Annotated in this window: 50 protein-coding genes, 9 tRNA genes and 1 riboswitch (1 of these 60 cut by a window edge); of the genes, 38 read left to right on the forward strand and 21 right to left on the reverse strand. The window is 44.8% G+C overall.

Annotated elements, in window-relative coordinates:
- Positions 1–209, reverse strand: the 5' portion of a protein-coding gene (locus ACXABW_RS01675; protein WP_252029245.1) for a calcium/sodium antiporter. 757 nt of this gene lie to the left of the window's left edge; 209 of the gene's 966 nt are visible here — the first part of the coding sequence; the start codon lies at positions 207–209; the stop codon falls past the left edge of the window.
- Positions 210–449: 240 nt separating this feature from the next.
- On the opposite strand from ACXABW_RS01675, the gene mlaF reads away from it, so the two are divergent.
- The 8 genes from mlaF (at position 450) to ACXABW_RS01715 (ending at position 5,896) form a co-directional block, all read left to right on the forward strand.
- Positions 450–1,244, forward strand: coding sequence for a phospholipid ABC transporter ATP-binding protein MlaF (gene mlaF, locus ACXABW_RS01680; protein ID WP_457523696.1), 795 nt, complete (start codon positions 450–452; stop codon positions 1,242–1,244).
- On the forward strand, positions 1,244–2,035 hold the full coding sequence (gene mlaE, locus ACXABW_RS01685) for a lipid asymmetry maintenance ABC transporter permease subunit MlaE (protein ID WP_457523698.1): 792 nt from the start codon (positions 1,244–1,246) through the stop codon (positions 2,033–2,035). The genes mlaF and mlaE overlap by 1 nt, the downstream gene beginning before the upstream one ends.
- 2 nt (positions 2,036–2,037) lie before the next feature.
- Complete coding sequence (gene mlaD, locus ACXABW_RS01690; protein ID WP_252029251.1) at positions 2,038–2,529, forward strand: outer membrane lipid asymmetry maintenance protein MlaD; 492 nt, start codon at positions 2,038–2,040, stop codon at positions 2,527–2,529.
- 16 nt (positions 2,530–2,545) lie between these two features.
- The gene (gene mlaC / locus ACXABW_RS01695) at positions 2,546–3,193 is read left to right on the forward strand and encodes a phospholipid-binding protein MlaC (RefSeq protein WP_457524930.1); all 648 of its coding nucleotides are present in this window, start codon (positions 2,546–2,548) and stop codon (positions 3,191–3,193) included.
- On the forward strand, positions 3,193–3,501 hold the full coding sequence (locus tag ACXABW_RS01700) for an STAS domain-containing protein (RefSeq protein ID WP_252029253.1): 309 nt from the start codon (positions 3,193–3,195) through the stop codon (positions 3,499–3,501). Before mlaC ends, ACXABW_RS01700 begins: the two co-directional genes overlap by 1 nt.
- 13 nt (positions 3,502–3,514) lie before the next feature.
- The gene (ibaG, locus tag ACXABW_RS01705) at positions 3,515–3,769 is read left to right on the forward strand and encodes a BolA family iron metabolism protein IbaG (RefSeq protein WP_252029255.1); all 255 of its coding nucleotides are present in this window, start codon (positions 3,515–3,517) and stop codon (positions 3,767–3,769) included.
- A 9-nt stretch (positions 3,770–3,778) separates the two neighbouring features.
- The gene (murA, locus tag ACXABW_RS01710; RefSeq protein ID WP_252029257.1) at positions 3,779–5,044 is read left to right on the forward strand and encodes a UDP-N-acetylglucosamine 1-carboxyvinyltransferase; all 1,266 of its coding nucleotides are present in this window, start codon (positions 3,779–3,781) and stop codon (positions 5,042–5,044) included.
- 111 nt (positions 5,045–5,155) lie between these two features.
- Positions 5,156–5,896 carry a 1-acylglycerol-3-phosphate O-acyltransferase gene (locus ACXABW_RS01715; protein ID WP_457523700.1) on the forward strand — a complete coding sequence of 247 codons (741 nt, stop codon included), beginning with the start codon at positions 5,156–5,158 and terminating at the stop codon, positions 5,894–5,896.
- A gap of 529 nt (positions 5,897–6,425) precedes the next feature.
- Here ACXABW_RS01715 and ACXABW_RS01720 read toward each other — a convergent pair.
- From ACXABW_RS01720 to mutY, 13 genes are all read right to left on the reverse strand, one after another.
- A tRNA-Asn gene (locus ACXABW_RS01720) sits at positions 6,426–6,501 on the reverse strand.
- 4 nt (positions 6,502–6,505) lie between these two features.
- Positions 6,506–6,581, reverse strand: a tRNA-Thr gene (locus ACXABW_RS01725).
- A gap of 38 nt (positions 6,582–6,619) precedes the next feature.
- Positions 6,620–6,695 (reverse strand) — tRNA-Asn (locus ACXABW_RS01730).
- Between the two features lie 22 nt (positions 6,696–6,717).
- Positions 6,718–6,793: transfer RNA gene (locus ACXABW_RS01735), tRNA-Thr, on the reverse strand.
- Between the two features lie 49 nt (positions 6,794–6,842).
- A tRNA-Phe gene (locus ACXABW_RS01740) sits at positions 6,843–6,918 on the reverse strand.
- Positions 6,919–7,160: 242 nt separating this feature from the next.
- Positions 7,161–8,786 carry a methyl-accepting chemotaxis protein gene (locus tag ACXABW_RS01745; protein ID WP_457523701.1) on the reverse strand — a complete coding sequence of 542 codons (1,626 nt, stop codon included), beginning with the start codon at positions 8,784–8,786 and terminating at the stop codon, positions 7,161–7,163.
- Positions 8,787–9,247: 461 nt separating this feature from the next.
- Positions 9,248–9,323 (reverse strand) — tRNA-Asn (locus tag ACXABW_RS01750).
- Between the two features lie 37 nt (positions 9,324–9,360).
- Positions 9,361–9,436 (reverse strand) — tRNA-Phe (locus ACXABW_RS01755).
- 7 nt (positions 9,437–9,443) lie between these two features.
- Positions 9,444–9,519 (reverse strand) — tRNA-Thr (locus ACXABW_RS01760).
- 50 nt (positions 9,520–9,569) lie between these two features.
- Positions 9,570–9,645 (reverse strand) — tRNA-Phe (locus ACXABW_RS01765).
- 103 nt (positions 9,646–9,748) lie between these two features.
- On the reverse strand, positions 9,749–10,885 hold the full coding sequence (mltC, locus tag ACXABW_RS01770; protein WP_252029264.1) for a membrane-bound lytic murein transglycosylase MltC: 1,137 nt from the start codon (positions 10,883–10,885) through the stop codon (positions 9,749–9,751).
- Between the two features lie 136 nt (positions 10,886–11,021).
- Entirely contained in the window at positions 11,022–11,297 is a 276-nt protein-coding gene (locus tag ACXABW_RS01775) for an oxidative damage protection protein (RefSeq protein ID WP_457523702.1), read from the reverse strand.
- Positions 11,298–11,315: 18 nt separating this feature from the next.
- Positions 11,316–12,368: an A/G-specific adenine glycosylase gene (gene mutY / locus ACXABW_RS01780; protein ID WP_457523704.1), complete on the reverse strand. Its 1,053-nt coding sequence runs from the start codon at positions 12,366–12,368 to the stop codon at positions 11,316–11,318.
- 171 nt (positions 12,369–12,539) lie between these two features.
- Here mutY and trmB point away from each other — a divergent pair, with 171 nt between their 5' ends.
- Both trmB and glsB read left to right on the forward strand, forming a co-directional pair.
- The gene (gene trmB / locus ACXABW_RS01785) at positions 12,540–13,259 is read left to right on the forward strand and encodes a tRNA (guanosine(46)-N7)-methyltransferase TrmB (RefSeq protein ID WP_265686801.1); all 720 of its coding nucleotides are present in this window, start codon (positions 12,540–12,542) and stop codon (positions 13,257–13,259) included.
- A 111-nt stretch (positions 13,260–13,370) separates the two neighbouring features.
- Positions 13,371–14,291 (forward strand): glutaminase B, encoded by a 921-nt coding sequence (gene glsB / locus ACXABW_RS01790; protein ID WP_457523706.1) that lies wholly within the window; start codon positions 13,371–13,373, stop codon positions 14,289–14,291.
- A 90-nt stretch (positions 14,292–14,381) separates the two neighbouring features.
- Here the strand turns inward: glsB and lysC are convergent, their stop codons facing one another.
- On the reverse strand, positions 14,382–15,734 hold the full coding sequence (gene lysC, locus ACXABW_RS01795; protein ID WP_457523707.1) for a lysine-sensitive aspartokinase 3: 1,353 nt from the start codon (positions 15,732–15,734) through the stop codon (positions 14,382–14,384).
- Between the two features lie 116 nt (positions 15,735–15,850).
- A riboswitch (Lysine riboswitch) is annotated at positions 15,851–16,027 on the reverse strand.
- A gap of 267 nt (positions 16,028–16,294) precedes the next feature.
- Between lysC and ACXABW_RS01800 the strand changes: the two genes are divergently transcribed.
- Positions 16,295–17,419, forward strand: a complete 1,125-nt coding sequence (locus tag ACXABW_RS01800; RefSeq protein ID WP_457523709.1) for a pyridoxal-phosphate-dependent aminotransferase family protein — start codon at positions 16,295–16,297, stop codon at positions 17,417–17,419.
- Between the two features lie 77 nt (positions 17,420–17,496).
- Here ACXABW_RS01800 and ACXABW_RS01805 read toward each other — a convergent pair whose 3' ends face one another.
- The 4 genes from ACXABW_RS01805 to ACXABW_RS01820 all read right to left on the reverse strand — a co-directional run bounded on the left by ACXABW_RS01805 (position 17,497) and on the right by ACXABW_RS01820 (position 23,950).
- The gene (locus ACXABW_RS01805; RefSeq protein WP_457523710.1) at positions 17,497–19,284 is read right to left on the reverse strand and encodes a PglL family O-oligosaccharyltransferase; all 1,788 of its coding nucleotides are present in this window, start codon (positions 19,282–19,284) and stop codon (positions 17,497–17,499) included.
- A 66-nt stretch (positions 19,285–19,350) separates the two neighbouring features.
- Positions 19,351–22,173, reverse strand: a complete 2,823-nt coding sequence (gene uvrA, locus ACXABW_RS01810) for an excinuclease ABC subunit UvrA (protein ID WP_457523712.1) — start codon at positions 22,171–22,173, stop codon at positions 19,351–19,353.
- A 143-nt stretch (positions 22,174–22,316) separates the two neighbouring features.
- Complete coding sequence (galU, locus tag ACXABW_RS01815; RefSeq protein WP_457523714.1) at positions 22,317–23,189, reverse strand: UTP--glucose-1-phosphate uridylyltransferase GalU; 873 nt, start codon at positions 23,187–23,189, stop codon at positions 22,317–22,319.
- 113 nt (positions 23,190–23,302) lie between these two features.
- Complete coding sequence (locus ACXABW_RS01820) at positions 23,303–23,950, reverse strand: LuxR C-terminal-related transcriptional regulator (protein WP_265686212.1); 648 nt, start codon at positions 23,948–23,950, stop codon at positions 23,303–23,305.
- Between the two features lie 286 nt (positions 23,951–24,236).
- Here ACXABW_RS01820 and ACXABW_RS01825 point away from each other — a divergent pair, with 286 nt between their 5' ends.
- From ACXABW_RS01825 to tldD, 26 genes are all read left to right on the forward strand, one after another.
- Positions 24,237–24,785: a single-stranded DNA-binding protein gene (locus ACXABW_RS01825; RefSeq protein ID WP_252029281.1), complete on the forward strand. Its 549-nt coding sequence runs from the start codon at positions 24,237–24,239 to the stop codon at positions 24,783–24,785.
- A gap of 132 nt (positions 24,786–24,917) precedes the next feature.
- Positions 24,918–26,924, forward strand: a complete 2,007-nt coding sequence (gene csrD / locus ACXABW_RS01830; RefSeq protein ID WP_457523715.1) for an RNase E specificity factor CsrD — start codon at positions 24,918–24,920, stop codon at positions 26,922–26,924.
- A gap of 13 nt (positions 26,925–26,937) precedes the next feature.
- The gene (locus ACXABW_RS01835) at positions 26,938–28,377 is read left to right on the forward strand and encodes an MSHA biogenesis protein MshI (RefSeq protein WP_457523716.1); all 1,440 of its coding nucleotides are present in this window, start codon (positions 26,938–26,940) and stop codon (positions 28,375–28,377) included.
- A complete protein-coding gene (gene gspM / locus ACXABW_RS01840) occupies positions 28,374–29,018 on the forward strand; it encodes a type II secretion system protein GspM (RefSeq protein WP_457523717.1) in 645 nt (214 codons plus the stop codon). Before ACXABW_RS01835 ends, gspM begins: the two co-directional genes overlap by 4 nt.
- Positions 29,011–29,337 (forward strand): MSHA biogenesis protein MshK, encoded by a 327-nt coding sequence (locus tag ACXABW_RS01845; RefSeq protein WP_457523719.1) that lies wholly within the window; start codon positions 29,011–29,013, stop codon positions 29,335–29,337. Before gspM ends, ACXABW_RS01845 begins: the two co-directional genes overlap by 8 nt.
- A 14-nt stretch (positions 29,338–29,351) precedes the next feature.
- Positions 29,352–30,998 carry a pilus (MSHA type) biogenesis protein MshL gene (gene mshL / locus ACXABW_RS01850; RefSeq protein WP_457523720.1) on the forward strand — a complete coding sequence of 549 codons (1,647 nt, stop codon included), beginning with the start codon at positions 29,352–29,354 and terminating at the stop codon, positions 30,996–30,998.
- Positions 30,999–31,003: 5 nt separating this feature from the next.
- Entirely contained in the window at positions 31,004–31,846 is an 843-nt protein-coding gene (locus ACXABW_RS01855) for an ExeA family protein (RefSeq protein ID WP_252029293.1), read from the forward strand.
- Positions 31,846–32,928 carry a tetratricopeptide repeat protein gene (locus ACXABW_RS01860; RefSeq protein ID WP_457523722.1) on the forward strand — a complete coding sequence of 361 codons (1,083 nt, stop codon included), beginning with the start codon at positions 31,846–31,848 and terminating at the stop codon, positions 32,926–32,928. The genes ACXABW_RS01855 and ACXABW_RS01860 overlap by 1 nt, the downstream gene beginning before the upstream one ends.
- The gene (locus ACXABW_RS01865; RefSeq protein ID WP_252029297.1) at positions 32,918–34,642 is read left to right on the forward strand and encodes a GspE/PulE family protein; all 1,725 of its coding nucleotides are present in this window, start codon (positions 32,918–32,920) and stop codon (positions 34,640–34,642) included. The genes ACXABW_RS01860 and ACXABW_RS01865 overlap by 11 nt, the downstream gene beginning before the upstream one ends.
- Before the next feature lie 7 nt (positions 34,643–34,649).
- Entirely contained in the window at positions 34,650–35,873 is a 1,224-nt protein-coding gene (locus ACXABW_RS01870; RefSeq protein WP_252029299.1) for a type II secretion system F family protein, read from the forward strand.
- Between the two features lie 14 nt (positions 35,874–35,887).
- Positions 35,888–36,340 carry an MSHA biogenesis protein MshF gene (locus ACXABW_RS01875; protein ID WP_457523724.1) on the forward strand — a complete coding sequence of 151 codons (453 nt, stop codon included), beginning with the start codon at positions 35,888–35,890 and terminating at the stop codon, positions 36,338–36,340.
- Between the two features lie 80 nt (positions 36,341–36,420).
- Positions 36,421–36,978 (forward strand): prepilin-type N-terminal cleavage/methylation domain-containing protein, encoded by a 558-nt coding sequence (locus ACXABW_RS01880; RefSeq protein ID WP_252029302.1) that lies wholly within the window; start codon positions 36,421–36,423, stop codon positions 36,976–36,978.
- Between the two features lie 34 nt (positions 36,979–37,012).
- Positions 37,013–37,489, forward strand: a complete 477-nt coding sequence (locus tag ACXABW_RS01885) for a type II secretion system protein (protein ID WP_457523726.1) — start codon at positions 37,013–37,015, stop codon at positions 37,487–37,489.
- A gap of 136 nt (positions 37,490–37,625) precedes the next feature.
- Positions 37,626–38,096, forward strand: a complete 471-nt coding sequence (locus ACXABW_RS01890) for a type II secretion system protein (protein ID WP_457523728.1) — start codon at positions 37,626–37,628, stop codon at positions 38,094–38,096.
- Complete coding sequence (locus tag ACXABW_RS01895; RefSeq protein WP_457523730.1) at positions 38,093–38,662, forward strand: type IV pilus modification PilV family protein; 570 nt, start codon at positions 38,093–38,095, stop codon at positions 38,660–38,662. Before ACXABW_RS01890 ends, ACXABW_RS01895 begins: the two co-directional genes overlap by 4 nt.
- Positions 38,662–39,351 carry a PilW family protein gene (locus tag ACXABW_RS01900; protein WP_457523731.1) on the forward strand — a complete coding sequence of 230 codons (690 nt, stop codon included), beginning with the start codon at positions 38,662–38,664 and terminating at the stop codon, positions 39,349–39,351. Before ACXABW_RS01895 ends, ACXABW_RS01900 begins: the two co-directional genes overlap by 1 nt.
- Complete coding sequence (locus ACXABW_RS01905) at positions 39,341–39,784, forward strand: MSHA biogenesis protein MshP (RefSeq protein WP_457523733.1); 444 nt, start codon at positions 39,341–39,343, stop codon at positions 39,782–39,784. Before ACXABW_RS01900 ends, ACXABW_RS01905 begins: the two co-directional genes overlap by 11 nt.
- Position 39,785: 1 nt before the next feature.
- The gene (locus ACXABW_RS01910) at positions 39,786–44,099 is read left to right on the forward strand and encodes a DUF6701 domain-containing protein (RefSeq protein ID WP_457523735.1); all 4,314 of its coding nucleotides are present in this window, start codon (positions 39,786–39,788) and stop codon (positions 44,097–44,099) included.
- Between the two features lie 151 nt (positions 44,100–44,250).
- On the forward strand, positions 44,251–45,294 hold the full coding sequence (locus ACXABW_RS01915; protein ID WP_047047440.1) for a rod shape-determining protein: 1,044 nt from the start codon (positions 44,251–44,253) through the stop codon (positions 45,292–45,294).
- Between the two features lie 67 nt (positions 45,295–45,361).
- Positions 45,362–46,249, forward strand: a complete 888-nt coding sequence (gene mreC / locus ACXABW_RS01920; RefSeq protein ID WP_252029316.1) for a rod shape-determining protein MreC — start codon at positions 45,362–45,364, stop codon at positions 46,247–46,249.
- Entirely contained in the window at positions 46,239–46,727 is a 489-nt protein-coding gene (gene mreD, locus ACXABW_RS01925) for a rod shape-determining protein MreD (RefSeq protein ID WP_252029318.1), read from the forward strand. The genes mreC and mreD overlap by 11 nt, the downstream gene beginning before the upstream one ends.
- A 12-nt stretch (positions 46,728–46,739) precedes the next feature.
- Positions 46,740–47,300 (forward strand): Maf family protein, encoded by a 561-nt coding sequence (locus tag ACXABW_RS01930; protein ID WP_252029320.1) that lies wholly within the window; start codon positions 46,740–46,742, stop codon positions 47,298–47,300.
- A 20-nt stretch (positions 47,301–47,320) separates the two neighbouring features.
- Positions 47,321–48,790, forward strand: a complete 1,470-nt coding sequence (gene rng, locus ACXABW_RS01935; protein WP_252029322.1) for a ribonuclease G — start codon at positions 47,321–47,323, stop codon at positions 48,788–48,790.
- A gap of 10 nt (positions 48,791–48,800) precedes the next feature.
- The gene (locus ACXABW_RS01940; RefSeq protein ID WP_457523738.1) at positions 48,801–52,676 is read left to right on the forward strand and encodes a YhdP family protein; all 3,876 of its coding nucleotides are present in this window, start codon (positions 48,801–48,803) and stop codon (positions 52,674–52,676) included.
- A 22-nt stretch (positions 52,677–52,698) separates the two neighbouring features.
- A complete protein-coding gene (locus tag ACXABW_RS01945) occupies positions 52,699–53,529 on the forward strand; it encodes a carbon-nitrogen hydrolase family protein (protein WP_457523739.1) in 831 nt (276 codons plus the stop codon).
- Positions 53,526–54,971, forward strand: a complete 1,446-nt coding sequence (gene tldD, locus ACXABW_RS01950) for a metalloprotease TldD (protein ID WP_457523741.1) — start codon at positions 53,526–53,528, stop codon at positions 54,969–54,971. The genes ACXABW_RS01945 and tldD overlap by 4 nt, the downstream gene beginning before the upstream one ends.
- Before the next feature lie 94 nt (positions 54,972–55,065).
- Here the strand turns inward: tldD and arcA are convergent, their stop codons facing one another.
- A complete protein-coding gene (gene arcA / locus ACXABW_RS01955; RefSeq protein WP_252029329.1) occupies positions 55,066–56,286 on the reverse strand; it encodes an arginine deiminase in 1,221 nt (406 codons plus the stop codon).
- Between the two features lie 581 nt (positions 56,287–56,867).
- Between arcA and rraB the strand changes: the two genes are divergently transcribed.
- Positions 56,868–57,287 (forward strand): ribonuclease E inhibitor RraB, encoded by a 420-nt coding sequence (gene rraB, locus ACXABW_RS01960; RefSeq protein ID WP_457523743.1) that lies wholly within the window; start codon positions 56,868–56,870, stop codon positions 57,285–57,287.
- Between the two features lie 66 nt (positions 57,288–57,353).
- On the opposite strand, the gene ACXABW_RS01965 is transcribed toward rraB, so the two are convergent.
- Entirely contained in the window at positions 57,354–57,584 is a 231-nt protein-coding gene (locus ACXABW_RS01965; RefSeq protein ID WP_252029360.1) for a hypothetical protein, read from the reverse strand.
- Between the last annotated feature and the right edge of the window lie 87 nt (positions 57,585–57,671).

Raw genomic sequence — 57,671 nt, forward strand, 5'->3', positions numbered from 1 at the left:
ACGGCTGTGTCGGTTTTACCTTCAAGAGCCGCTGTCGCAGAGACCATCATCTCTGGTGCCGATGAGCCCATAGCTAGGATCGTCATACCGATAACCAATGGAGAGATACCGACATTACGCGCTAGAGCCGCAGCTCCGAATACTAACTTATCTGCACTCCAAACGAGAAAAACAAGGCCGACGATAAGTAACGCAACGGCTTCAAACATAGAGATTCCTAATTCATGAACAATTAATGATTTAACCGCTAATTTTGACGGTTTGGTAGGCAAAAGGGAAGCAGAACAGGTAACTATTTAACAATATTGACCTATTTTATAAGAATTCAGAATGGAGAAAACGCAAGGTCCGAATTAGATTTAATTGAACAGTGCTTTTAATCCCAAGTTAATGTGCTTATGATTGCCCATATAAAAGGATGTACTCGTTAGGAATGATACAGGTAGCTTATGCCAGCGGCAGATCTTGTTACAATCAATAACTTATACTTTTCCCGAGGTGAGCGGACGATATTTGATGATGTCAGTCTGCATGTACCAAAAGGCAAGATTACTGCGATCATGGGGCCATCGGGGATTGGTAAGACCACCTTGTTGCGCTTGATAGGTGGACAGCTCGCGCCAGACGCGGGGGAGATATGGTTTGATGGTGACAACATACCCACTTTGAGCCGTAAAAGACTTTATCATGCGCGTAAAAAAATGAGCATGCTGTTTCAATCAGGTGCCTTGTTCACCGATCTCAATGTCTTCGACAATGTCGCTTTCCCGTTAAGAGAACATACACACCTCGATGAATCATTAATTCGCACTTTAGTGTTGCTCAAACTTGAAGCTGTGGGCTTGCGAGGAGCGGCTGAGTTAATGCCGAGTGAGTTATCTGGGGGAATGGCACGCCGTGCTGCTTTAGCGCGCTCTATCGCCCTGGACCCAGAGTTAATCATGTACGATGAACCTTTTGTTGGTCAGGACCCGATAACCATGGGGGTTCTAGTTGAGCTGATTCGTAAACTGAATGATGCACTAGGTGTCACTTCAGTGGTGGTTTCTCATGATGTGCCTGAAGTAATGAGCATTGCAGATTGGGTCTATTTACTCGCGGATGGAAAGATTATTGCCTCAGGTACACCGAAACAACTCGAAGAAAACGATGATCCTCGAGTACAGCAGTTTCTCTTAGGAACGGCTGATGGCCCTGTCCCATTCCGTTTTCCAGCTGATGATATTACAAAGGATTTGTTCTAATGGCTTCTGGTTTGTCCGACTTTGTCGTTAATACAGGTCGCAGGGCGTTAGCCATTTGCGAAGCTTTTGGTCGAGCCAGCTTAATGCTGCTAGGTGCGATAGCTAGCCGCCCAAGGCCAATTGAAAACCTACCTTTGTTGATAAAACAACTCTACAGCGTTGGTGTTCAGTCGTTGGCTATCATTGTTGTATCTGGGCTTTTCATTGGTATGGTGCTCAGCTTACAAGGGTATGTCATTCTGGTTGATTACGGTGCAGAAGGCAGCCTAGGTCAGATGGTAGCACTGTCTTTATTGAGAGAATTAGGCCCTGTTGTTACCGCTTTATTGTTTGCTGGCCGCGCAGGCTCTGCGTTGACTGCTGAGATTGGACTAATGAAGGCAACAGAACAGCTTTCGAGTCTCGAAATGATGGCAGTCGATCCACTTAAACGAGTGATTGCACCGCGCTTGTGGGCGGGCCTTATTTCTATGCCTTTATTGGCGATGATTTTCATGACTGTTGGCATATGGGGTGGTCAATTGGTTGGTGTTGATTGGAAAGGTATCGACCATGGTAGTTTCTGGTCAGCGATGCAGTCGTCTGTAGAGCTCGGCAGAGACATCGGCAACAGCATGATTAAATGTTTAGTGTTTGCAGTAACAGTGGCTTGGATAGCGTTATTCAATGGCTACGATGCTACGCCTACCTCTGAGGGGATAAGCCGAGCAACTACACGCACCGTTGTGCACTCGTCTCTAGCTGTATTGGGGTTAGATTTTGTACTTACCGCATTGATGTTTGGGAATTAATCATGCAACAGACAAGAAAAACGGAATTTTGGGTTGGCACTTTTGTTATTGCGGGAATTTGCGCAATATTGGTAATGATTTTTCAAGTTGCTGACGTTAAAGGGCTCGGTTCTAACGATACTTACACGCTCAAAGCTGAGTTTGACAATATTGGCAGCTTAAAAGTACGTTCTCCTGTGAAAGTGGGGGGCGTCGTTATTGGGCGAGTTACTGATATTTCATTAGATCCTGAGAAGCTATTGCCTGTCGTTTCAATGGCAATCAACGCGCAATATCAGCAGTTTCCAGACACTTCTAGTGTACAAGTACTGACGTCAGGTTTAATTGGTGAGCAGTATATCGGTTTGGTACCGGGCTTTATCTTTGAAGATGAAGAAATGCTCTCTGACGGCGATTATATTGAAGATACCAAATCAGCATTAGTGCTTGAAGATTTGATTGGTCAAGTGCTTTACAGTGTGGGTGGTTCTGACGACACAGGAAGTGAGGAATAGTCGCATGATAAATAAAATGTTTTTCAAAAACTTGTGGCTTGTGTGTTTAGCAATACTGCCTTTATTTGCTAACGCTGCGGAAATTGATAAAACGCAACCCTATCAAATGATGCAGCATGTTGCGCAGCAAGCTTTTGAAAGGTTGAAGAACGAGCAAACTGAAGTTCATCGAAATCCAGACCACTTGAAGGTTATCGTTGAAGAGGAGCTTATGCCTTACGTCAACGAAAAGTATGCGGCGTTAAAGTTGTTGGGGCCTAATTTGAAAGGCGCAGATAAGAAAGATGTTGAGACTTTCATTATTGCGTTTAGAAAATATTTGGTGGCATCATTTGCTCAGGTGTTAACTCAGTATACTGCTCAGGTGATTGAATTTGGACCTGAGCCAAAGCTCGATCCCAAGAAGCGCATTACGGGTATTAAAGTAGAAATTGTTGATACACCGAGGCCGAACATCAAACTCGAATTTAAACTTCGTAAGAATAAGAATACTGGAGAGTGGGCTGCATTCGACATGATTGCTGAAGGGATTAGCTTATTGTCGAGTAAACAATCAGAGTGGAGCAGCAAGCTACGCCAAGAAGGGCTAGTGAGTGTTGCTCAGGAACTTGAAGAGTTGGCAAGCCGCCCAATACAGTTTGAATCCGCCGAGAGTGCTCAGTAATGAGTCACTCTCAATGGCAACAATCCCGACCAGAGCTCGTTAGCTTACTGGGCGCTCTCGATAGAGAAAATGTGCCGGCGCTTTGGGCGTTTATCAAAGCCTGGCAACCTAGCGAAGCACAAGTCGAGTTTTCGCTTGAAAAGGTCGAAAGAATAGATTCGTCTGGCATGGTGATGTTAATTCACTTAATAGAGCATGCAAAAAAGCAAAACTGTCATATAATGCTCAGTTTCGTGCCAGACCAACTGAGCACTTTGTTTCAGCTAAGCAATGTCGAGTCTATGTTAGCTAAACATATAAAACACTAAGCAGAGGTGAATTGTGGATAGCGCAAAAGTACAACAGTTATTAGAAGAAGCACTCAACCTTCAAGAAGTGCATGTAAAAGGTGAAGGTAGCCACTATGAAGTGGTTGCTGTTGATGCTTGTTTCGAAGGAATGAGCCGCGTTAAGAAGCAACAAATGATTTACTCTCCTCTGATGGAGTACATTCAAAGAAACGACATTCATGCCGTTTCTATCAAAGCATTCACGCCCGACGAATGGGCTCGCGATAAGAAATTGATGTCGCTGTAAGGTTAATTAATGGAAAAGTTTCGAGTAATTGGATCGGACCAACCTCTAAGTGGTGAAGTAACGATCTCTGGTGCAAAAAATGCGGCTTTGCCAATTTTGTTTGCCTCAATACTGGCTGAAGAGCCTGTTGAAGTCACCAACGTACCTAAGTTACGCGACATCGATACAACGATGGAGCTATTAAAGCGTCTAGGTGCGAAGGTTGAACGTAACGGCTCTGTACATGTTGATGCTGGTGGTATTGATGAATACTGTGCACCGTATGATTTAGTGAAAACGATGCGAGCGTCGATCTGGGCCCTTGGGCCTCTAGTAGCGCGCTTTGGTCAAGGCCAAGTATCACTACCAGGTGGATGTGCTATTGGTGCACGTCCAGTGGACCTACATATTCATGGCCTAGAGCAGCTGGGTGCAACGATCACTCTGGAAGATGGCTACGTAAAAGCGAACGTTGATGGACGCCTTAAAGGTGCTCATATCGTAATGGATAAAGTTAGCGTAGGTGCGACGATTACCATTATGTGTGCGGCAACGCTTGCGGAAGGTAAAACTGTGCTGGATAACGCGGCGCGTGAACCTGAAATCGTAGACACGGCCGACTTCTTAAACAAACTAGGCGCTAAAATCTCTGGTGCAGGTACAGATACTATCACCATTGAAGGTGTTGAACGTTTAGGTGGTGGTAAGCATGCTGTAGTTGCAGACCGTATTGAAACGGGGACTTTCCTAGTCGCTGCCGCAGTATCAGGCGGTAAAGTAGTCTGTCGTAACACTAGCCCTCATTTACTTGAAGCCGTGCTTGCTAAGCTAGAAGAAGCTGGGGCTTTGGTAGAATCCGGTGAAGATTGGATCAGCGTTGATATGACAGGCCGCGATCTGAAAGCGGTGACTGTGCGTACTGCACCTCACCCTGGATTCCCTACGGATATGCAGGCGCAATTCACACTATTGAACCTAATGGCGAAAGGTGGTGGTGTGATTACTGAAAATATTTTCGAAAATCGCTTTATGCACGTACCAGAGCTTATGCGTATGGGGGCTAAAGCTGAGATTGAAGGCAACACCGTTATCTGTGGTGATGTTGACCGCTTGAGCGGTGCTCAAGTAATGGCAACAGACCTACGTGCATCAGCTAGCTTGGTTATCGCTGGTTGTATTGCACAAGGTGAGACTATTGTCGATCGTATCTACCATATAGACCGTGGTTACGACAAAATCGAAGATAAGCTATCTGTATTAGGCGCTAATATTGAGCGTTTTAAAGAAGCAAACTAGTTTCAGCTAACGTTTGTAAGCCGAAACCTAGGTTTCGGCTTTTTTATGAGTAAGAGATCAGTTAAAGTCTGGGATTATTATTTCAGGGTTAGTTGTTCTGGAGAACAGAAAATGATTGCACTATTACGTGTATTGGCTGTAGCGATTTTTGCGATCGTCATGTTTGTATTCGGTTGTGGCTATTGCCTACTTAGTCCACGTAACCCGAAGCATGTATTTACTTTTGGACGCTACTTCGGTCGCATGTCCAAGGTCTTTGGTATCAAGCTAGATTTGAGAATACCAGAAGACGCATATAAGCGTGGTCAGCATGTGTACATTGCGAATCACCAAAATAACTGGGACTTGTTTACCGTTTCGTCGGCAGTCACACCTAAGGTTGTCACCGTGGGTAAGAAGAGCTTGGCGTGGATGCCACTGTTCGGTCAGCTGTATTGGTTAACCGGTAATATTCTTATTGATCGTGCTAACCGCTCTAAGGCGAAAGGTACCATTGATCAAGTAGTTGATAACCTAAATAGCAGTGATGTGTCGGTTTGGATGTTCCCTGAAGGTACTCGTTCACGTGGCCGCGGGCTACTACCATTTAAAACTGGAGCGTTTCACGCAGCGATTGGCGCTGGGCTACCTATCATTCCGATTGTATGTAGTTCGACACGTGGCATTAAGCTAAACCGCTGGAACAACGGTCATGTAATCGTAGAAATGATGCCAGCTATTAACATTGATGGCTACAGCAAAGAAAACGTTCGTGAACTTGCTAATGTTTGCCGTGAGCAAATGAAAGATAAGCTGGAAGCCTTGGATAACGAAGTCGCGATGCTAAACCAGCAAGAAGGTGTAAAAGCGTAATCCTGACTTTAACTTTATCTAAGCCTCAATCTAGCGATTGGGGCTTTTTTATTGCTCAAGTAAAAGCAGAGTGTTCTCACCTCAACTGATATAAATGACCAGGGATAGGGTAGGAGTGATTAAGAGAGGTGATGACTAAGAATGTGATTACATACAACGCGCTTATCCATCAATGCGTTAAACTTCACTAGGAGCCTTGTAATACGACGTAGTTCCATCAAGGTCTGAGACATTTACTTGGAGCAGGTAAGTCGCAGCTAATACGAAAAAAGCCAAGTCTTTCGACTTGGCCTCTTGAATATGGCTCCCCCTGCGGGACTCAACGCGGCCGGCTAGGTCTGAGACATTTACTTGGAACAAGTAAGTTGCAGTTGAAATGAAAAAAGCCAAGTCTTTCGACTTGGCTTCTTAAATATGGCTCCCCCTGCGGGACTCAACGCGGCCGGCTAGGTCTGAGACATTTACTTGGAACAAGTAAGTCGCAGTTGAAACGAAAAAAGCCAAGTCTTTCGACTTGGCTTCTTAAATATGGCTCCCCCTGCGGGACTCGAACCTGCGACATACGGATTAACAGTCCGCCGTTCTACCAACTGAACTAAGGGGGAAAAATGGTGCCGACTACCGGAATCGAACTGGTGACCTACTGATTACAAGTCAGTTGCTCTACCTACTGAGCTAAGTCGGCGCCTAAATTAATAAGCAATCGGCTTATTAATTTTAATATGGCTCCCCCTGCGGGACTCGAACCTGCGACATACGGATTAACAGTCCGCCGTTCTACCAACTGAACTAAGGGGGAATAAATCTTTGCAAGTAATAAATGGTGCCGACTACCGGAATCGAACTGGTGACCTACTGATTACAAGTCAGTTGCTCTACCTACTGAGCTAAGTCGGCACACTTTATTCTTGCTTGTTGTTGTCATTAGACACCAACAAATAAATTGTGGTGCCCGGAGGCGGAATCGAACCACCGACACGAGGATTTTCAATCCTCTGCTCTACCGACTGAGCTATCCGGGCGACGAGGTGTATTAAACGGTTTTTCTCTTTTCAGGTCAACACTAAAATACAAAAAAAATGTCGTTTGTTGTTTTTCTATACTCAGTGGGGTGTTTTTGTTCATTTGAAAGGGAATAAAGCCCGTTTAGCTAAGTAGATATGGTGTTCTTTTACCAAATTGATACAACTAAAAAACAAAAAAGCGCGTAAAAATACGCGCTTTTTTATTCTCTAAAGTAGAAAAAGATTCGAATATAGAGAAGTTAGTGTTTGATAGTGAATTTACTCACCCACGATTCTAACTCGTTCGATAGTGAAGTTAGGGTTTGGCTGCTATCGTGGCTTTCGGATACGACACCACTTAACTGGTTTCCGCTTTCTTCGATCAGATTAATGCGTTGAGATATGTCATCGCTTACTTGCGTCTGCTCAGCTGCTGCGGTGGCAATTTGGTGGCTCATTGAAGAGATGGACTCGAGTGCCATTACAATTTGTTGTAGAGCTTGTGAAGCATTTTGAGATTCGGTTACTGTGCTCTGACTTGTTTCTGCACATACCTCCATCGTGTGTATCGCATTACGCGAGCCCTCTTGAAGGTTATTGATCATTTGCTGAATCTCTTTTGTACTGTCTTGAGTTCGCCCTGCTAGATTACGTACTTCATCTGCGACGACTGCAAATCCGCGTCCTTGCTCACCTGCACGAGCGGCCTCAATAGCGGCATTGAGAGCGAGTAGGTTAGTTTGCTCAGCAATGTCTCCAATCACATCGAGTACTTTGGCGATATTGTTTACATCGTTGTCTAGATCTGAGACCGCTTGGCTTGCTGTACCTAATTGATTCGCCAGCCCTTCAATATTCTCCACGGTATTATGGATTAATTGCTGGGTATGCTGGCTTTGCTTGTCTGCTTCGTCAGTGTTAGTGGCTGTATCTCTTGCTGAATCTGCAACATTGTTTGCTGAAGAGGCCATCTCGGTCATTGCGGTTGCGATCATAGCGGTAGATTGCTGCTGCGTTTCCGTCAATTGGGCGATGCTTCCAGCACGGCTTTCGACATTGCTTAGCTCGTTTCTCAATGCGTGCATAGAAGAATCTAAATTTGTCACTAGCTGAGCGAGTGACTGGCTCATCTGTTGAACCGCTTGATAAATACTGCCTTCTGGTGCACTCGTATCGAAAGAGTTCTGTATTTCGCCTCTTGCTACAGCTTGGACTGCTTCACGAACATCATTAGGTTCCCCACCTAGTAGTGAGATTGTTTTTCGGATTGCGAATATAAGCACAGACAGAATAGCGAGAGCGATTACCAAGCAAAGTGCAACTTGCCATTGTGCTGTAGACCAGAAGCGCTGATTGACTTCATCAAAGCTTATCCCTGTTCCCACATACCAACCCCAACGAGGGCTCTTTTGAGCGATAGATAATTTGTTGTCGATAGTTCCGTCTGGGTAAGCAGAGGTCCATTCGTATTGAGCGATACCTGTCGGGTTCTTACGAATCGCGTTGATTAGGATCTCACCGATACTGTTTCCGTTGCCATCTTTAAAGTCGTGGAAGCTAGTGTCATGAAGTTGAGGGTCGAGAGGAGCTGCCACAAACATCATGTTCTCATCAGCGACATAAACATACTCGTTGTCTTTATAGATGTTATTGCGTAGTAGGCGGGTAGCCAGTGCTTTTGCTTCTTCTTCTGGAAGCGTGCCGTCAGCGGCCATCTTTTCGACTTCAGTCAGTATGCTGTAGGCGCTCTTAAAGATTTCAGTGACTCGAGCTTGGTTGTCTTGATCGCTGGCAACTCTAAGAGTCCATAGTCCAGTGGCGGTCAGCGCAAGTAGCGCGAACAAAATTATCGCCGATAAAAAATATGCTTGTGTTTTTAGCTTCATATTGCACCCACCGAAAAAAGGTCAGTTAAATATTCACAGTGATAAACCACACTGTGGTTTGTAATAATTAATTCATATTAGTGTAAGAAGTATAGCGGCGAATATCGTCATGAGATGAAAGTATGATGAGGATTAAATTTTTAGCGTAAAAAAAGTTTTTACTTGCTGTGTTGGATTAGAAGAAGAGCGATGAACGCTGATTTAATAAGGGATTAGGTGAATAACAGGTGCGGGGCAGGGGGAAAGTTACCGTTCAGAAAGTCGGGTTCGATGTCTTATCGAGAGTGGAATGAGATATGCTGCCATTAAATATGCAAAGGCCAAATTTTTCGGTTTAGTTTTTAAAAGTGAGCCCCTGACAGATCGTAATACTACTGACTAGGGTGAAGGTATGTACTGGGTACAGAACTGTTATCGTTAAAACGAAAAAAGCCAAGTCTTTCGACTTGGCTTCTTAAATATGGCTCCCCCTGCGGGACTCGAACCTGCGACATACGGATTAACAGTCCGCCGTTCTACCAACTGAACTAAGGGGGAATTATTTGTGTATCTCTTCGAGATAAGCACCAAATAATGGTGCCTCGAGGCGGAATCGAACCACCGACACGAGGATTTTCAATCCTCTGCTCTACCGACTGAGCTATCGAGGCAAAAGAATGGTGCCGACTACCGGAATCGAACTGGTGACCTACTGATTACAAGTCAGTTGCTCTACCTACTGAGCTAAGTCGGCACACTTTATTCTTTGCTTGTTGTTGTCATTAGACACCAACAAATAAATTGTGGTGCCCGGAGGCGGAATCGAACCACCGACACGAGGATTTTCAATCCTCTGCTCTACCGACTGAGCTATCCGGGCGACGGAGCGCTATTAAACGGATTTTCCGCCTCCGCGTCAACTTGTTTTTAGAAAAAAATTCAAAAAAGTGGTTAACTGCTGCGAATTTAGACAATATTGCCCATTAGCTTTTACCCGCATTAAAATCTTTCTTAAATTTGGTCACTTTTTCTAAGTATCGCCTTGCTTCTGCATTTGAGTGCTTTTTAGTCAGAGCCCAATAAACTTGATTTGGCTGTAAAGAATTGAGGTTATTCATTGCCCGCGAGCGGCTATTGCGGTCAAAGGTGTTTAGCACACCGCCAGTGCCACCGTTGTAAGCAGAAATCATACTGTACTCGAGCGAAAGAGGGTGATTCACGTCTTTTAGATAGCGGTTCTTCAAGATGTAGAAATAGGCAGTGCCGGTATCAATGTTGTTTTCTGGGTTAAACAAATATTCCGGTGTCGGGTCTCCAGGCTTCTTTTTCACCAATTTAAACACGTCACGGCCAGCTGTTTTCGGTACCACTTGCATCAGCCCGTAAGCATTGGCCCAACTAACCGCATACGGGTTAAAACTACTTTCGGTTTTTATGATCGCGTAGATGAGATCTTCTGGGATGTCGTAGCGTTTCGATGCTCTTCGAACAATATCTGCGTACTTATAACTTCGAATCTCAGCTTGTTCTTCCACCATGGTGATTTCAACGTAGTAGGCTTTTTTGAAATCGACCTCTTTGACTTTCAGTTGGTGTTCGATCAAGTAATCCGCGTAGCGACTTGCGCGCCACGACCATTGAATGGGTTTCTTATCCTGGTCTACGACTTGCTCATAAAGGAATGGCTGACCTTCAAGAGTGATGTCCTTAGAAGAAAATAGGTCGACACTTGCCGGATCGTCTGGAGTGAGCAAAGTCGTGACGATCGCGTTTTTTAGGTGCTTTTTCGGCTCAGTTGGTGAGACTGTTTCGATTGTGATCTTACCACTAGAAAAGTTAACTTCTGCACGACTGAGATAGTTGTCGATGTACTTTACGTAGTTACTTTTACCGGCGACTTTGATTTCTCGGCTACCCCAACGCTTTTCAATGTTGCCGGAGAAGCTACTAATGAGAGCGTCAAGCGCTGCCGTGTCTTTGGCAAATTGGCCGGGCAACTCGGCAAGGTTGTTTGCAAAACGGTTGGTGGGCTCATAATTGACGTCGTAGATACTTTCAACGAATTCTCGGCTGCAGCCAACAAGCAGTAGTGTCGTTAAAAAATACGCTAGCTTTTTCATAGGGTCCTATTATTACGTTTTTGCAATGTCGCTTAATTTCAATGTCACTTTTTTCGATGACAAATTGGAGAGGAGCGGATAAAACAAAATGACATCACAGCAGGCTATGATGTCATTCGATTAACGGATGCAGTGGTTACTTCTCACTTGGTGGCGTATAGCCTTCAATGTGGACGTCTTTCCCTTCGAATAGGAAGTTAATCATTTCTGCTTCGAGTAGCTTACGGTGCTCTGGGTCCATCATGTTGAGTTTCTTTTCGTTAATTAGCATAGTTTGCTTACTTTGCCAAAGCCCCCAAGCTTCTTTAGAAATGTTATCAAAGATGCGCTTGCCTAGTTCGCCAGGGTAAAGTTGAAAATCTAGACCTTCAGCATCTTTCTGAAGTCGAGCACAAAATACGGTGCGGCTCATAATGTTTCCTCATAATGACTATTGAAGTTCAAACGGTAGGCTTTCCAGCAGCTGTTTTACTGGTGCGGCTAAACCGATCTCTTCAGGTTGGGATAAGTTATACCAAAGACCTTTCGAACCTTCCATTATCATGTCTGGCTGCTTTGATACATCCACCAAAATTGGCGTGATATCTAGGTGGTAATGGCTGAATGTGTGGCGGAATGCAATAAGCTGCGTTTGTTTGATAATGGAGTCGTCATTGACATTGCGGTTATCTAACAGCGGCTGAATATCGGCATTTGCGGTCTCAGGGAAGCAAAATAGCCCACCCCAAATGCCGCTTTGTGGGCGTTGTTCGAGCCAGACTTGGTTGTTGTGATGTAACATGGCAAACCAAGCTTGTTTTACGGGCTTGTCTTTCTTTGGTTTTTTGCCAGGGTAATCAAGAGGGTTGCCTTGTTTTTTGGCTACGCAGAAGCTTTCTACAGGGCAAAGCGAGCACTTAGGATTGCTTCGTGTACACACCATGGCACCCATATCCATCATGGCTTGGTTATACTTATCGGTATCAATCTGTGGAGTATGCTGATCGGCAATTTCCCAAAGTGCGTTCTCGACTTTCTTTTGTCCCGGCCAACCAGCCACAGCAAAGCTGCGAGCTAAGGTGCGTTTAACATTCCCGTCTAGAATTGCGTGAGGCTTTTTATACACAGATGATAAGACCGCAGCCGCTGTCGAACGGCCTATCCCAGGTAGGGCATTCATTTGTTCTAAGTCGGTAGGAAACTCGCCTTTATATTCTACCGCGACAATTTGTGCTGCTTTATGCAGGTTGCGTGCTCTCGCGTAATAGCCGAGCCCAGTCCATAGATGAAGAACTTCGTCTTGATGTGCGTTAGCCAGATCGATGACGGTTGGAAAGCGTTCTAGGAAACGCTGGTAGTAGGGTATGACGGTGGCAACTTGAGTTTGTTGCAACATGATCTCCGACAGCCAAACACTGTAGGCTGTTTTATTTTGTTGCCACGGAAGGTCTTTACGTCCGTAGGCGTCATACCACTGTAATATGGCCTGTGCAAAAGGGGTCACGACTTACTCTAATATCTATTATAATTTGGGGCAAAATTGCACCACACTTAGCGCTGGATGTAAAACAGACAAATTGTGTGGGATTTGGGTAGATAAAACTTGCACCCAAGGCGATTCTTTGGATAATCACAAGCCCTTTGAGGCAAGTGCAAAATTTATACAGGCAGAGCAATGAGTGAAGTAACCACTAATGAATACACAGAAGACGGCAAACTGGTACGTAAAATACGTAGCTTTGTTCGTCGCGAAGGTCGTTTAACCAAAGGCCAAGAAAATGCGATGAATGAATGTTGGCCAACAATGGGTATTGATTACCAACCACAACGTTTGGATTGGCAACAGGTATTCGGCAACGAGAACCCTGTGGTACTTGAAATTGGCTTTGGTATGGGCGCTTCTCTAGTCGAAATGGCAAAGAATGCCCCAGAGAAAAATTTCCTTGGTATTGAGGTGCATAGCCCTGGTGTTGGCGCTTGCCTAGCTTCAGCTCGCGATGCTGGTGTCACAAACCTTCGCGTAATGTGCCACGATGCAGTCGAAGTGTTTGAGCACATGATCCCAGATAACAGCTTACATACATTACAGCTTTTCTTCCCAGACCCTTGGCATAAAGCTCGTCACCATAAACGTCGCATTGTGAAAGCCGAATTTGCAGAGATGGTGCGCCAGAAGCTGATCATGGAAACAGGTATTTTCCACATGGCGACCGATTGGGAAAACTATGCGGAGCATATGATTGAGGTGATGAACGCAGCACCAGGCTTCGAAAACATCGCGCAAGATGGTGACTTTATTCCTCGCCCTGAAGAGCGTCCACTGACTAAATTTGAAGCACGTGGTCACCGCCTAGGCCACGGTGTGTGGGATATCAAATATAAGCGTACCGCGTAAGCTAAAAAGCACTGATATCTTGATTAGTTTTGAAAGCCGACATTTGCTAATGTTGGCTTTTTTGCCCTTTAGGGCAGTAGATACCGATAATAAAAAAATGACAGGTCAAAGATGAAACCGACACCCGCAATACTGACTGAAATCCTACAAGAAGTTCGGCCGCTTATTGGTCAAGGTAAAGTAGCCAACTATATTCCGGCTCTGGCGAAAGTATCAAATCAAAAACTGGCTATTGCTGTTTATACCAATCAAGGTGAAGTGATTAAAGCTGGTGATGCGGACGAAGCCTTTTCTATCCAATCGATTTCTAAAGCATTAAGCCTTACGCTTGCAATGGTGCTATACAAACCTGAAGAGATTTGGCAAAGAGTGGGCAAAGAGCCTTCTGGTCAAGCGTTTAACTCGATGATTCAGCTAGAGATGGAGCAGGGGATACCGCGTAACCCATTCATTAATGCAGGAGCGATTGTAGTCGCAGATTTACTGCACAGCCGCTTATCTGCGCCTAGGCAGCGATTACTTGAGTTTGTCCGCCAGCTGTCCGGTGATACCCATATCACTTACGATAAAATCGTTGCGGCTTCAGAAATGTTACATAGTGATAGAAATGCGGCGATCGCCTATCTAATGCGCTCATTTGGCAACTTTAGCAACGATGTGATCCCTGTGCTGAATAATTATTTCCATGCCTGTGCATTGAAGATGAGCTGTGTTGACCTTGCTAAGACTTTTAGCTACTTAGCCAACAAGGGCACATCAGTTCAAACAGGCAAGCAAATCATTACCCCAATTCAAACCAAGCAACTTAATGCTTTGCTCGCAACGTGTGGGCTCTATGATGGGGCGGGGGAGTTTGCGTATCGAGTCGGAATGCCGGGGAAATCGGGTGTAGGTGGCGGAATTATCGCTGTCGTTCCTGGAGAAATGACCATAGCGGTTTGGTCTCCAGAGCTTGACCCTTCGGGTAACTCGTTAGCGGGTACAAGAGCGTTAGAGTTGCTTGCAGAGCGAATTGGCCGTTCGATTTTCTAGCCTGCTTGTTCTTGTTATAAGGGCAGATAGCGAAACTAAAAAGAGCAGCGAAAGGCTGCTCTTTTTAGTTTAGTTACTATCGAGATGAGGCTATTGCTCGAACAGTTCCAAGTGCAGCTTCTGAATTGCCGCTTTTGACTCTGACTCATCGAGTAAGAAACATAAGTTATGCGGGCTAGCACCGTAACAGATCATGCGTAAATTGAAGTCTTCTAGCGTTCCAAAGACTTGTTTTGCGTATCCTTTGCTTTCACTCATGTTGTTACCGATAAGAGCCACCAAGCAAAGGTTATGTTCAACATCGACTTTACATAGCTCTTCTAGCTCTTTTCGTACTTCTTCTGGAAGCTCTGGTGCGCCACCAGATGTGTCAGTTTGATCTAACGTGAGTGACACACTGATTTCAGAAGTGGTGATCAAATCGACCGAGATTTTATGTTTGGCTAGGATTTCAAAAACTTTGGCTAGGAAGCCGTACGCGTGGAACATGTTTGCACTGCGCAGCGTTACCATTGTCTGGTTGCAGCGAAGCGCAAGGGCTCTAAATAGTGGTGAGCTTTCGACTTGATGACGAATCCAAGTGCCACCTTTCTCTGGCTCTTTTGAAGAACCGACAAACACAGGGATGTCATGGCGAAGAGCTGGAACGAGCGTAGAAGGATGCAAGATCTTAGCACCGAAGTTAGCCATTTCAGAAGCTTCACTAAAGCTTATCTCTGGGATTGGTGAAGCTTTCGGTGCAATGCGTGGGTCAGTCGTATAAATCCCTGGTACATCTGTCCAGATCTCTAGCCCAGCAGCTTGTACTGATTCTGCTATCAGCGCCGCACTATAGTCACTACCACCTCGACCTAGGGTTGTTGTGTTGCCTTCGTTGTCACTGCCGATAAACCCTTGTGTAATAACGACATAGTTTTGGCAAAGCGGGACAAGTTTTTCTTGTGCTAAAGCAAAGATATCGGCTAACTGAGGCTCTGCCTTGCCGAAATTGCCATCTGTTCTTAACACATCTCGAATATCAAAGCGTACCGCGTTAATGCCCCTTTCCTTCATTAATTGGGTCAGCAAGTAAGTCGACATCAACTCACCACAGGCAACTAAGTGATCGGTCAGTTTTTTGCTGGATTGGAATGACGCAGCTTCAGCGGCGCTAGCCACACTGTCCAAAATGCTTTGTACTTGTTGCTTTGTTTCTTGTGGCTCTTTTAGCTGTGCAAGTACATCTTCATGAATTGCATTGATCTTTTCGAGCACTTGTTGGCGCTTATCCTGATCTTGAACTCCATTAGCGAGCTCGACCAGTAGATTTGTTACCCCTGAGCAGGCACTGCTGACCACAAGCTTAGTGTTTGGATTGTTCTCAATAATAGAGGCACAACGGCTCATTGCTTCAAAGTTGGCTACACTGGTTCCACCAAATTTGGCGACATTGAATGCGCTCACAGCATTTCTCCCACGACTTCCTAAAAATAATTACAGTTGGTTATAAACAGATAACCTAACGTCCGATGTTGAAGAGAGTATTAGAGCAAAAAGAGAGGTGTTAGATTTGAATTTGAAACCTCAGAAGCTCTTCACTAGACAGGGCTAGCGACAGTTAAGGGGATTCAGCCCTCTTAACCGACAATTCTAATCCGCAACTTAGAATTGTCTCGGCACGGCTCCCCATCAATGTTTTGTATTGGAGTTGTGGCTCCACAAAACACCTGCCTGGGCAGTGCTCCTCTTCTGCATAAAGCTCATTCATTGAACGTGTTTGTGCGATCTTTGTCAATCGTTTATTAGGGCATGCTGCACTTTCGAGCTGATTTTTGCAGCAACAAGTGCTGCCCAAAGGGTTCGGCCAAAATTGAATCACGAAAGGTCAATACGCCCTGCTTGGAGTGAAAGATTTTGTTAACAAATTTGTGACACTGGTTTGACCTCAAGACTAGAGTCGAATTGCCGTTGGGTTGATTCTCGATTAATGTGGTTGTTTACACCATTGTATGCAAGGAGCCCTTATGTCGATTCAAAGTTTTATTCCCCCACACCGTATTTTAATGGGGCCGGGGCCTTCAGATATTTCACCTCAGGTTCTACAAGCGCTAAGCAGACCGACAGTCGGGCATCTAGACCCGCTGTTTATCCAAATGATGGATGAACTCAAACAGCTACTAAAGTATGCCTTCCAAACGGACAATGATTTTACTATCGCTGTGTCTGCGCCGGGTAGTGCTGGTATGGAAGCGTGTTTCGTTAACTTGATTGAGCCTGGCGACAAGGTCATTGTTTGTCGTAATGGCGTATTTGGTGAACGTATGCGTGAGAATGTGGTGCGCGCTGGTGGTGAAGCCGTAATGGTTGATGACGAATGGGGGGCTCCTGTTAGTGTGGATAAAGTCAAACAGGCGCTGAATGACAATCCTGATACTAAGATATTGGCATTTGTGCATGCAGAGACTTCGACAGGTGCGCTTTCTGATGCCGAGGCGCTCGGCGCATTAGCCAAGCAGCACAACGTGTTAACCATTGTTGATGCGGTAACGTCATTGGGAGGAGTTCCACTCAAAGTGGATGAGTGGCAGCTCGACGCTGTCTACTCGGGTAGTCAAAAGTGTTTATCGTGTGTGCCAGGCTTATCGCCAGTGACTTTCTCTGCTATAGCGATAGAGAAAATCCAGTCTAGAACGACACCGGTACAAAGCTGGTTCTTGGATCAAAGTTTAGTATTGGGGTATTGGAGTGGGGAGGGCAAACGTAGCTACCACCACACCGCTCCTGTTAATAGTTTATATGCATTGCATGAGTCTCTAGTGATTCTGCACAATGAAGGGCTAGAGAGAGCGTGGGCGAGACACCAAGCTATGCACGATAAGTTGAAAGCTGGGCTCGAAAAAATGGGCTTCAAGTTTGTTGTTCAAGAAGGTAGTCGCTTACCGCAACTGAATGCGATCTATATTCCTGAAGGTATCGATGAAGCTAAGGTTCGCGCAGATTTACTTGAAAACTACAACCTTGAAATCGGTGCGGGACTTGGCGCGCTTGCTGGCAAGGCGTGGCGAATTGGTTTAATGGGTTATGGCGCCCGCAATGAAAATGTGTCTTTGTGTTTACGTGCACTTGAAGAGTCACTCAGCGAGCAATAGAGCAATAGAGCAATAGAGCAATAGCTAGCCAATCAAAAGGGCGATTGACTTTATATAGTACATCGCCCTTTTTCATTTTATTCTTTTTTCCCAGTGCTTTTCGCAGCGCTCGTTTCCTTGGGGGCTGACTTAGCCTTCGAAGGTAGCACGTAGTTCAGTTTGGAAAAGTCTGTATCAGGGAATAAGAACTCAGCCTCGGCTTTAATTTGCTGAGCGCGGCTGTCATCCCCTAACCCTTGATAAGCGAGGATCAAATTGCTGTAGAACGCTGGGCGCGGCTTATGCTTAATTATTTCAAGTGACCAGTTGATATAAGGGATGATCAACTGAGGATCGCCTTTGTACAGCCCTATATTTAGGTACGTGCTGTAGACATCCCAGTCAAACCTATCTTTCCAAACCACTGGGTTGGTGACTTGATTTAAAATATCAGGGTTTTTAGGACGAGACTTTTCAAACTTGGTGAGAATGTAATTGGTGTGCAAAGCACTCAACATGTAAAACGCAGTCAATAACGGCAGGATAAGTGTTGTCACTCTAAGTGCGCTTTTGCTAAATCGGCTGAATTTTACTTGCTTATAGTTAGCTACGCGCTGGTCTACCCAGAAAAGCAAAATAATGAAAATCAGCCAATGAATAGCCGAATGATAAAATGGGTACTCGAGTTGAGAGTGCAGTACTATTGGAACAAACAGCGAGAACATCGCCAATCGTGTTCCCTTTTTAGCATAGTAGATTCGGGCAAGTACCAGACCAGCAGCCAGTAAAATGCCAAGTACAGGAATCAGCCCTCCTTCAACAGCCCAAAAAAGTAACTCATTATGTGGGTGGTCCATCGCTGGAAGCGCAGGTTTGTAATCACTATTTAATTGATGCTGACGAGCGGTATAAAGCACATATTCTGATTCGAAGTTACCGTAGCCATAACCAGTAAATGGTTTCTCAATCACCATATCCAGAGTTTGCGGAAAGGTATAACGACGAGGGCTGTCTAGATCCACTTTACTGGATACTAGGCCTGCTCCATCTTGGGCTGACACAGCTAAAAATCCCAAAAGGACTCCAGCCACCGCTGATAATGTCCATCCCCAGAAGCGCTTTTTGGTTGAAAACTTAAACAGGTAGGGTAGTAGCAGCCCTGTTCCTACTATTGCTGCCAACCAGCCCGTTCTAGAGCCAAGCGCAACCAACAGAGGGACGGCTAGCAACGGCATAATGTAGAGAACAGTAACATCACTAAATTGGTTATATTTGTTTGGTTGTCTGGCAAGTAAATATCCAGATACGACCAAACCTGTGGCTAGAAAACTCGCCATGACATTGGGTTGCTGAAAAATGCCGTAGGGGCGGTTTTTTATGGCGTCGTAGCCAAACATATTACCAGGCTGAAGGAAAAAATACTGGAAGTAGCCAATCAGTGCTTCGATAGCAACAGCAAGTACGATGAACCACAACAAGCGTTGTTTGTGTTTATTACTGAACTGAAATTGCTGCAATACAACAAAGAAAGTAAATCCAGCCCACAAACCGACTAATCGGCCAAGTGGTAGGTGTTGGCCGACATTGAGGTAAATCAACGGTAGCGTCATGAGCAAACAGCTAATCAGTAAACCAATGGTGAGTTTGGAGTAGCGCAATGCTTGGTTGTTTGCGAATTGATAAAGGCCAAGAGACAGAGAAATACTAAAGAACAACCAAACGACAGCATTGAATGAAAGTGCTAAGCCAGAGCCTCCGGGATTAGGCATAAAGAAGTGCATGGCAGCTAAAAAGATAACAGCCAAAGACGCCATAAATGGCTTGTTCATTGGAACTTCAGGGGCCTTGGGTTCTAGTTGAGTACCGCTTACATGTAATGTCGCCATCGCTCTCACTTCATTATAAAAAGAAACCAGCAATGAATGCTGGTTTCTTCATTTTAACGCTTTTTACTATTTTAACATAGGCTTAAGGAAGCGTGCCGTGTGAGAGCCCTCGACCTGAGCAACATCCTCTGGGGTACCTTGAGCAATGATTTCACCACCACCTTGTCCGCCTTCTGGCCCCAAATCGACTATCCAATCTGCTGTTTTGATCACATCGAGGTTATGTTCAATGACGACCACAGTGTTGCCATGGTCTCGCAGGCGATGTAGTACGGTCAGTAGTTGTTGAATATCGTGGAAGTGTAGGCCGGTAGTAGGCTCATCCAAGATATAAAGCGTTTTCCCTGTATCACGTTTTGATAGCTCTCTTGCTAATTTGACTCGCTGAGCTTCACCACCAGAAAGTGTGGTAGCTGCTTGACCCAGTCGAATATACGACAAACCAACATCAACCAAGGTCTTGAGTTTTCTAGCAATGACAGGAACTGGCGCAAAGAAATCGTGAGCATCTTCGACGGTCATCTCTAAGACTTCATCGATCGTTTTACCTTTGTATCGAACTTCAAGTGTTTCGCGGTTATAGCGTTTACCTTTACAGATATCACAAGGTACATACACGTCAGGAAGGAAGTGCATTTCGACTTTAATTACACCATCACCCTGACACGCTTCACATCGGCCTCCACGAACGTTGAAGCTAAATCGACCTGGTTTATAGCCGCGTGAGCGAGATTCTTGAGTACCGGCAAACAGTTCTCGGATTGGTGTAAAGATGCCCGTGTAAGTTGCTGGGTTGGAGCGTGGAGTACGGCCAATTGGGCTTTGGTCAATGTCGATTACCTTATCGAAGTGTTCTAGCCCTTTTATTTTTTTGTATGGGGCAGGGACTGCTGTTGTTGCTCCGTTTAGTTGGGTATGAGCAATCTTAAAGAAGGTATCGTTGATCAGCGTGGATTTCCCTGAGCCCGAAACGCCAGTAATACAGCTGAATAAACCGACTGGCAGAGAAAGGGTGACATCTTTTAAGTTATTCCCTGTTGCGCCTACTAGTTCAACGGTCTTTTTAGCATCCATTGGCGTGCGTTCAGCGGGCAATGAAATTTCTTTGGCACCGCTTAAATATTGCCCAGTTAAAGAGTTCGGATTAGCGATGATTTCATCCGTGGTACCTTCGGCTACAACATTACCGCCGTGCACGCCTGCTCCAGGGCCAATATCAATCACATGATCAGCGCATCGAATAGCATCTTCATCATGCTCGACAACCAATACGGTGTTACCCAAATCGCGAAGATGGGTAAGGGTTTTTAATAGGCGTTCGTTATCACGTTGATGAAGTCCTATTGAAGGTTCATCAAGGACATACATAACGCCGACTAAGCCTGCACCAATTTGGCTAGCAAGACGAATCCTTTGCGCTTCACCGCCTGATAATGTTTCTGCACTACGCGATAAATTTAGGTAGTTCAAACCAACATTGACTAAGAAATTTAGCCTGTCGTTGATTTCCTTCATTACCTTCTCGGCAATTTGACCGCGCTGACCATCCAACTTTAGAGACTGGAAAAAAGCTAGAGCATCAGCAATGCTGAGTTCAACGATCTCTGGCAGTGTGGTATCACCGATAAAGACATTTCGTGCTTCAAGGCGTAGGCGAGTGCCTGAACAGCTAGAACAAGATTTTGTTGAGATGTATTTAACTAAATCTTCTCGTACAGAGTTAGATTCAGTATCTCGGTAGCGTCTTTCTAGAGTATTCAAAATACCTTCAAATGGGTGACGCTTTACGCGAATATCACCTCGATCATTGATGTATTGGAATTCTACTTCGGTTCGCCCTGAGCCTTTTAAGATGATATCTCGTGTCTTTTTAGGCAGCTTATTGAATGGCGTATTGAGATCAAAGTCGTAGTGCTTAGCCAATGAGGTCAGCATTTGGAAATAGTAATAGTTTTTCTGGTCCCAGCCTCGAATAGCTCCTTCGGCTAAGCTGAGCTTTTCGTCTTGAATCACTCGGTCTGGGTCGAAGTATTGTTGCACGCCTAATCCATCACATGTACCACATGCTCCCGCGGGATTGTTAAATGAGAATAAGCGTGGCTCTAACTCTTGCATACTGTAGCCACAGTGTGGACAGGCGAAATTGGCAGAGAAAACAATTTCTTCGCCATCACCATCCATTGGTGATACCACGGCAATACCACCAGACAGCTCCAGTGTTGTCTCAAACGATTCGGCTAGGCGCTGCTGTAGATCATTACGCACTTTAAATCGATCAACCACGACTTCTATGGTGTGTTTTTTGTGTAGTTCTAAGGTCGGTGGATCGGAAAGATCACAGGTTTCTCCATCGATACGAGCTCGGATAAAGCCTTGCGCTGCAAGGTTCTCTAGAGTTTTAACGTGTTCACCTTTACGCTCTTTGACGATAGGCGCCAGTAGCATCAGTTTCGAACCTTCTGGTAGCTCCAAAACTTTATCGACCATTTGGCTGATAGTTTGCGCTGCCAGTGGTGTTTTGTGTTCTGGACAGCGAGGCTCACCGACTCTTGCGTAAAGTAAACGCAGGTAGTCATAGACTTCAGTGATAGTACCAACAGTAGAACGTGGGTTGTGCGATGTTGATTTTTGCTCGATAGAGATTGCTGGGGAAAGTCCTTCAATATGATCGACATCAGGCTTTTCCATTAGCGATAAGAATTGACGAGCATAAGCTGACAGTGACTCGACGTAACGACGTTGCCCTTCTGCGTATAAAGTGTCGAAAGCCAGAGAAGATTTACCAGAGCCGGATAATCCAGTGACGACAATGAGTTTGTCGCGAGGAATAGTTAGGTTAATGTCTTTAAGATTGTGAGTGCGGGCACCGCGTACTTCTATTTTATCCATCTTCTCTGCTCTATGTAATCGCAAGTGTGCCAAGTATTACATAGTGTGAGAATTGTGCAAAGAAAATACTGGATAAAAAAACAGTAAAATAAAAGCTGCTCGAGAGCAGCTTTCGTATGAAGATATTAGGCGAGAGTCTAATATTAGCTTTCTTTCTGAGTTGCGTGTTTACCTAGCTCAGATTTTTTCTCGTCTTTTAGATACAGATTTTCAAAGCAGTAGTTTGTGGCTTCGATGTAGCCTTCTACGCTACCGCAGTCAAAGCGTTGGCCTTTGAATTTGTATGCCAAAACACAGCCTGACTTCGCTTGCTTTAATAGAGCATCGGTAATCTGGATCTCACCACCTTTACCTGGCTCAGTTTGCTCAATCAGGTCGAAAATATCAGGAGTGAGGATGTATCGGCCAATGATAGCGAGGTTGCTTGGTGCAGTGCCTTGCTCTGGTTTTTCTACCATATCGTCTACACGGTAAAGATCATCTTTGATCATTTCACCAGAGATAACACCGTACTTGTGGGTTTCGTCTTCTGGCACTTCTTGAACGGCAACGATGGAGCAGCGGAACTGCTTATACAGTGCAACCATTTGGGCTAAGACACCTTGTTGCTCATTCACGCACAAGTCATCGGCGAGTACTACTGCGAAAGGTTCATCACCAACCAGTTCTTTACCTGTCAAAATTGCATGGCCTAAGCCTTTCATTTCACGTTGACGAATATAGGTAAAGTTAGCGCTGTCGATAATTTCACGAATATCAACCAGTAACTCTTCTTTATTTGTACCGTTGATTTGGTGTTCAAGTTCGTAGTTTTTATCAAAGTGATCCATGATTGAGTGCTTACCACGGCCTGTCACAATACACATGCCGTTCATACCAGCTTGAATTGCTTCTTCTACACCATATTCAATCAATGGTTTGTTGACAACCGGCATCATCTCTTTGGGCATTGATTTGGTAGCAGGTAGAAAGCGAGTACCGTAACCTGCAGCGGGAAAAAGACACTTCTTAATCATGTTAAAACCTATGTAATTCCATATAAAAAATCCGTCGCCACCATAGCATTCTTTTGATGAATAAATGGTGTACGAACGGTGGAGTTATAGAGTATTTGGCATTTGTAGCAAATTTAAGACGCCAAATTTTGATTTGCCCATGCTATCGCTTGTACTCGGTTTTTAACAGAGAGTTTTTTGAAAATCTGATACAAATGGGATTTTACGGTAAATTCACTGATAAAAAGCCCTTCGGCGATTTGATTGTTCGATGCATTAGTCTGCAAGCAGCGAAGAATTTGCAGCTCCCTAGAGGTTAAATCAACAGTGACCGGAGCTGTATTGCTGTCGACGACGTGGCGATAGTAATGAAGAAGTTGGCTGGTGACTTTTCTTGGCAGCCAATTTTGACCATTGATGATCTCCCCACACCCACGTGCAATATCTGCAATTTTATCGTAGCTGTAAAATAGGCCTTTCAAATTACCGAAAGTAATCAGTTCGTCTGTTGTTAGGCGTTTGTTCACGTTGAAGATAATGGTCTCATAATTTTTGTCCTGTAAAGGTAAATTACGCACTTGCTGGCGCAGTTCTTTATGGGTTTGATAATCGATGAGTAATATCTTGTGTTTGTGGCGTGGGTTCGCCTCCATGAGTTCATGGGGTTCAATTTTGGGAAGAGCAATCGCGAGCGCTTCCTCAATACGATTTAGTTCAGGGTAATCTAACCTCTTGTCTCTACATAAGAAATAAATTGTTCTGGTGTAGTCTGCTTTCCTCATAATGCCGTCCTTGCATCGTTATTCTATTAGTTGAGCAACAAAATGAAGCAATTCATTGCAAAGTGCTATTTAATACCAATGATTTGCGCCTAGTTTCATATTTGTAGGTAATCAAGTGATCTATCAGTGCGATAGAGTATTGTGGGCGCTCTAAAAAATTGTTGTGTAAGACGAGTGGACCTAGTGGAGTAAAATACAAAGCGGGAATCCGATTTGTGATGAGTACAAAGCGTGTTATTCTATTGCGCTGTTTAAGCAAGACTCAAAGATTAAGACGGAGCAAAACATGGCAAGCCGTGGAGTAAACAAAGTTATTTTAGTGGGTAACCTAGGTAACGACCCTGAAATTCGTTACATGCCAAGTGGCGGTGCTGTGGCAAATATCACCATTGCGACGTCGGAGTCATGGCGTGATAAAGCGACTGGCGAACAGCGTGAGAAAACGGAATGGCACCGTGTGGCATTATTCGGCAAACTTGCAGAAGTTGCTGGCGAATATCTGCGTAAAGGTTCTCAAGTTTATGTTGAAGGTCAGTTACAAACTCGTAAGTGGCAAGACCAAAGCGGTCAGGACCGTTACACAACAGAAGTCGTTGTTCAAGGTTTTAACGGCGTGATGCAGATGCTAGGTGGTCGTGGTCAAGGTGGAGGTCAACCACAAGGCATGGGCGGTCAACCTCAGCAACAAGGTGGTTGGGGACAGCCTCAGCAACCAGCGATGCAACATCAGCCAGCTCAACAGCATCAACAACCGGCTCAAAAGCAAGCTCCGCAACAAGCGCAGCCACAATACAATGAGCCACCAATGGATTTTGATGACGACATCCCGTTCTAAACTAATAAATATCAAAAAAAGCCGCGGATTCCGCGGCTTTTTTATATAGTTTGTATATTGTGGTGATTTTATTGTTGCCACGGATTATCACGGTAAATTCTTGAAACATGTTGGAAAAGGAATTCTGATTCGATGAGGTATACCCCTACCTTAAAGCTAAGCACCCGTTTAGTTGCCTTTGTCACGATAATTGTGGTCAGCGCGACATTTATCTTATTTGTCGGCGGTACGCTTACCTTTAAGAGAATTGGTCAAGAATATCTTCATCATTACCTAGACGGCATAGTCGAAGTGGTTGATAAAGAAATGGAAGATCCAGATGCAGCCTATTCAATGCAGCGTTGGATGCCCAAGATGCTGCAAGCTTCCAATATTGTGGAAATGCGGCTGTACTCTAATGCTGGCATGATCTATCGCTTTAAAGATACCTCTTCACGTGTAGACGCCACTCGGCTGTATGAAAAAGAATATTCTCTTGAGCGCAATAGTGGCTATCGAATCGTATTTAAAGCTGTTCCTCCCTATCTAGGATATAGCTACTCATTTGAAGCGCTATGGTCAATCACGCTCGCTTTTGCTTTGATCACCTTTTGTTTGGTGAGAGGGGTCAAGTGGCTGAAAGAGCAGTTGTTAGGCTCTGAATTGTTAGAGGAGCGAGGGCGAATGATCTTAGCTGGGCGGGTAGAGCAGTATGCTAAAGGTGACTTAAAAGAGTGGCCTTATACCGCCAGTGAAGCGCTGGATGTTTTAATTGAAGAACTCCAAGATGCAAGGCAAGAGCGTAGTCGTTTTGATACCTTCATTCGCACTCAAACTTTCCTCGATAAATTAACGGGTACTGCTAACCGAGTGCTGTTTGACAGCAAGCTTGAATCGGTGCTGCACGAAAGCGGATCACATGGTGGTGTATTGCTTATTCGGATTGATGATTGGGATGACATCAAAGATTCGAGCAGTTTGAAAGTCGCTAATGACTTCGTGGTCGAAGTCGGTGAAGCTCTATCCAACGTCATTCAACGTTATCCTGATGTGTTGCTCTCTCGCTATTACGAATCAGACTTTGCCGTATTTCTCCCGCATCAAAATAATAAAGAAGTGTCGCATATTGCATCCAGCTGTATGAAGCAGCTGGAGAAGCTAGATCCACCCGCTCCACTAGAGCGGGATAATTGGTGTCATATGGGAGTGACCATGTTCAGGGAAGGTGAACGCCAAGGCAAGATTATGGATGAAGCTGAGACCGCGGTAAAAAGTGCGCAGTTACAAAGGATCAATACTTGGACTAAATTTAATAAGGTAGACGTTGTTCAGGAAGATCGCGGAAGTGTTCGTTGGAGAACTTTATTCGATCAGGTGTTGACGGTCGAGAAGATCAGAATATTCGTTCAGTCATGCTACTTACTTGAAGATGGGAATCTAGATAAGCTTCACCTCGAAACATTCGTACGAATAGATGATCCTGAAAAGGGATTGCTAAAAGCGTCAAGATTTAATGCCGCGATAGAATCTGTCGGATATCAAAATATCGTTGATCGTTCTGTATTTTTGAAAATGGTGCAATATGTGAAGTTGTCCCAAGAAAAAATATGTTATTCTATAAACCTTCATGTTGAACCTTTTGATAGTAAAGAATATTTCAAATGGTTTAGAAATGAGTTGTTACAACTGACCACACAGCAGCGGGCACGATTAACTATAGAATTCGCTGAAGGACGCCTAGTTAAACACTTAGATTACATGCGGCCAGTCGTCAAAATGTTGACTGGCTTAGGGTGTACGGTCATCGTTGGCCAAGCGGGAAGAACAATAGTTAGTACTCACTATCTAAAAGATTTGAAAGTGGGCTATTTGAAGTTACATCGCAGCCTGATAAAGCGTATCGATCAACGCGATGAAAATCAGTTATTTGTACGAAGTATCTTAGGAGCTTGCAGTGGCAGCAAGACCAAAGTTATTGCTGTTGGAGTTGAAACGAAAGCAGAGAAACAAACTCTCATTGATCTTGGTATACATGGTTTCCAAGGGCGTTTGTTTGAAGCAGAATATGACCTGTTTGAGCAACCGGTAGTCGAGGCTAAGCCAACAGCTACTGTAAGTCAGATTAAGCCAGGGCGACGAAATCGCTGGCGGAAGAAGTAAAGTAAATGGCCAAATGAACATAAAAGCATTCATTGAAAAATTAAAACCAGCCGCAGCCGCAGATACTAGTTTGTATGCGGTTATACAGCCTGACGCAATCTACTTTTCTCAATTTGGCGAAACCCAATTAGAGAGTGTTAAGCTAGAAAACGGTAATTGGCAATCTCTCCTTTTCGATGAACTTAAAAAGCATCATGTTTCAGGTGTTACGCTCAATATTGTTCTTAACTCCAACTTATATCAAACCTATCAATTAGATACGCCAAATCTACCTCAAGAAGAGTGGTCAGTAGGACTGCCTTTCCTGCTAAAAGATCTTGTTACTGAAAAAGTGACAGAGATAGTGGCTGATGCGTTTCATTTACCGGGTAACAATAAAATCCAAGCGCATGTGGTGAAAAAAGCGCTGGTTTTAGAGCTTGTTCAGGGCCTGTCGGCGATAAGCTGTAAGTTAGGCTCTATCTTGGTTGAAGATGATGTTTGGGGTAATGCTGGGGAAACACCCCTGAGCTTTCTTCTATTGCAACGTAGTCGGCAGGGTAGTTATAAAATTAGTGCCTACCAAGATGGAAGAAGTGTTTTTCATCGTACGATTCGAAATGTAACCGCACCTCTAACCGGCGTGGCTAGCTCGGTTCTTCAGCTTGACGGCATGGCATTGGAGCTGCAACGTTCAGTAGATTACTTATCCTCTCAGCTCAAAGGAGCACCACTGCACCTACTTAAAGTGTGTTGTGATGACGAAGAACAAAGCGAACTTGTTCAAGCGCTTGATGAACGTTTGAACGTAAAGGTGACGCCTTTAATTGAGGAGCCTTTGTTATCGGGTGAGATACTAGCCGCTGCAACACTCGACTTGCCAGATGGAAATATTAACTTATACCCAAGCCACCTTCGCCCTAAGAAAGATTATTTTACTTTCCAGAATGTTGCCGCTTGTTGGGGGATTTCCGCCACACTGCTTCTAGTGACTTCATTTTATTTCCAGTACCAATCTAGCCAGCTCTCAAGTGAATTGAAGGTATATCAGTCGCAGGCAAGCGAACTGAGTGGAGAGAAAGCCAAGTTACAAAAAGAGCTAGGGGCACATTTACCTTCACCAGATAAAGTGGCTGCGATCGCGCGACTCAAATTGGAAATACAGGCTAAACAAGACTCGCTACAAGCGATTGGTGATTACGATCGTTCTTTACAGCAGGGGTATTCCGGTGTGATGTCTTCATTGGCGAAACTGGGGCGTGAAGACATATCTCTCAGTAAAATTTATATCGGTGGCAACCAGCTAGACTTACAAGGATTAGCGCGTGACGCTAAAACAGTGCCGAATTGGATCAATCAGTTTAAGCGCGAACTTGATCTCGTTGGGCGCACTTTCGAAAAATTAAAGATAGGCCGAAATGAAAGCGATGTGGTTACTTTTGAATTATCGACTCGTGGAGATGTGAATCGATGAAGCAAGCTTGGCACCAACTTTGTGAGAAGTTCGCAGCGCTTTCTGAAAGAGAAAAGTGGCTGATTAGCTTATGTGGTTTAGTAGCGGTAGTGCTTGGAGTGTTCACTTTGCTTCTTGAGCCAGCGATGCAATCTGTTGCTTCCCAAAAGCAACAAATTCAAGCAAAAAAACTGGAAGCGCAGAATTTACAAGGAGATATCCTCCTCTTAACCGCTAAGCTGAAAAAAGATCCTGATCAGGAAGTAAATACGGAATTGAAGAAGCTGCTCAGTGAAAGCCAGAAGCTATCAAGAGAGCTTTCTTCGGCCGTTGAAGGACTAATTTCACCCACCCAAATGAGTGAATTGCTGGAAAATGTATTGGCCAAAAGTGACAAGCTTCACTTGGTTTCACTTGAATCTATGGGCGCTGAGTCGATAAGTAAGAACAACAGCACCAATGTTGGATACTTTGTTCACCCAGTTAGGATTGAATTAACTGGTAGGTACTTTGATATTCTGGAGTACCTCAAAGCGCTAGAGAGCCTACCATTAAAATACTACTGGCGTAGCTTCCAATACCAAGTAGAGGAATATCCTCAGGCTAGGCTTATTATGGAAGTGTATACATTAGGCGCACGTAAGGAGTTTATAGGTGGTTAGATACTTTGCCTTCGTATTAGCACTACTTGCACCTTTAGGGTATGCGTCCCAGGACCCTACAGCGCCACTGGGCTGGGAAAAACCTAACTCAACACAGCCTTCGGCGAAGAAGAAAGTGGTGTATCGACTACCAACTTTGAACAGTATTGTTTGTGTGAAAAGTGACTCATGTTACGCGACATTGAACAATACTGTGGTGGAAAGTGGCGATAGAGTGAATGGTTATCAAGTTACTCGTATTACCGATGAAGTTGTCACAGTTGCTCGCGACAGTAAGCAATGGAATTTAGAACTTTTCTCGTTAGATATTAAAAATTAGGGTATTAGCAACTCATGCGTAAAATTGTATTGGCTATCACCATCGCCTCGCTAGCAGGTTGTTCTATGGGGCATCGTGATCCTGTAGAAGCGAAAGCAGCGTTAAATGAAGCGATTAACGAGACCAACAGCCGTAACTTACAAGAGTTACCGCCTTCTGTTGAAGCAGACCTTATGCCAGATATTGATGGTGTAAGCTTAAGTTCTACTCAAACCGTTAAGCGTTTTCGTATCCGGGCAGACGATGTAGATGCACGAGCCTTCTTTACTAGCTTAGTGAAAGGCACGGAGTTTAGTGTCGCCATTCATCCATCAGTACAAGGGCGTATCACAGTCAATTTGACCGATGTTACCTTGGATGAAGTGTTATCCGTTGTACAAGATATGTACGGATATGATGTCGAGCGTAAAGGTAAAGTTATCCAAGTTTACCCTGCCGGTTTACGTACTGTGACGATTCCTGTCGACTATCTACAGCTTAAGCGCAGTGGGCGCTCACTCACTGCAATTACCACTGGCACTATTACCAATACGGATGACTCTTCAAATAATTCGTCATCTTCATCCAGCTCTTCTTCGAGTTCCTCTTCTAATAGCTCGTCAAACAGCTCCACGACTTCCAGAGGTGGTACTGAAATAGAGACCACGAGTGAAAGTGATTTCTGGCCTCAATTGCAGACTGCTGTATCGCAGTTGGTGGGCCAAGGTGATGGGCGTAGTGTAGTCGTGACTCCTCAAGCAAGTGTAATTACGGTGCGTGCATATCCGAATGAAATTCGAGAAGTGAGAAACTTCTTGGGTATTTCTCAAGAAAGGCTACAGCGTCAGGTTGTCCTTGAGGCCAAAATTCTGGAAGTTACCCTAAGTGATGGCTATCAACAGGGGATTAATTGGTCCAATATTTCCATGGGAGATGGAAAAGTGGTCATTGACCGTTTGGGTGATACGACCTCGACCCTACCTGGTTTAGATGCCATCGGGAGTTTATTGAATGGGCAGACGAACGTGACCATTTCCGATGGTAGTTTTAGTGCCGTGTTGAGTTTTATGGATACTCAAGGGGATTTGAATGTGCTGTCTAGCCCAAGAGTGACAGCAGCTAATAACCAAAAAGCAGTAATAAAAGTCGGTACTGATGAGTATTACGTAACAGATTTTTCTAGCGTAGTTGGCTCTGGTGATAACTCAGAACCTGCTCCTGATTTTGAACTGACACCTTTCTTCTCTGGCATTTCGTTGGATGTTACACCTCAAATTGACGATGAAGGAAATGTGCTGTTGCATGTTCACCCAGCAGTTATCGAAGTTGAAGAGCAGATGAAAGAGATACGCTATGGCAGTGAAACCGATGTGATCACTTTGCCATTAGCGCAAAGCTCAATTCGAGAATCAGATTCGGTTATCCGAGCTCGCGATGGCGATGTTGTGGTGATTGGCGGCTTGATGAAGTCGAGCACTTATGATCAAGTATCAAAAGTCCCGTTCTTTGGTGATATCCCTGCGCTTGGTCACTTATTCCGCAACACCACTGAGCTAACTCAAAAAACAGAACTGGTTATTCTACTGAAGCCAACGGTTGTTGGGGTTAACACCTGGCAAAAAGAACTCGGCCGTTCACGTGATTTACTCCAAGAGTGGTTCCCTGAAGAAGAGTCTCAATAAGCTTTATGTACATAGAGCACTTTGGTTTTGATGGCTATCCATTTCATTTAACCCCAAATACCAGTTTATTTTTGGGGTTAGAGCCACATTATGAGGCGATTCAAACTGTCATCGCCGCGCTCGATATGGGCGAAGGTGTTATCAAAGTGACAGGTGAGGTTGGTGCTGGCAAAACGATGGTGTGTCGTATGCTGATCAATCAACTGAAACAAGATATTCAACTGGTTTATCTGCCCAACCCAGCCCTTTCTGGGCATGAGCTTCGCCAGTCCGTTGCTCGTGAGTTAGGTGTTGAAGTGCTCGATAGCACTTCCATTGTGGATGATATTCAAAGCCAACTGATTGCTCTGTCGCAAGCGGGTAAGAAAGTGGTTGTGATTGTAGATGAGGCTCAAGCGTTATCGGATGAAGCATTAGAAGTGCTTAGGTTGTTCGGCAACCTAGAAACAGAGCAAGCAAAGCTATTACATATCGTTTTGTTTGGTCAACCAGAGCTTGATGAGCGCCTAGAGCAACACCACCTAAGGCAATTTCGTCAGCGAATTACATTTAACGCCAAACTTCGTGCTCTGACGGTAGCGGAATGTGTGACTTACATTGATAGCCGACTGCATAAAAGTGCATGTCAAGTTAGCCTTTTCACGCTCAGCCAAAAAAAAGCCATCTGGCGTGCTAGCTTAGGCAACCCACGCTTAATCAATCAAATCTGTCACAAATCTTTGATTGCAGCGTTTAGTGCGCAAGCAAAAAACATCAACAACAACCATATTTATAGTGCAATTCACGACACTTTTGACTGTAGCAAACCCAAGTTTAAATCCCCGGTATTATGGGGTTGGAGTGATTAATGAGTGCGATAAATCAGGCGCTTTCTAAATTGGCGAATAAAGACAGTGAAGCCGCGGCAAGTATTGAAAAGGCGCAAGTGGCTAACATCAAGCAACGTTCAGTTTTGCCTTGGATCGTTGTTGGCTTTGCACTGAGCTTAGCTATGGGAGGTTGGGCGGTTTCACAGCAGGCCGAACAGGTTGTGGTCACTTCAGTTGAGCTTGTTTCCTCGCAGGTTGTCACACCAAACGAAGTGACTACTCAGGTCACTCTGACAGACTCACCAACGTCGAAAATGATCACTGAACCGAGTGCGACGATTTTTACGCCTGAAGTAGTTAAGCCGGTTAAGCAAGCCCCGACTAAAACGGATATTGTCGTTCAGCCAAAGTCGATTGCAGCTAAGAGTAATGATCTTCCAAAGGTTGAACCCAAAAAGCCGATGTTAGTGGCTAAAGTGTCGAGCCAGCAGCCGTCGTCGAATATGATTGTGGAACAAGTCGAACTCACTCCAAAGCAACTCGCTGCCAAGGCGCTAGAAAGAGCTAAAAAAGCCGTTGATAGCAATAATGTTGATGAAGCGCTTCGTAATTACACCGAAGCGCTTCGCTATACCCCGTATGATGAAAATGCCCGCCAGCGTCTAGCTGCCTTGTATTACGGTAAAGGCAACGCACGCAAAGCATTCGATATTTTGCAAACGGGCATTAAGCTCAACGAAGATGGGGAAACCTTACGTATTGCGCTGAGCAAAATGCTGGTGAAAGAGAGCCAGCAAGAAGCCGCTCTAACACCGTTGGTTCATTTACCAGATAACCCAAGCCTAGAGTATTTGTCTTTAAGAGCCGCGCTTGCCCAGCGTGCAAAGCAGGATGCAATTGCCCTAGAAACTTATCAGCAGTTGGTTTTGATCCAAGAAGACAATGCACGTTGGTGGTTAGGGCTTGCCATTCAACAAGAAAGAAATTTGGAGATGTCTCAGGCTAAAACCTCCTACCAGCAAGCATTGAGTAATGTAGGTTTATCGCGTCAGTCGCAAACTTTTGCCCAAGACCGTTTGAAACTTCTTCAGTCTTTAGAGGATACCAGTAGTGCAAATTAAACTTCGTAAACGCCTCGGGGACTTATTGGTTGAAGAGGGTATTATTACTGAAGCTCAGGTCGAGCAAGCTCTAGGTGCTCAGAAGAGCACTGGGCGAAAGCTCGGTGCGACTCTCATTGAGTTAGGTTTCTTATCTGAGCATCAGATGCTGAGCTTTCTTTCTCAGCAGCTTTCTCTACCGCTTATTGATCTTGGCCGTGCAGCTATTGACGTCGATGCGGTCCAAATACTCCCTGAAGTACATGCTCGTCGATTGAGAGCATTAGTCATCGGCCGCAATGGTGACACGTTACGTATTGCAATGAGTGATCCTGCGGATCTATTTGCTCAAGAGGCATTATTAAGCCAGTTGCCACAATATGGTCTTGAATTTGTCATCGCACCAGAAAAGCAGTTGGTCGATGGGTTTGATCGATACTATCGCCGCACTAAAGAAATCGCTTCATTTGCTGAGCAGTTGCAAGCAGAGCACCAAGTGAATGACGCGTTCGAATTGACGGCAACGGAAGAAGACAGCGATGAAGTCACGGTTGTAAAACTGATCAATTCTTTGTTTGAAGATGCTATTCAAGTCGGTGCGTCTGATATTCATATTGAGCCGGATGCCAATGTTCTGCGCTTGCGCCAACGTATTGATGGTGTCTTGCATGAAACCTTACTGAATGAAGTTAATATCGCCTCTGCCCTTGTTCTGCGTCTCAAACTTATGGCTAATTTGGATATCTCTGAAAAACGTTTACCACAAGATGGTCGTTTTAATATCCGAGCTAAAGGGCAGTCGGTTGATATTCGTATGTCGACCATGCCAGTTCAGTTTGGTGAATCGGTGGTAATGCGTTTGCTAAACCAGTCTTCAGGTATTCGTAAACTTGAAGAATCCGGCATACCGGATGACTTACTTGTGAAGCTCCGCCGTCAGTTAAGACGCCCACATGGGATGATTCTGGTCACCGGTCCAACAGGTTCGGGTAAAACTACCACTCTTTATGGTGCGTTGAGTGAATTGAACTCCCCAGGTAAAAAAATCATTACTGCTGAGGATCCGGTTGAGTACCGCCTACCACGTGTTAACCAAGTACAGGTTAATCCAAAGATCAACTTGGACTTTTCTAGCGTTTTAAGAACTTTCCTACGTCAAGATCCGGATATCATTCTTGTCGGTGAGATGCGAGATCAGGAAACTGTAGAGATTGGGCTACGGGCGGCATTAACTGGTCACTTAGTGCTGAGTACTTTGCATACTAACGATGCGGTAGACAGTGCGCTTCGTATGATGGACATGGGGGCGCCGGGTTATCTTGTTGCAAGTGCCGTCCGAGCGGTAGTGGCACAGCGTTTAGTGCGTAAAGTGTGCCCAGACTGTAAGACAAGCGACAATATTGATGATGCACGTAAGCAGTGGTTATCGGTACGTTTCCCAAACCAAACGGAGTCTGGTTTTGTGAAGGGTAGTGGTTGTCAAAACTGCAACTTAACCGGTTACAGAGGGCGTATCGGTGTGTTCGAGATGCTTGAATTAGAGCATGACATGATGGATGCATTACGGGCTAATGACGCGGTAGGGTTTGCTGAAGCGGCCCGAAACTGTAAAGACTATAAACCGTTACTGGCTTCTGCTATGGAGCTGGCTCTTCAGGGGGTTGTGAGTCTTGATGAAGTTATGAACCTTGGAGAAGGGGATTCGTCTGGCATAAGCCAAGCGATTCTGATGTAGGGACTGTATGCCAACGTTTCAATACCAAGGTCGCAATTTAGATGGCAGCAAAGCAACGGGGCAAGTTGATGCGCCTACGGAGGAGCTTGCTGCAGAAGCTCTAATGAATAAAGGCGTTATACCCACCTCCATTGTGGTGGGAGGAAAAGGCTTTTCGTTCGACCTTGACCTGAAAACTTTGATTACTCCTGCAGTTCCGCTCGAAGTGTTGGTGATATTTTGTCGCCAGTTGTTCAGCTTAACCAAAGCGGGTGTACCTTTACTGCGTTCGATGAAAGGGTTAACGCAAAACTGTGCTAATAAGCAGCTGAAAGAAGCGCTTGAAGAAGTCGTGACCGAGCTGACAAATGGTCGCAGTCTTTCTGGAGCAATGCAGCTCCATCCTAAGGTATTTAGCCCGTTGTTTGTCTCTATGATCAACGTGGGGGAAAACACAGGTCGACTCGATGAAGCTTTGATGCAGTTAGCGAGCTATTACGAGCAGGAAGTGGAAACTCGCAAACGAATCAAAACGGCAATGCGTTACCCAACCTTTGTGATCAGCTTTATTGTCATCGCTTTGTTTATATTGAACGTGAAAGTGATTCCACAGTTCTCTAGTATGTTTGCCCGATTTGGGGTTGATTTACCGTTACCAACGAGAATTTTGATTGGTATGTCTGATTTCTTTGTGAATTATTGGACAGTTATGATCGGAGTAATTGTTGGGCTGATGTTTGCTTTTCGTGCTTGGGTGAATACAGCGAAAGGTAGGGAACGTTGGGACCGGTTTAGGCTACGAATGCCGATTGTGGGAGACATAGTCAATCGCGCACAGCTATCTCGTTTTTCTCGCACTTTTGCATTGATGCTTAAAGCGGGGGTACCGCTAAATCAATCACTTGCCCTGTCGGCGGAAGCTTTGGACAACAAGTTCTTAGAAGGCCGATTATTGGAAATGAAGGCAGCGATTGAAGCGGGTACAGCAATCTCATCGACCGCAATTAACAGTGAGATTTTTACGCCGCTCGTGATTCAAATGATTTCGGTAGGTGAAGAAACTGGCCGTATTGATGAATTATTGCTGGAAGTCGCTGATTTCTATGAGCGAGAAGTAGACTATGATCTTAAGACACTGACAGCTCGAATAGAGCCTATTTTATTAGTCATTGTTGCGGGCATGGTGTTGATTCTAGCGCTGGGTATTTTCCTGCCAATGTGGGGAATGTTAGATGCGATAAAAGGTAGCTAGCATGGGAACACGGCGTGAACAGTGAGCGGGCTAGATTTGTAGTTTGGCTGGTTTTAATTCTTTTGCTAGTTATTGGCTTTATGAGTCAGTTTAGAAAAGTAGAACAAGAAGCCACGGACACCGCATTTATTGTTGCGAGCAAGCGCATTCTTGAAAGGGCGAGCAACATTAAACAAGAGTGGATTTTGCAAGGCCACCCAAGTGAATTACAAGTCGCTGGTGAACGATTGGCAATCAGTCAGAATGGCTGGGTGTTGCCTATAGTTAATAAAGGTCAGGTAGATTGTTCATATTGGTTGAGCGTCCTTTACCCTGAAAATCAAGAATTTGAACCGTATTCAACAAAAAACAATGATGTTGATAGCGTTAAAGATTACACTTGTGAATATATATATGCAGAACAAAAAGTGCTCAGAATACAGTTGATTAATAAAAAGTTCTCGGTAAGTGTCAAATTTATTACTTAGCAGGATATTTGACGGAGAACAGGTAGCGAGTTACCAAATTTTACGTATAATACGCCATACGAAATCGTGAGTAGAACAGCATGAAAATGAAACAAAGTGGCTTTTCTTTAGTTGAGCTAGTAGTAGTGATAGTCGTTGTTGGGTTGTTAGCCGTTGCGGCACTCCCTCGCTTTTTAGATGTCACGGATGAAGCTAAAAAAGCCAGTATTGAAGGTGTTGCTGGGGGCTTTGCTACAGGGGTATTGTCTGCGCGAGCTCAGTGGGAAGCGGAAGCTCGTCCACAAGACAGTACTAATACCTACAATACGGTAGACTACGACGGTGTGGATTTTTGGTTAACCAGCTCTGAATTAGATTCAGACTTTCGCGATGGTTACCCAATCGCTTTGAACAATACTGGCTCTGATTATCCCGATGCCGTGACGGATGGCGCGTGTATCGATCTGATGGAGAACCTGTTACAGAACCCGCCTCAGGTAGGCACTGTATCAGAAGCGGAATCAGATTCTAATATCAAATACTCAGCGCAAGCGAATGGGACAGACTCAACATGTACTTACGTACAGAAAGAAGGGACGACTGACCATGAGTTTGTGTATGAAATTAAAACGGGTCGTGTGACCGTAACATTGCAGTAACCCTGCATGATTTAACCATAGAGAGAAATAGACTATGAAAAAACAAGGCGGTTTCACCCTAATCGAACTAGTGGTGGTAATTGTTATTCTAGGTATTTTGGCTGTAACGGCTGCACCTCGTTTCCTTAACTTCCAAAACGATGCACGTAAATCATCGCTGCAAGGCTTGAAAGGTGCAATCGATGGTGGTGCTGGTATTACTTATGGTAAAGCAGCGCTTGAAGGTATTGAGACAGAGAGTTCAGCAACGGATACTACCGAAGGTATTGAGACGATCTTTGGTTACCCTACGGCAACTACTGATGGAATAGGTGAAGCGGTAATTGGACTGTCTTCTGACTGGTTCTCTGCTGCCTCTGGCGCGGATCCTGCTGCTTATTACATTACATTTAAGAATGATGATCTAGCAGATGCATCGGATGTGGTTGATACTAGTTGCTACGTAACATATACCGAAGCGAGTGATGCGACGACACCTTATACTGCATCTGTAGAAGATTCAGGTTGTTAATATCCTCAAAATACTATTAAGGCCAGCGTTTGCTGGCCTTTTTTATTAACTATTTCTCAATCAGTTAGCTGTACCCTAACTTTAAATTTTCGGTTGGTTTACACTGATACAAAGGGGTTAAAAAGGGCTTTGATGCATGCGGTCGTCTTTCTATAGAGCTGGTTTTACTTTAGTAGAGTTGATCGTGGTTATTTTATTAATCGCGATTGTCTCACTCTATGCTTCAAGCAGATATATCGGTGTGTCTAGCGTTTCAGCTTATGCCATTCAAGACCAAGTTATCTCTGTGATTCGTCAAGTGCAAGTTAATCGCATGCAGTCTAATGTCGACTCTAGTGAGGAACACTTTGAACTAGCCCTGCAAGCAAGTTGTTTAGGTTCAGTGGATGCGTGTTCGGGAACGACCGCTGGACGAAGTGATGTGGTTGACGGTGATAATATTAGTTTTTCCTCAACACCTTCTACCTCTGTTGTGACCTTTGATTTGCTCGGTAATCCAGAGAATGCTGCTAGTGCAGGAGTCAGCATTTTAATTTCCGGTGGTCGAAGCCAAGCATCCGTTTGTATTAATGAGCAAGGTTATGTGTACGCGGGAGCTTGCCAATGAAGACTTATCGCGGCTTTACTCTGATTGAAAGTATTGTGGCAATGGTGGTTATTGGCTTAGCTATGGTGATGCTCGTGACGATTTTGTATCCGCAAGTTGAACGATCAGCAGCGCCACATTACCAAACCAGAGCCACTGCGCTAGGCCAAAGTATGATGAGCCAGATCCTTGCTCGAGGGTTTGACCATAACAGTGACCTTGACGGTGGTACAGTGAGGTGCGGAGAACCTGATGACGGCAGCAACGATTGTACAACCACGATGGGTACCGATGGCTCTGAGTCTTCCCCTGAAGACTTTAATGACGTGGATGACTACCTAGGCTGTTGGCAAGGGAGTAATAGCTCTGATTGTGAAGGCGTGACTCCCGTATATTCTTTAGAAAATATTCTTGGCTCAGATGTGTCTAGTCAATATCAGAATTTCACTGTGTTGGTGGATGTCTTTTATGTTGATGATGACTTTGAACAAAGTAGTTCTGTGACTTCCTTAAAAAAAGTCCACCTAACCGTAAAGGCTGGAAAGTGGGGGGATTACGAATATACAGCTTATAGGGGGAACTACTGATGAGACCGCTAGGGTTCACTCTTATAGAAATGATTCTAACCATTATCGTAGGCTCGATAATTGTGCTGGGTATTGCTGGTTTTGTAGAGCTAGGCGCGAGTGGTTATGCCGATACGGTTGATAGGCAGCGCTTGCAAACCCAAGCTCGTTTTGTTCTCGAGAAACTGTCGAGAGAAGTCCGCCACTCTGTGCCTAATAGTATTGAATCAGACAGTGACTGTTTGTCTTTTTATCCAATAGATTATTCTGGCTTTTACTCGGTCTCTGCAGCCGATAACTTAAGCCTTTCTTTTATTGTCGGTAATGAAACACCCCCTAGTGACTATTCAGGCTACTCCATGGTCATAAATCCAAGTCGACAGAGCGATCTCACCGATCATGGTATAGCGTTATCGGGGGCCAGCAGCACGATTACCTTAAGTGAGCCGCTAGATAGTGAGTCTATTGCTAATAGGCACTATATTTATAGTGAACTGGTTACCTATTGTTTTGATTCTTCTGCAAGCCGCATTACCCGTGAAGTTAACAGTAATAGCGTTCAAGTTGCCGATAGTGTTGAGTCTGCAACGTTTAATTACTCGGAGCCGACCTTGCAAAGAGGAGGCATTGTCCACATTGGGCTTACGCTTAGTAACAATGGTGAGAGCAGTAACTTCCAACAAGATGTGCAGGTGCTGAATGTTCCCTAGAAGAAAACGGCAAGTAGGTAACTTGTACATTGTTAGCGTATTTGTATTGGTAGTGATGGGGTTCTTAGGCGCCAATCTTGCTCGAATTGAATGGTCGAATAGTGACAGCCTAACTCGCGATGCGCTTGGTACACAGGCATGGTTTGCAGCGCATTCTGTTAATGAATTAGTGCTGACTGATATGTACCCGCTAAATGCATCAGCCGCAGTATCAACGGTGTGCGCGTCTATTCAAGGCGGAACATATACCAACGCTGGGGAGCTAGTCGCGACCTACCCTAATTGTGGAACGGTAACGGTTGAGTGTCATGATGTAGACAATAACAGTACAGACTCAGAGCTGGATGGCTATTATCGAATAGAAAGTGCCGTTGTTTGTGGTACTGGTATTAATCAAGTTCAAAGAACGCAAGAAGTGTGGGTCAAGGAGTAGCATGAAAACCGTCAGTCGTATCCTGTCATTGTTCCTATGGGTTATCCCCTTTTTAAGTTATGCGGATTACTCTTCGGAGCAGTGTGAAACTTTGCATGCCAACGATGACTTTTCTGTTTGGTTTAAGTTGGACCCTGCAAGTTTAGAAGAAACGGTTTTTGCGACGAAGCGAAACGGGCGTGATCCGGTTCCAATATGGACTAATAACGATTCAGTTGCAGGCGCGACGATTACTGATGATGAGACCGAGGATGGGCATTTCTACGATGTTTGGTTAACTTATGAAACCGTAAGTAATAAATCAGGTTTGCTGACTTATTACTTATCTGAGAGTGGGACCTTTCGTGAAGTAGACAGCCAAATTGCGGACTTATCTGACTTATCTGCAGCCATTGCGGTCGATGGTGATGAAGTAGAAGAACTTAAGTGTGATGATGACCTTGAACAGCCTCCAATTGACCCAGGTTATTCACTTGATGCTCAGTATGAATTTGGCACTAAGCAATGTAGCAGTATGCCTTGTACGATTAACTTCAATAATAGCTATTCATATGCACCGCTCGTCTTCGTTATGCCGACAATAGATCCCTCTGAGCCGGATGATGACAAGCCTGCAACACTTGTGATTACGTCTGATTTATCAAGCAGTTCAACCTCTGTCACTATTGATCAAGATGTCGTTAACATTCGACAAATCCCCAATACTGTGCAGATGACCGAAGTCAGTTACTTAATTATTGAGCCAGGGGTTGCTGATTTTAATGGTCACACTGTTGTTGCCGGGTATGTAGAAACGGACGAAACAAGTGGTAAGTTTGGCGCCAATGGTAACGAAAGGGTGGATTACAGTGACTTTGGCTACAGCGGTTTTTCTAGTAACCCTGTCGTTTTGCATCAAATTCAAACCCGTAACAATGGCAACATATGGACGACGTCGGGAAAAGTTCGTCGAACGAATGAGCGAACGTTTGTCGATTTGTTTATAGAGCTAAGTGCGTCAAACAATAGTAACCGAGACTATGAAGACGAAAAAATCGCGTTTGTCTCAGCGTTGGCGACGAACACTCCGATTGAGGTTGATGATTACCAAGTACAATTTTTAAGAGGCTACGATACCCCGAGCCAAACAGGTTCAGATCCTATGCTTGATGGCTGTGAAGATAAATACGCTTTAACCAGTTTGGACTTAGTCGATGGTGTGATTGCGAACAAGCAAGAGCGTGCTGGAGGACATGGTGGGTGGGTGCGTCGTTGTAACATTGATACTAGCAGGATTAGCTTTGTTATCGACGAAGATTTTCGTGATAGAACTCATATACCAGAAGAAGTAGGGTATTTCGCGTTTGATAAGAATGAACTAGAAATCGATTTGTGTCAGTACTTCCCTGAACCGGCCCAAAGCTGGAAAAATGGCAGTCTACTCAACATGCAAAATAGTGGGAGTGTGATTTCTGGATGGTCACAGACATTTATCGATAATAACTTAAGCAATGGTGCGTTGACCGTTGGTTTTGACAATATGTCTTACCATGCTGGTTTGGACGGAGCCTGTGATGTCGGAAGTTGTGATTCAGGTGGTGATAAAGTTGATACACCATTTACTATATCTCCAAGCTTCGACAGTAATGTCACTTTGAGTATTGAAAAGTCTAACTATGAAAGCGTCTGTGATGGTACCTACTGCTCTTACACCGATAATGGTGGTAATGATGTCACTATCGATATTTTGTCCTCATTAAAGAATCTGACCGTTAATGCATACGGGATTAGTTTTACGGTCAGGTTTGAAGATCTCGGCGGAACATATGGGACAGAGGTTCAGAATTACAACGCGGGTGGCGATGTAGAAACCTACTTTACGCAAGCAGGTGTTTATACCTTTGGTGATATGACTTTTTCCGCTGGTGGTTCGATGAGTTTTGAGCAAGGCGTCACTATATTGGTCGAGAATTCATTTCAACAAAATAACTCCATGGAAATGAATGACGTTGAAGGTTTGAAAGATCTGATTATATATGGCCCGACAGCTGATTTCGTATTTAACACTCCAATCGGTGACTTTGCTGCTCAAATTCTTGGCGACAATATCACGTTTAGTAATGCAATTACGCTTCGAGGGGCTATCACCGCCAATAATCTCAATATGTTGACCAGTAATATCAATATTATTGGTGAAGGAGCTTGTCTAACGCCGGCACCTTCTAATGACTATGAGCTAAGTTTAACACCTGAAGTTGATATCGCATTGAGTTGTGAAGCGCAGCGTATTGAATTCCAAGTTCTCGATGAAAATGGTGATCCTGCAGACGACTATTCTGGGAGCATTCTGGTTACCTACTCATCTTCTGCCTCCCTGTCTGTTGTGAGAGGGAGTGGCTCTAATGGAGTTTATCAACCTAATAGTTCTGGTGAGCTCTGGTTTGATGTAACAAATCAAGGAGTGGGAGATATTGAGATCTCTGGAGAATTGAGCGACTCGAGTAACGACACTTTGGTCAGCGGTGATTACACGTTTGTTGCCAATAAATATCAACTTACCCCAGCATCGGCCACTGCCATAGCTGGGAAATCATTTACTACGACCGTGCAACCTATGGAATGCCGAACTTCAGATAGTGGTTTAACCGTACCTGTAGTTTCAACAGGTTATCTTGGAGACAAGACGCTCTCTGCTTCTACGACTAATTACACTCAGCCTACTAGTGCTGATGTTATTAATAGTCAAGCTATTGAAATAAAAGACGAAAGTGATACTGGCTATACCTCTATTCCTAGTGATTCGTTTGTGCTGAAGTTTACTGCCAATGCCGACGGAGAAGCTGAGGCAACAATGGATGTGAGGTATTTGGAGGCAGGGCAAGTTTTCTACCGCTTATCTGGTACTGAGTGTGTGATAGACGAAGATGGTGACGAGCAGTGTAAAACGTACAGTGGCACACAAGTAATTAATGCTAGGCCATGGACTTTTGCTGTATGCAGCGATGACAGTGTTGATGGTACAAGTAGCTCTGGAAGTGGTTACTTAGCAACGGGCAGTGAGTTTGGCGTTAAAGTTAAACCTATTATTTGGCAGTCTAATGGCAGTGAAACCGATGACATTGATACTACCAGTCTGTGTTCCGTTACGGTAACAGAGAACTTTTTTGCAGCGTCAGCTCCAGCTGCAACGGTTGAAATTACTCACACCCTAGGTACACCTTCTAGTGGGAGGGATGGTAATTTAACCGGCACTGTTTCCAAGGCTAATACTGATAATGAACAAGGAAATAACTATTTAGAGTTTGACGACCTTAGTTGGGATGAGGTGGGGAGTGTTTTAGTGCAGGCAGACACTGCTTCCACTTACCTAGGTATGAATGTCAATTTAGGCTATCGCTCCGTAGGGCGCTTTTATCCAGCTCAATTTAGTGTAGTCGGGACCACGTGGGATTATGCCGACAATCAAACGTTTGAATACATGGGGCAACCATTTGATGGTTTGGAGTTTACTGTCGAGGCGATGGGGCCGAATGGTGAGCCGTTGCAGAATTATGTAGGTTTTGCTGATGCTTATATAGCTAGGTTTAACATTATTGAAAACAGTACAAATGCGAGCCGTTTCGTCTCCCCTGAGTTAGAGGCCGGTGACTGGGCACTTGAGAGTGAACGATCGATCGGCACCTTTGATAACGATAAAGTGTCGGACTGCACAGATAGTATTTGCTGGAGTAAACGCACCGACTTTGAACCTGATGGCCCGTTTAATCACAGTGGCGATGATGAAACTAATATTATTTTAGATGCATTCGATAGCAATATAGATCCTGTTACTTATTCTACAGATGGTGAAGTACTCACTACACAACCTGATATCCGCTTTGGCCGAATTCGTCTGAGTGATGTGGGCGGTGAACAAGGCTCAGATATTACCGTCCCATTAGCTGTGGAATACTGGGATAGCTCCCAATTTATTGCCAACTCAGATGACAATAGTACGGAGTTTGATGGGCTTCATTACTGTATGGAAGCGATTTGGCCAGACAATAGTGACAACGCATCCCTTGCAGGGAGTGAGCAAGTATCAAGTGGCGAGTCTCGCGAGCTTTATGCGACTCAAGATACATCGATTAGGGAGCAAGTGAGATTGTGGCTCACGCTTGATAGCGATGGCTTGCATTGTACCGGAGGCAGCTCTAATGAATTGCCTTGGCTGAGGTACAATTGGGATACCGAAGACAATGCAGAGGAAGATCCTTCGGTTGTGGTTACATTTGGTGTTCACCGTGGTAACGACAAAGTGATCTACCGAGGGGAAACAGGGCTAACCGGGCAGTGATTATGGTAAATTATTTGCCCTAAGTAAGGAAACTGTTAGAAATTGCGGGTTTTAGTCCATGTTTGCGCTTCAATGCCTTGCTGTGATGGCAAGGCATTGGTACATTTAGTGCAATTTTTATCTTCTAATTCTTGCAGGACGAGCGAAGAATATGTTTAAAAAACTTCGTGGCATGTTTTCAAATGACCTATCAATCGATTTAGGTACTGCCAACACACTTATTTACGTAAAAGGACAAGGTATTGTCCTCGACGAACCTTCAGTAGTTGCTATTCGCCAAGACCGTGCACGTGCCGGTAAAAGTGTTGCGGCTGTAGGCCATGCCGCTAAGCAAATGTTAGGTCGTACGCCTGGTAACATTTCTGCTATTCGTCCAATGAAAGACGGTGTTATCGCTGACTTCTACGTGACTGAAAAAATGCTTCAGCACTTCATCAAGCAAGTTCATGACAACAGTGTTCTGAAACCAAGCCCACGTGTTCTTGTTTGTGTTCCTTGTGGCTCTACTCAAGTTGAGCGACGTGCCATTCGTGAATCAGCACTAGGTGCTGGTGCTCGTGAAGTTTACCTCATTGATGAGCCAATGGCGGCAGCAATTGGTGCTGGCCTGCGCGTTTCAGAGCCAACGGGTTCGATGGTTGTCGATATCGGTGGTGGTACTACTGAAGTCGCAGTTATCTCTTTGAACGGCGTGGTTTACTCTTCTTCTGTTCGTATCGGTGGCGACCGCTTTGATGAAGCGATCATCAACTATGTTCGTCGTAACTACGGCAGCTTGATCGGTGAAGCTACGGCAGAAAAGATCAAACACGAAATCGGTTCAGCTTACCCAGGTGATGAAGTTCAAGAGATTGAAGTTCGTGGTCGTAACCTAGCGGAAGGTGTGCCACGTAGCTTTAGCTTGAACTCAAATGAAATCCTTGAAGCACTGCAAGAACCTTTAACGGGTATTGTATCGGCAGTGATGGTTGCACTTGAGCAATGTCCACCAGAACTTGCTTCTGATATCTCTGAAAATGGCATGGTTCTGACTGGCGGTGGTGCGCTGCTGAAAGATCTTGATCGCCTTCTGACTGAAGAAACCGGTATCCCAGTGGTTGTGGCAGAAGATCCTCTAACGTGTGTTGCTCTTGGTGGCGGTAAAGCGTTAGAAATGATCGATATGCACGGCGGTGATCTGTTCAGCGAAGAATAATCACGCTTTTAGGTCTAGGCTTAATTCTAGCCTAGACTGAACAACCGAAAACTAGGATCTCTATAGAATGAAGCCGATATTTGGCAGAGGACCTTCACTTCAATTTCGCCTGTTTCTAGCGGTCATTTTATCAGCCAGCCTTATGCTGGCTGATAGTCGTTTAGGCGCGTTTTCAAATGTACGCTATTTTTTAAATAGCTTGGTCGCTCCTCTGCAGTATGCAGCTGATATGCCTCGTTTAATGTTCGATGGCTTTTACGAGAATTTTAATACTCGTAAAAACTTGCTGGAAACCAACCGTAACCTAAAGCGTGAAGTGCTGAGGCTGAAGAGCGACATGATCTTGCTCGAGCAGTATCAGGAAGAAAATAAGCGCTTTCGTAAGCTACTAGGCTCATCTTTTGTGCGTGATGAAAAGAAAGCAGTCACGGAAGTGATGGCTGTGGATACCACACCGTACCGCCGTCAAGTCGTGATCGATAAAGGCCGAATTGATGGAGTATATGAAGGGCAACCGGTTATCAATGAAAATGGTATTGTGGGCCAAGTGACTTTTGTCGCTGCACACAATAGTCGCGTGTTACTTCTTACCGATAGTAATAGCGCTATCCCTGTTCAGGTGATACGAAATGATATCCGAGTGATTGCATCCGGTAGCGGTAATATTGAAACCATTCAGTTAGAGCATATTCCTATCAGTACCGATATTCAGGAAGGCGATTTACTTGTGACATCTGGCCTTGGTGGTGTGTACCCAGAAGGATACCCAGTGGCACATGTGTCCAAAGTAGATCGTGATACTCAACGTGAATTTGCAGACATCAGTGCGGATCCTGTGGTGGACTTTGAACGACTCAGATATCTACTGCTTGTTTGGCCTAATGAGTCTCGAGTAGAAAGGGCAATGCAGCCTTCCTCTGAAGAAAGTATAGAGGAGGTGCCAAGTGACCAATAATGTACTTAGAACCAAGCTGGTTATTGGCTGCTCGTTTTTAATTGCTCTTATCCTACAGACTATCCCATGGCCGGGAATGTTAGACCTGCTTCGCCCGTCATGGCTTCTATTGGTCGTGTGTTACTGGGTATTGGCCGTCCCTCACCGTGTTAACGTGGGAAGTGCGTTGATTCTCGGTCTTCTATGGGATCTGTTACTCGGTTCAACGCTAGGTATTCGCGGCATGATGATGTCGATAGTGGTGTATGTGGTCGCGCTCAATTTCCTTGTCCTGCGAAATATGGCGCTATGGCAGCAAGCCATCGTGATCGGTTTACTGTCGATGGCCTTAGAAGTGTTGATCTTCTTCGGTGAATACCTAATACAAGATGTCGCGTTTAATCCACTTTCTCTGTGGAGCGGATTGATCAACTGTATACTTTGGCCATGGATGTTCCTGCTTATGCGACGGGTTCGCCGTCATTGGCATGTGAAGTAGGGGCCATTGGTTATGACTAAATTAGTACTTGCTTCAGGCTCACCTCGTCGTAAAGAATTGCTTGCGCAATTAGGCTACACCTTTGACGTTGCGAGTAATGACGTTGAAGAACGACGAGAGCCGGCTGAGTCGCCATTCCAGTATGTTAAGCGTTTATCGAAAGATAAAGCTCTAGCTGGGGTTGCGGCCCAAGATAATGACAGTGTGGTCATTGGCTCCGACACTATCGTGGTTCAAGACGATCAAGTTTTAGAAAAGCCAAAAGACTTTGCGGATGCAAAGCGAATGCTATTAGGCCTTTCTGGTAAACAGCATCAAGTAATGACCGCTGTTACGGTAGCAAACACACACACATTTCGCTCGGTAGTTGTGACTACCGACGTATGGTTTAAACCCTTGTCAGAAAAAGAGATCGAACAATATTGGCAAACAGGGGAACCATGCGATAAAGCTGGCAGTTATGGGATTCAAGGTTTAGGTGGACGATTTGTCACTAGAATCGAAGGCAGCTACTACGCTGTAGTAGGCTTGCCGTTATTTGAAACTGACCAGCTCTTGCAAGAATTCTTATAAATTATAATTGAGGTGCGCTCATGAGTGCAGAGTTGCTGTTAAACGTTACGCCGAGTGAAACTCGCGTGGCGATGATTGAAGGCGGGGTTCTTCAAGAGATTCATATTGAGCGCGAAGCCAAGCGTGGCATTGTTGGTAATATCTATAAAGGTAAAGTCAGCCGAGTGCTACCGGGGATGCAAGCAGCTTTCGTTGATATTGGCCTAGATAAGGCCGCTTTTCTGCATGCTTCCGATATTGTCCCTCACACTGAATGTGTGGCGGAAAACGAGAAACAGCAATTCCAGGTTCGTGATATTTCTGAATTGGTTAGACAAGGGCAAGACATTGTTGTGCAAGTGGTGAAAGACCCACTTGGAACAAAAGGCGCGCGCTTAACCACTGATATTACTCTTCCATCTCGCTACTTAGTTTTCATGCCTGGTGCTAGTCACGTTGGTGTATCGCAACGTATCGACAGCGAAGCCGAAAGAGATCGCCTCAAAAAAGTCGTAGCAGATTACTGTGACGAACACGGCGGCTTTATTATTCGTACCGCCGCAGAAGGGGCTGATGAAAAAGAGCTGTCTCAAGACGCTGCTTTCCTCAAGCGTTTGTGGTCTAAAGTGCTTGAGCGCCGCAGCAAATACAAAACTCGTGCAACGCTGTATGGTGAGTTAGGTCTATCTCAGCGAATCTTGCGTGATTTTGTGGGCACTGAATTGAACAAGATTTTAGTCGATTCACGTTTGGAGTTCGAAAACCTACGTGAATTTACCTCTGAGTACGTTCCTGAGTTAACCGACAAGCTGGAGCTCTACGAAGGTGATAAACCTATCTTTGATATGTACGACACCGAAAATGAAATTCAGCGTTCATTGGAACGCAAAGTAGAGCTCAAATCTGGTGGTTACTTAATCATTGATCAAACCGAAGCAATGACCACGGTAGATATCAATACTGGAGCATTTGTTGGTCGTCGAAATTTAGAAGAAACCATCTTCAATACCAATGTTGAAGCGACTCAGGCTATTGCTCGACAGCTCAGGTTGCGCAACCTAGGTGGTATCATCATTATTGATTTCATCGATATGATGTCTGAAGAGCATCGTAAACGTGTAATCACCTCTTTGGAGGCTGCACTGGACAAAGATCGCGTTAAAACCAACATCAATGGTTTCACTCAGCTTGGCCTGGTGGAAATGACGCGTAAGCGCACTCGCGAAAGTATTGAACATGTTCTGTGTTCTAGCTGTCCAACTTGTGAAGGACGTGGCAGTGTGAAAACGGTGGAAACCGTATGTTTTGAGATCTTACGTGAAATCACTCGCGTGAATAGAGCTTATGACGCAGACAAGTTTGTTGTTTATGCAGCCCCAGCAGTTGCAGAAACGCTTGAAGGTGATGAATCACATGCTCTTGCTGAACTGGAAGTCTTTATTGGCAAACAAGTTCGCATCCAAGCAGAGCCGCTATACGTCCAAGAGCAATTTGACGTCGTTATGATGTAATGGAAGTTTTGTGAGCCTAAGTTTTACTCGTATTTCACGCTTTATTCTCTGGTGTGTGGTGACATTTTTGGTGATTCTCGCCATTGCTGTCACCGCGCTGCGCGTGACGCTACCACAACTCAATCGCTTTCAAGGTGAGATACAAACGTGGGTCACCCAAGTCAGTAGCATTGATTTTAAAATCGAGAGCGTGACGGGGTTTTGGCGTAACACCCATCCTTCAATTTCACTTCAAGGCATAACTGCTCAGCTACCAGACAACTCTGAAATCCACTTTTCGACGGCAAAGCTGGATATTGAGTTTGATTTGATCCAATCACTCTTTCGCATGCAACCGGTTGTCGCCGACTTAACTATCCATCAGTTGAAGCTGGATGTGAGCTCAGTTGATCTTCTCAACTCTAAAAACGGCGAAGGCAGCAGTTCTGAGCAAGATAGCGATACGCTTACAAAGATTGATCGCTTATTCTTAAGGCAACTTGATGATTTCTCACTGCTAGACTCAAATATCATCTATAAAGCGTTGGATGGTGATACTCGTCAGTTAGATATCGAAAAACTTCGCTGGCAAAATGATGGTAGTAATCACCAAGCGGAAGGGGTGGTCAGCATCCCTGATACGACGCTAAACTCTATCTTGGTTAGTGCAGACTTTACCGATCATGGCTCGTTGAATGATGTATCGGGTGATTTCTATGTATCAGCAGAAAATATTCTGATTACGCCTTGGTTAAGTGAGTACCTACAAACTGAAACGGGAATTGAAAAAGGCCAGGTTAGTTTTAGCAGTTGGATAACCCTTTCGCATAACCAGCCGATAGATGCTTATGTTGAACTTCGTCCTTCTGAGCTTACTTGGACGGAAGGCTCACAGCACGAACTTATCATTGAATCAGGGGTTGTTAAGCTCCTTCCTGTTGAAAATGGTTGGGTAGTAAACGCCCATTCACTGAACCTTCGTACCGACGACACACAATGGCCTGAGCTAGATGCCGCGTTTGAATGGCAGCAGGGCGAATGGCGACTCAATGTGTCTCAACTCGACATTGGCGCTATTACCCCGCTGGTTAAGCTTGCGCCGGACTCAAATAAAACCTCTGAGCTGCTCGATAAATTCCAGTTGGGCGGTTTACTTGAAGATTTAAGAATCTCACAAGGCAAAGCCGCAGATTCACTTCGTTACTCGGCGTCTATCTCAAATGGTGCAATGGCGCAGTGGGAGCTGTTACCAGAAGTGCATCATTTAGGCGCGAAAATTACAGGTAACACCGAACAAGCTAAAGCATCGGTTACTTTGATTGATGATGTATTGCCTTATGGTGATGTGTTCCAAGCACCATTGAACATCCGCCAAGCCCAGGTCGATATTGTGTGGCAAAACAATCCAGATGGCTGGTCGCTTTGGGCTGATAAGGTCACTGGTGCAACACCAGACTTACAAGTCTTAGGTGCATTTCGCTTAGATTTCCCTGAAGGTCGTAGCCCATTTTTATCTTTTTATGCGGAAGCGGATCTTTATAACGCGAGCCAAACGTGGCGTTACTTGCCGACATTAGCGATGGGGCAAAGCCTTACTGACTACCTTTCTACGGCTATTCAAGCCGGTAAAGTCGACACAGCAAAACTGCTTTGGTACGGCGAGCTAGGTGATTTCCCGTACAGCGATAACAACGGTATGTTCCAAGCTTGGGTTGGGTTAGAAAATGCCAAGTTCAGCTTCGATACTGCTTGGCCACCGATCACTGATTTACAGCTGGATCTGCTGTTTGAAAACGATGCGATGCATTTGGACTCACGTGATGCGACTTTGATGGATGTGAAAGCCAGTCGGATTACAGGGCGAATCCCAGTGTTGGAAGGCGGCGGGCATATTGAAATTGAAGCCAGTGCTGTCGCTCAAGGCAATGCTGTCCGAGATTATATGACAGCCTCACCGTTGGTGGATTCTGTGGGGGCTGCACTTACCGCGATTCAAGTTGGTGGGGAAGTGAGCTCTAGCTTTCAGCTATATATCCCGTTTGATGGAGAACGAGAATCTAGAGCTTGGGGCTATGCTGAGTTGCAAGATAATCATGTTGAGATTGATGCGCCGCCAATGACTTTAGAATCAGTGAGTGGCCGCGTTGAATTTGATAATGATGTCGTTAATGCCGCGGGGTTGTCTGCGAACCTATTAAGCCAACCTATCTCGATTGATTTTTCTAGTGAAAATGCTGGTTCTGGTTATGCGGTCGATATTGACGTGCTGGGTGATTGGGACATAAAACCACTTACACCCTATGTGGGTGAGCATCGACTAGGGTTATTGTCAGGACATGCGCCATGGCAAATGGACGTCAATATTCAGCTAAATGACGTGGGTTTTACTTATCAGATCGATTCGGTTGCCGATTTGAAAATGCTGAAAAGTGACTACCCTTATCCATTGACAAAATCAGTCAATGAAACAGGGCAGGCGCGATTACAAGCATCGGGTAACCAAGAGTCAATCACTGCTCGCCTGCAGCTGCCGAATGCGAAATACCAAGCGGAAATTGATATTCGCCCGGAGACACCGGTTCTAACCGCATCTAACTTGGTGGTGGGCAAAGGTAACTTCCGAATTAGCCCTGTTGTTGGCCACCATGCTCAAGTGCGAACGGATAAGTTTAACCTTGATGATTGGCTGAGTATTTCGAACAGTAAATCTGAGCCTAAGCAAAAAGCCAAACTCGATGAACTGAATACCCCTACCATCCCGCTTCCGCAGCGAGTGAAGATGAATGTGGGAGAATTGACGCTCGCCAATATTGAATGGCATGACGTGGACTTCTCTGCGCGAAAGAAAAACTTAGGCTGGTACTTTGAATTGCAAAGTCAGGAGGCATCGGGCGAAGCGAATTACATCGAACCGTATGACCTATCTGTGTCGCTCGATAACTTACACATCTATCTGCCTGCACTAGACCGTGAATTAAAAGATAAATCGTTACTGAGTGCTCATGCTCAGAAGTCGGGAGCAATTTCGTCTTTTGACCGCGAGTTCCATGATGCTATGCCAAACTTAACCCTAGCTATCGATGATTTCTGGCTGCAGGGGTACAAAGTAGGCAAGGTCAATGTCGATTTGCAGCGCCAAGGCGATAAGCTCGAGTGGAAGAAATTCTCGGTACGAAGCGGCAGTAACGCCATTGATATTACAGGCGCTTGGGAATTAACTGATGAGCGTAGCCATACCAATTTTGATGTGACATTGAGTGGTGAAAACAACAGTGATTTGATGGAGCGCTTTGGTATCAGCTCTGGTATTCAAAAAGCCCCGTTTGATCTTGATGCGCAGCTTGAATGGGAGGGCGCCCCTTGGTCTATGAGTGTGTCGAGTTTATCCGGTACAGTGAAATCGAAGCTCGGCAAAGGCATTGTTTCTGATGTCAGCGGCGCGGCGCGCTTGTTAGGATTATTTAGTCTAGATTCTATTATCCGGAAAATGCAGCTCGACTTCTCTGATGTATTTGATGGTGGTATGGCGTTTAACTCGATTACAGGCAGTGGCGAAATTCGTAACGGTATATTCGTGACCAATGACATTACCATGGACGCCGTTGCTGGTGAGATGAACATTAAGGGTCTTGCTGATCTGAATACGAAAACCGTAGACGCATCGGTGAACTTTATTCCTGATGTCACATCCGGTATACCAATGCTGACGGCATTTGCGGTCGCACCGCAAACCGCGTTGTATGTTCTAGCGATTACTACCGTGATATCGCCAGTGGTTGAAGTCTTTACTCAGGTTAACTATGAAGTAAAAGGACCACTTGATAATCCTGTGGTGAGCGAACTTTCTCGTAGCAAAGGTGAGTTTAAACTTCCGGAAGAGTTACGTAAGGACGCACAAGCAAAGTAATAAAGGTAGAGTGGGTAATAACATGGAAAGTGTTGGTCTGATCCAAATGACCTCTGGCCCAGAGCCACTGCAAAACATAGCGTATATTGAACAAGAAGTGACACGATTGGCCGAGCAAGGAGCAAAGCTAATCGTGACACCAGAAAATGCACTGGTGTTTGGTAATAAACAAGATTACCACTTGTGCGCCGAACCTCTTGGTAGTGGAGAGCTGCAAGACCGGCTGAGCCAATTAGCTGCAAATAACAAAATATGGTTATTGGTTGGCAGTATGCCAATTGCCACACTAAACGGTGTGACAACAACGAGTCTGTTGTTTAATCCGGATGGCCGCCTTACTGCACATTACGATAAACTGCATATGTTTGATGTCGATGTCGAAGATGGCCATAAACGCTACCGAGAATCAGAAACCTTTTCTGCCGGTAATCAAGTGGTTACCGCTGAGACATCGCTAGGCATCTTAGGTTTATCCATTTGCTACGATGTACGTTTTCCACATCTTTACTCTGAATTGGTTCAGAAAGGGGCACAGATCTTAATTGTACCTGCGGCGTTTACTGCCGTTACGGGCAAAGCGCATTGGGAAACTTTGTTGCGTGCTCGAGCAATAGAAACGCAAGCATGGGTAGTCGCTGTCAATCAAACCGGTGTTCACCCGTGTGGCAGAGAAACATGGGGTCATTCAATGGTGATCTCTCCGTGGGGGGAAGTCATTTTAAGCTTAGCGGGAGAAACTGCGAGCGCCATTACTGAAATCGATTTAGCAATCGTCGAAGATATTCGTAAAAACATGCCAGTGGGTCAACACACTCGCTTTGAAAATACATTTAAAACTAAGAGCAGAATATGACAATTAATCGCATTGAAGATGCACTGCTAAGTCCAGCAGGTCTGACAGAGCAAGACATCGCAGATACTCTTGCCAGTATAGCTACCCGTCAGATTGATTATGCGGACATTTACTTTCAATCGAGCTGGCATGAGTCTTTGGTGCTGGAAGACAGCATCATTAAAGATGGTTCATTCAATATCGATCGTGGTGTCGGTGTGCGTGCTGTCACAGGGGAGAAGACAGGCTTTGCCTACTCAGATCAAATCCAATTGGAAGGCCTGAAACAGAGTGCAATCGCAGCTCGTGGTATTGCCCAACAGGGGCAAAATGGCAAAGTTCAAGCGTTTAAGCGCAACGAAAACCAGACTTACTATGATGCGGTTAACCCTCTAGATAACTGGCAGAAGCAGCAAAAGACTGAATTGTTGAAAGAGCTGGATGCGTATATCCGAACCAAAGAGCCTTTGATTCAAGAAGTATCGGTGAGCCTGAGTGGTGTTCATGAACAAATGTTAGTGGCGGCGACCGACGGGACTTACGCAGGCGATATTAGGCCATTGGTTCGTCTTTCTATTAGCGTGTTAGCTCAGAAGGGCGATCGCCGTGAGCGTGGTAGCGCAGGTGGTGGTGGTCGATTTGGCTACGATTTCTTCTTAGGTAGCCAAGAAGGGACCCAGATTGCGTACCAGTTTGCCGATGAAGCGATTCGCCAAGCGCTAGTTAACTTGGAAGCGGTGGCTGCGCCAGCCGGAACAATGCCAGTCGTTCTAGGCTCTGGTTGGCCGGGTGTTCTACTGCATGAAGCAGTAGGTCATGGCTTAGAAGGCGATTTTAACCGTAAAGAGTCGTCGGTTTTCTCCGGTAAAGTGGGAGAAAAAGTGACTTCTGATCTTTGTACTATCGTTGATGATGGTACGCTAAAAGATCTGCGTGGTTCGCTTAACGTCGATGACGAGGGCGTGAATGGTCAATACAATACCTTGATTGAAAACGGGGTATTGAAAGGCTATATGCAAGACAAGCTCAATGCGCGTTTGATGGGAGTCAACCCAACGGGTAATGGCCGCCGTGAATCCTATGCACACCTGCCAATGCCACGCATGACCAACACTTATATGTTGCCTGGTCAGCATGCGCCTGAAGAAATCATCTCGACGGTGAAAAAAGGCCTTTATGCACCAAACTTTGGTGGCGGCCAAGTGGATATTACTTCTGGTAAGTTTGTATTCTCTGCCTCGGAAGCGTATCTAATCGAAGATGGTAAGATCACTCGCCCTGTTAAAGGTGCAACGCTAATTGGTTCTGGTATTGAAGCGATGCAGCAAGTGTCGATGGTGGGTAACGACCTCAGCATTGACCGCGGCGTTGGTGTGTGTGGAAAAGCAGGCCAAAGTGTCCCTGTTGGGGTTGGTCAGCCGACCTTGAAGTTGGATGCGCTCACTGTCGGTGGTACTGAGTAACGCCCATCTTTCAACGTACAGTAGATAGAAAAAAGCTGCGAGACGACCTTTCGCAGCTTTTTTATTAGGAGTTATTCTAGGTTACGTTAATTCACTAGATAGCATCACGTTCAATTGGGCAACTCATACAGCGTGCACCGCCACGGCCACGGCCGAGTTCGTTACCTGGAATAGTCAGAACTTCAATCCCTGCCTTGTCGTATTTCTCATTGGTGTACACATTACGTTCATAGCCAATCACAACCCCTGGTTTCACAGTCAGTACGTTATTGGCGTCGTTCCATTGCTCACGCTCAGCTTCGTAGCTATCGCCACCGGTGGTAATGATCTTCAAATAATCTAAGCCAAGCGCTTCTTCAATTGCATGAATGTAACTAGGTACTTTCTCCACCTTCATTTCGCCGTCGTCTTTTGGTGTTAGACGCCAAGTATCAAGATCTTTACGCATGATCTCTGGGTAGACAGAGAAAGTGTCAATGTCCATATGAGTCATTACTGTATCAAGGTGCATACAAGAACGGTGCTTCGGAAGATCTACGGCGATCACTTGCTTGGCCTGACCGTGTTTAAACAGGTTTGCGGCTAGGTTCTCAACACCTTGTGGCGTTGTGCGCTCAGAAATGCCGATCAAAACTGCATCTTTACCAATAACCAGTACATCACCGCCTTCAATGTTAGCGTTGTCGTAGTGAAGGTCTTCATCACCGAAGTATTTAATGAAGTCTTGCCCTGCAAAAACCGGGTGCCAGCGATAAATAGCTCGCAGGTGGTTGGTTTCACGTTGACGCGCAGGCTTCATCATTGGGTTAAGTGATACACCACCATATACCCAACATGAGGTATCACGAGTGAAGAGGTGGTTTGGCAGAGGCTCAATGACAAAATCGAGTGGTCTATGCATTTTAGGCAGCATAGAAGAAGACTTTAGCTTCAATTCAGAATAGGCTAATCCACCCAGCAACACTGTCGCAAGGTGCTCGTTATCCATCTGTGATAAGTAATTACGTAGATCTCTCGCAAAGGTTGGCCCGTAGCGGAAATCGGAGATCTGTGTATTGAGTAGCCACTCACGAGCTTCTGTCACAGCCAATGTTTCCACCAATAGATCGTGCAGTAACAGCACTTCTACGCCTTGCTTGGTTAGCGTATCGGCAAATGCATCGTGTTCTTCACCTGCTGCTTCTACTGCCAATACGTCATCAAACAGAAGTTCGTGACAGTTTGATGGTGTTAAGTGGGTGAGGGCGCGTTCTGGTCGGTTTAACAGTACTCGTCTTAGCTGACCTACTTCAGATCCAACGTACAACTTACTCATTTTGTATCCTTACTTTTGTTCCTGAGCGTATTTATGACAAGCTTGTTATAAAGATGCAAGCCCCTTGTTTAGATTGAGATGCTAACAATTAGTAAACTTTTGGTGGAAAATTAGTCAAAATTAGTCAAAATTAGATTTTTTAGATTTTTAGTCTAATTTTAAGTGGAATCTTCCTAGTGGTATTTTCTGCGTTTCTATTCGTTTATCTCTAGCGGTTGGGAACATATCAATGGAGATAATTGCGCATAGTCATTCACATAAACGCGAGATGTCCGAAAATGTTAACTGTTTATGCAATACCACTCTTGTATAAGCTATGCAGAGCAAATTCATATTCACTCACTTTTACTTGGTTACTATTGCGAGCAGGATAAATACAAAACTCTAAATAGCGGTCAGAGTATCAAATTGTTAAATTTCTGTTTCTGAGAGGTCGATCTGAGGGATTTCAGATTGATCCACTTGTTACTAAGTAAAAAGATGACGACTTGTTGCGGTTGTTGGTGGCATTTCAGCGCGATCCATGCCATATTTCGCCTCAATTGAATTTGATCCTATGACCACTATCTGGAGCAGCACTTATGTCTCATGAAGATGAATATCTATCAGTCGAAGAATTAATTGAGATTCAAAAGGAAGAGACTCGCGACATCGTTCAAGCACTATTAGAAGATGGCAGTGATCCAGATGCGATGTACGAGATCGAACACCACCTGTTTGCAGAAGACTTTGATACGCTAGAAAAAGCGGTAGTCGAAGCGTTTAAGATGGGTTTTGAAGTACTAGAAGCGGAAGAAACGGAAGACGAAGATGGCAACAAGCTACTTTGTTGTGATGCGACTATGCAGTCAGTACTAAATGCAGAAACCATTGATGCTCAAGTTGAAAAACTTATCCATCTTGCTGAGAAGTACGACATCATCTATGACGGGTGGGGTACTTACTACGAAGGTGAAGACGCGTTATACAGCGACGAAGATATGGAAGAAGAAGAGCAGTAATAGCGCCTTCTACTTTTAAAAGACAAAATAAAACCGAGCATATGCTCGGTTTTTTTATGCCCGCAGTTATTCGAACTCATCGCCTTTGTTATCAAGCTGCTTATGGCCACACACCTTACACTTCACGTATCGGTCCATGTTGTAGTAGTGCCCGCCATTGATGAACTCTCTAATAAAAAGAAGAATTCGACCTGTCCAAGTAAACTGTGTGTCGTAACGACTAGGCTTACGAACTAACACTTCACTATGTACAGTTTCTTGTTGGCATTTCTCGCAAAACTGAGTGGCTGTAAACATAGATACCCCTTTCCTTTGGTTGACAAAACTAGGTAAAAAACAGCCGCAGGGTGAGGTTATCCACCACTCACTTGTTAATTATGCATA

It is taken from the genome of Vibrio paucivorans (assembly GCF_054053395.1).

Coding starts and splice junctions, on each gene's coding strand:
- mlaF (WP_457523696.1), top strand. CDS start 450: ATGCCAGCGGCAGATCTTGTTACAATCAATAACTTATACTTTTCCCGA.
- mlaE (WP_457523698.1), top strand. CDS start 1,244: ATGGCTTCTGGTTTGTCCGACTTTGTCGTTAATACAGGTCGCAGGGCG.
- mlaD (WP_252029251.1), top strand. CDS start 2,038: ATGCAACAGACAAGAAAAACGGAATTTTGGGTTGGCACTTTTGTTATT.
- mlaC (WP_457524930.1), top strand. CDS start 2,546: ATGTTTTTCAAAAACTTGTGGCTTGTGTGTTTAGCAATACTGCCTTTA.
- ACXABW_RS01700 (WP_252029253.1), top strand. CDS start 3,193: ATGAGTCACTCTCAATGGCAACAATCCCGACCAGAGCTCGTTAGCTTA.
- murA (WP_252029257.1), top strand. CDS start 3,779: ATGGAAAAGTTTCGAGTAATTGGATCGGACCAACCTCTAAGTGGTGAA.
- ACXABW_RS01715 (WP_457523700.1), top strand. CDS start 5,156: ATGATTGCACTATTACGTGTATTGGCTGTAGCGATTTTTGCGATCGTC.
- ACXABW_RS01745 (WP_457523701.1), bottom strand. CDS start 8,786: ATGAAGCTAAAAACACAAGCATATTTTTTATCGGCGATAATTTTGTTC.
- mltC (WP_252029264.1), bottom strand. CDS start 10,885: ATGAAAAAGCTAGCGTATTTTTTAACGACACTACTGCTTGTTGGCTGC.
- ACXABW_RS01775 (WP_457523702.1), bottom strand. CDS start 11,297: ATGAGCCGCACCGTATTTTGTGCTCGACTTCAGAAAGATGCTGAAGGT.
- trmB (WP_265686801.1), top strand. CDS start 12,540: ATGAGTGAAGTAACCACTAATGAATACACAGAAGACGGCAAACTGGTA.
- glsB (WP_457523706.1), top strand. CDS start 13,371: ATGAAACCGACACCCGCAATACTGACTGAAATCCTACAAGAAGTTCGG.
- ACXABW_RS01800 (WP_457523709.1), top strand. CDS start 16,295: ATGTCGATTCAAAGTTTTATTCCCCCACACCGTATTTTAATGGGGCCG.
- ACXABW_RS01805 (WP_457523710.1), bottom strand. CDS start 19,284: ATGGCGACATTACATGTAAGCGGTACTCAACTAGAACCCAAGGCCCCT.
- uvrA (WP_457523712.1), bottom strand. CDS start 22,173: ATGGATAAAATAGAAGTACGCGGTGCCCGCACTCACAATCTTAAAGAC.
- galU (WP_457523714.1), bottom strand. CDS start 23,189: ATGATTAAGAAGTGTCTTTTTCCCGCTGCAGGTTACGGTACTCGCTTT.
- ACXABW_RS01820 (WP_265686212.1), bottom strand. CDS start 23,950: ATGAGGAAAGCAGACTACACCAGAACAATTTATTTCTTATGTAGAGAC.
- ACXABW_RS01825 (WP_252029281.1), top strand. CDS start 24,237: ATGGCAAGCCGTGGAGTAAACAAAGTTATTTTAGTGGGTAACCTAGGT.
- csrD (WP_457523715.1), top strand. CDS start 24,918: ATGAGGTATACCCCTACCTTAAAGCTAAGCACCCGTTTAGTTGCCTTT.
- ACXABW_RS01835 (WP_457523716.1), top strand. CDS start 26,938: ATGAACATAAAAGCATTCATTGAAAAATTAAAACCAGCCGCAGCCGCA.
- gspM (WP_457523717.1), top strand. CDS start 28,374: ATGAAGCAAGCTTGGCACCAACTTTGTGAGAAGTTCGCAGCGCTTTCT.
- mshL (WP_457523720.1), top strand. CDS start 29,352: ATGCGTAAAATTGTATTGGCTATCACCATCGCCTCGCTAGCAGGTTGT.
- ACXABW_RS01855 (WP_252029293.1), top strand. CDS start 31,004: ATGTACATAGAGCACTTTGGTTTTGATGGCTATCCATTTCATTTAACC.
- ACXABW_RS01860 (WP_457523722.1), top strand. CDS start 31,846: ATGAGTGCGATAAATCAGGCGCTTTCTAAATTGGCGAATAAAGACAGT.
- ACXABW_RS01870 (WP_252029299.1), top strand. CDS start 34,650: ATGCCAACGTTTCAATACCAAGGTCGCAATTTAGATGGCAGCAAAGCA.
- ACXABW_RS01880 (WP_252029302.1), top strand. CDS start 36,421: ATGAAAATGAAACAAAGTGGCTTTTCTTTAGTTGAGCTAGTAGTAGTG.
- ACXABW_RS01885 (WP_457523726.1), top strand. CDS start 37,013: ATGAAAAAACAAGGCGGTTTCACCCTAATCGAACTAGTGGTGGTAATT.
- ACXABW_RS01890 (WP_457523728.1), top strand. CDS start 37,626: ATGCGGTCGTCTTTCTATAGAGCTGGTTTTACTTTAGTAGAGTTGATC.
- ACXABW_RS01895 (WP_457523730.1), top strand. CDS start 38,093: ATGAAGACTTATCGCGGCTTTACTCTGATTGAAAGTATTGTGGCAATG.
- ACXABW_RS01900 (WP_457523731.1), top strand. CDS start 38,662: ATGAGACCGCTAGGGTTCACTCTTATAGAAATGATTCTAACCATTATC.
- ACXABW_RS01905 (WP_457523733.1), top strand. CDS start 39,341: ATGTTCCCTAGAAGAAAACGGCAAGTAGGTAACTTGTACATTGTTAGC.
- ACXABW_RS01910 (WP_457523735.1), top strand. CDS start 39,786: ATGAAAACCGTCAGTCGTATCCTGTCATTGTTCCTATGGGTTATCCCC.
- ACXABW_RS01915 (WP_047047440.1), top strand. CDS start 44,251: ATGTTTAAAAAACTTCGTGGCATGTTTTCAAATGACCTATCAATCGAT.
- mreC (WP_252029316.1), top strand. CDS start 45,362: ATGAAGCCGATATTTGGCAGAGGACCTTCACTTCAATTTCGCCTGTTT.
- ACXABW_RS01930 (WP_252029320.1), top strand. CDS start 46,740: ATGACTAAATTAGTACTTGCTTCAGGCTCACCTCGTCGTAAAGAATTG.
- rng (WP_252029322.1), top strand. CDS start 47,321: ATGAGTGCAGAGTTGCTGTTAAACGTTACGCCGAGTGAAACTCGCGTG.
- ACXABW_RS01945 (WP_457523739.1), top strand. CDS start 52,699: ATGGAAAGTGTTGGTCTGATCCAAATGACCTCTGGCCCAGAGCCACTG.
- tldD (WP_457523741.1), top strand. CDS start 53,526: ATGACAATTAATCGCATTGAAGATGCACTGCTAAGTCCAGCAGGTCTG.
- arcA (WP_252029329.1), bottom strand. CDS start 56,286: ATGAGTAAGTTGTACGTTGGATCTGAAGTAGGTCAGCTAAGACGAGTA.
- rraB (WP_457523743.1), top strand. CDS start 56,868: ATGTCTCATGAAGATGAATATCTATCAGTCGAAGAATTAATTGAGATT.
- ACXABW_RS01965 (WP_252029360.1), bottom strand. CDS start 57,584: ATGTTTACAGCCACTCAGTTTTGCGAGAAATGCCAACAAGAAACTGTA.